Consider the following 55868-nt stretch of genomic DNA (forward strand, 5'->3'; position numbering starts at 1 on the left):
GATGGCATTTCACTTGACCCCCGGCCAAGCCTCGGACCTGGAAGGGGCCGACGCCTTGCTGCCCGGCCTGTCCGCTCAAGCATTAATCGCCGATCGGGCCTACGACGCCCACGAGCGAGTGATCGAACCGATGCAGCACATCGGCGCACAGATCGTCATCCCTTCTCATCCAACACGCAAAGTGATGCGCGATTACGATCGAGCGCTGTACAAGGCTCGGCACTTGATCGAGAACTTCTTTGCCAAGCTCAAGCAATATCGGGCCATCGCCACTCGATACGACAAGACCGCTCGAAACTTCCTCGGGGCCATCTACTGCGTCGCAGCCAACATCCTGCTCAATTGATGACAGGCCCTAGTTCGCGCAGCTCGTCGAGCCGGGATAGGCCGCCTCGTCGGCCTTGATGACGTTCTGGATCCACTGCGCGATCAGCGCATGGCCTTCCTCGTCGACCACGCTGCGCGCCAGCGGCGGCATGCGCGCGGCCGGCGTCGTCGCGTTCGGGCCAATGCGGTATTCGACGATCGAGTCGGCGACGTTCGCCGGATGGATGTCGTAGCTGCGGCCGCCGTTGCCTTCCTGGCCGGTCGCGGTCGGGCGCTTGCAGATGCCGTAGCTGATGTCGACCTTGCGCAGCGAGTCCAGATAGAAGCCGGTGCTCGCGGCGAAACCGCGCACGTTATGGCAGTGCTGGCAGTTGACCTCGAGCCAGGCGCGCGCGCGCGCCTCGACGTCCTGCGCCGAATTGGCGGCGAAGCCGGCGTCGCCCGGCTTGTTGAACACCGGCGAGCGCTCGATCTTGGTCGCGACCTGCTGCTCGTTGACGCCGAGGTCGGCCGGACAGCCGGCGAGCAGGCCCTTGCTGCACCAGTACTGCAGCTGGTTGACGCCGGCGACCGCGTGCCGGCTCTGGCCGGTGACGCGCGACGACTCCGGACGATAGGGCTTGTTCATGAAGCGCACCTTCGGCCCGATCGGCGCCGAGCCGGCTTCCTGATCCTCGCGCGAGTGGCAGCTGAGGCACTGGTTGGCGTGCGGGATCAGATAGCTCTGCGTGTCGCCGGTGTGATGCACGCCGGAATCGACGTCGGTCGTATCCCAGTGCACGCTCGCCGTACCACCGCCGAGCGCGAGCTTGGCGACCTTCTTGCCGTTCTCCGTCGTCCAGATGTAGGCGGCGCCGTCCCAGCGCGCGCGGCCCTTGGAGTCGGTGCGCTTGATCAGCAGACGCGTCTCGACCGGCGTCTCGGTGCCGTTCGCCTCGTCGGCGAACGAGAAGGTCTTGGCGATGATGGTGCCGGCCGGGAACACGATCACCGCGTTCGCGCCGTCGGTCGCGCCGTCGCGGTAGACCGCCTTGGTGCCCGGCGGCAGATAGGCGACGCGGTACTTCACCGCATAGTCGGAGAACAGCTTGCTGTTCAGCGAGTACGGCACGCCGCCGCCGTTCGGCGTGCTGGTCGGGTCTTCGGCGTCGGCGAACAGGTGGTACTGGTCGAGCGTCGGGCAGTTGACCTTGGCGGCATCGAAGTTGACCTGGCCGGACGCCACGTTGGCCTTGCAGAGCTTGGCGACTTCCTCCTCGCTCGGCGCCGGATCGTAGTCGCCGCTGCGCTGGAACGGCGGGATCACCACGGCCGGCAGCGGCTCCAGATTCTTGCCGTACTGCGCCATGCACTTGTGCGGCGTGATGTCGAAGTCGGACGCGAACTGCAGGATCGCGCGCACGTCGAGCTTGTTCTCGATCAGCAGTTCGAGGCCCTTGGTGCCATGGAAGTTCGCGTACTTCAGGCTGTCGGCGCTGAAATCGTTGTCGTCATCGATGCACGAGAACCAGTCCGGCTTGATGCGCGGCGCGCCGGCCTTGCTGGTGTCGAACTTGTACTTGTTGTAGTGGCAGGACGGATTCGGGTACTCGTTGGTGAACAGCGGCTTGCCGCGTTCGTCCTTCGGCACGTCGTTGCCGTTGGCGTCCTTCGGATACGGGCAGCTCGCGTCGTAGGTGTCGAGCAGACCGTCCCAGATGATGTGCGCGCCGCGCACGTTGAGCAGCGAGGAGCTCAGGCACTGGCCGATGTTGCCGAGCTTGAGGCAGGCCGCCTGGTTCTTGAGGCCGACGATCGCCAGCAGGATCTTGGCGACGTCGAACGAGGTGAGATCGTTGAGGGTCGGCAGCGGCAGGTGGTTGCCGTTGTTCTTGAAGGTGTTCTTGTAGATGTGCAGGCCTTCCGTGTACCAGTCGATGCGCTTTTCGCTCGGCCGGCCCATGCCCTCCGGGAACAGCTCGTAGCTGGCGTGGATGATGCCGGCGGTGTTGTTGTTCTCGAAGGTGTTGTTGAAGATGTCGATGCGATCGTACGACAGCGTGATCATGCCGCTGCCCGACGGCACGTTGCCGACGATGCCGCCCGAGGTGAAGTTGTAGGTGTTGTTGTTGCGCGCGGTGTTGCCGTGCATCAGCGAGCGGTCGCCGTACTGGCGCAGGTTGTCGAGGTCGTAGATCAGGAAGCCGCCGGTGTTGCACTCGGCGAGATTGCTGTCGTACTCGCCGCCGCGCACGTTCTCGATCTCGAAGCCGAACACGTTGTAGGCGGCGCGGCTCTTGCGGATGATCGCGTTGTTGGTCTGGCCGACGTAAATGCCGGCGTCGGAGGCGCCGACCGATTCGGCGTCCTCGATCAGGATGTTCTCGGACGCGACCGGATAGATGCCGTAGCGGCCGGACTTCTTGCTGACCGTGTAGTCGGGCGAGCTGATGTCGCCGAAGCGGTTCTGCGGATCTTCCGGATCCTGCGTCGCCGGATCGGTGCAGGGCACCTCGATGCGGCTCGCGTAGTTCGTCGCGTTGATCGGATCGGCGCTCTCGCGGCCGCCGCCCGACGACCACATCGCGCGCACGCGCTGCAGCGTGCCGTGGTTGACACCGCGCAGCTCGATGCCGTTGCCGCCGGTGTCGAGCACGGTGAGATCCTGCACGGTGAAGCCGTGCACGTTGACGGCGAGGATGCCTTCCGGCGAATTGTTGTGCTTGAACGAGAGCACCGTCTCGTCCTTGCCGGCGCCCTTGACCAGCACGTCCTCGGTGTTGGTCAGCTGCAAGGACGACGTCAGCTCGTAGTAACCCTTGCCGAATTCGATGACGTCGCCCGGCGCGGCCTGCACCATCGCCGCGATCATGTCGCGCGTGGCGCTGTCGCCGGGCGCGATCTTGAACGTGCGGCCGCTGCCGCCCGGATCGCCGCCGCCGTCATTGCTCCCGCCGCCGCCCCCGCCACCGCCGCCGCACGCGGCCAGCACAGCCACCGTGAACAGCACGAACACCATGCGCAGCTTGCTCGCAGACATCGCTCCCCCTCGTCCCCCGCAGCGCCCTGACGCCGCGTTCTGTGAATTATTTGTGTCCGAGTATAGGCCGGCCGCGCGCCCGCCCGGCTAGCGCGCGGCAGCGGTAAATTCGGCCTAGGGACTTACCCGCGGTCGCCCGCGCATGCCCTCTCCCCCGAAAGGACTAAGACGACCCGCAAACTTGGGGCGACCATTCGCTGCACGCCCGGCAGGACGCCGGGGCCGCAAACAGGACGCCGTGGAGGACGGGCCGCAATGGGTGACCAAATCAATCTCAAGATCTTGCTCGAGTCGCAGGGCCTGGAACGCAGCCCGTTCCCGATCCCGACCGGCTGGTTCTTCGTCGACTACTCCGACGCCCTGAAGGCCGGCGAACTGCGCAACGTGACGCTGTTCGGCCAGGAGTGGGTGCTGTTCCGCACGGAATCCGGCAAGCCCGGCATGTCCGACCCGTACTGTCCGCACCTCGGCGCGCACATGGGCCACGGCGGCACGGTCTGCGGCGAGCACATCCGCTGCCCGTTCCATCACTGGGAATACGACACCGCCGGCTGGTGCAAGAACATCCCGTACGGCAAGGTCACGCCGCCGATCGTCAAGAAGCAGGCGATCCTGCGCACGCTGCCGATGGTCGAGAAGTACGGAATGATGTGGGCCTGGTATCACCCGCTGTGCGCCGAGCCGACCTGGGAGCTGCCGTACATCCCGGAGATGGAAGATCCGACCGGCTACACCGGTTCGCGCCGCGGCAGCTGGACGGCCGACACCTGCATCCAGGAGATCGCCGAGAACGGCGTCGACACCGCGCACCTGAAGTTCCTGCACGGCGCACCGATGATCCCGCCGGTCGAGGCGACCTACGACGGTCCGCGCATGAAGCTCGACATCGGCAAAGGCTACATCGTCGGCGACGTCTACGGTCCGGGCCTCAACGTGATGCGCTTCAACCAGCACGGCATCACCGCGACGATGATCTCGTACACGCAGCCGATCAGCGCCGAGAAGAGCCGCATGAACATGAGCTTCCGCCATGTCGACTACCCGGCGGGCACGCCGGAGCTGGCGGCCTCGAAGAAGGTCATCGACCACATGATCGGCGCCGCCGAAGGCGAGGAGAGCGCCGGCTTCGAGAGCGTCGACTTCATCGTCTGGAACAACAAGAAGTACCGCCCGAACCCGCTGCTCTGCGACGGCGACGGCCCGGTGCTGCAGTTCCGCAAGTGGTTCCGGCAGTTCTACACCAACCTCGACGCCGCGACGCTCGCCAAGATCTGACGCGAGCCGCGCGGGACGTTTCAGCGCCCCGGTCGCCGAGACCGGGGCTTTTTTCTGGAGTCACGAATGACGGTTGTACGGGTCAAGGACCGCGCCGGCGCCGAGCGCGACGTCGAAGCAACGAACGGCGTGCCGCTGATGGAGACGCTGCGCGACGCCGGCTTCGGCATCGACGGTACCTGCGGCGGCGCGATGTCCTGCGGCACCTGCCATGTCTACATCGACGCCGCCTGGGCGCCGCGCCTGCCGGCCAGGAGCGCGGACGAGGCGGCGATGCTCGAAGCGCTGGCCGATTTCGTCGAGCTGCGGCCGAGTTCGCGGCTGTCGTGCCAGATCCCGGTCGACGACACGCTCGACGGCCTGGCGGTGGAGATCGCGCCGCAGGTCTAGCGGCCGCCGCCGTGGCGCGTTGCCGCGGCGGCGCAAGTGGAGTCCAATACGCGCCCTTGACCCGCTTCCGGGTCGTGGACGCGCCATGCTCTCGCCGCACTTCTCCGCCGATCCCGAACTGCTCGCCGCGCTGCGCGAGCACGGTCATCGTTTCCTGCCCGCGCCGCAGCTGCGCGCCGCGCTGGCGCCGCACGGCGCCCTCGCCGACTGGGACGCCTTCGCGGCGAGCTGGGACGGCATGCCGCTCGACGCCTACATGGCGGACGGCGGCCGCTACCGGCGCCGGCGCTACGCGGTCTATACGGGCAGCGCCGACGCGATCGTCCGCGAGCATCACCAGCCGCACTGGCAGAGCCGCGACTACAACCCGCTGAACGGCGGCATCGCGCGCTGGTTCGAGCCGATCGACGCGGCGCTCGACGCCGGCTCGACGCTGCCGGCGGTGCTGGCCTGGTGCGGCGCGCAGTGCGCCGCGCTGGCGCCGGACGTCGCGCGCTGGCATATCGAGGTCCACCAGTTCCGCATCGAGGCGGCCGCCGGCATGGACGGCCAGCCGACGCCGGAAGGCGTGCACCGCGACGGCGTCGACTACGTGCTGGTGCTGATGGTGCGCCGCCACAACATCGCCAGCGGCACGACCACGATCCACGCCCCGGACGGACGCCGGCTCGGCGCCTTCACGCTGACCGAAGCGCTCGACGCCGTGCTGGTCGACGACCATCGCGTGTTCCACGGCGTGACGCCGGTGCAGCCGCTCGACGCGGCGCAGCCGGCGTACCGCGACGTGCTGGTCGTGACCTTCCGCCGCCAGACCTGAGCCGGCGCCGACCCGCTCCATCCGGATGAGGCCGGATCGGCGCCGGCAAGGCAGCGTAGCGGCCGTCCCCACCGGAGCCGCCATGATCACGCCCGCCCCCGACAGCACGCCTTCGCCGTTCTCCAGCACCCGGATCGGCCCGCTGAAGCTGCGCAACCGCTTCATCAAGTCGGCCACCAACGAGGGCATGGCCAAGGGCGGCACGCCGTCGAAGATGCTGGTCGAGCATCACCGCCGCATCGCCGCCGGCGGCGTCGGCATGACCACCGTCGCCTACTGCGCAGTCAGCCCGGACGGCCGCACCTTCGTCGACCAGGTGTCGCTGAACCGCGAGAGCCTGCCGCATCTGCGCGCGCTGACCGAGGCCGTGCATCGCGAGGGCGCGGCAATCTGCGCGCAGATCACCCACGGCGGCGCCTTCACCTTCCTGCCGCAGCTGACGACGCGCTATCCGAAGTCGGCGTCCGGCGGCTTCAACGCCGCCGGCATGCTCAGCGGGCGGCTGTTCCGCACGGCGATGACCGAGGCCGACATGGACGCCGTCGCCGGCGAGTTCGTCGCGGCGGCGCGGCTGGCGCGCGAGGCCGGTTTCGACGCCGCCGAGATCCACATGGGCCATGGCTATCTGCTGAGCCAGTTCCTGTCGCCGATGTACAACAAACGCCGTGACGGCTACGGCGGCCCGGCCGAGCAGCGCGCGCGCTTCCCGGCAATGGTGCTGCGCCGCGTGCTCGACGCGGTCGGCCACGACATGGCGGTGACCTGCAAGATCTGCGTCACCGAAGGCACCCGGAAGGGCGCCACCGCCGCCGACGCGGCGACCGTGGCGCGCGTGCTGGAGCGCGAGGGCGCGCATCTGCTGGTGCTCAGCGGCGGCATGAACGTCGAGGCGCCGTGGGCGATCTTCGGCAGCCCGATGCCGAAGGAAGCGCTGACCTCGATCGAGAACCCGATCGTGCGCTTCGCCGCCGGCCTGCAGGAACTGGTGGCGCCGAAGATCGAGTTCCACGAGCTGTACTTCCGCGAATACTCGCGTCAGGTCCGTGCCGCGGTGAAGATGCCGCTCGCCTATCTCGGCGGCGCCAAGTCGCTGGCCGGCGTCGAGGCGCTGATGGCCGACGGTTTCGACTGCGTGGTCATGGGCCGCGCGCTGATCCACGACGCCGAGCTCGTCAACAAGTTCCGCGACGGCCGCGCCACCGCCTCCGGCTGCACCGCCTGCAATCGCTGCGTGGTGATGATGTACACGCCGGGCGGCACCAGCTGCGTGCTGCACGCGCCGAACGACGCGACGCTGAATCACACGCCGGCCGCCGCCTAGGAACCTCTGTAAAGGTTCATCCGCCGTCGGCGCGAAGCGCGGCAGGCGATGACGCAGCCGGTGGCGCAAGGCACCGCTGGCGACCCCGGGTCGCCACGGCCGCTGCGCGGCTTGGCGATGCCGGCGTGGTTCAGACCGTACCTGTGCGCGCAGTGGCGCCGGCCCGGCGTCCGCCGCGTCGCCGGCGGCCAGCGGCGACGCGGCCGCGGCGCGTCAGTGCGCGTGCTTGCCGTTCGTGCTCGCCATCAGGCGATCGGTCCAGGCGATGCCGATCGCCGAGGCGATGAACACGCAGTGGATGATGGTCTGCCACATCACGCCGGTCGGCGTCGAGTTGGTGCAGCGCGCGGCGGCGTCGGCCGCGCCGCAGACCGGCAGGCCGAGCGCGCCGGCCTCGATGAAGGTTTTCAGCAGATGGATCGAGGAGATGCCGATGATCGCCATCGCCAGTTTGACCTTCAGCACCGAGGCGTTGACGTGCGACAGCCATTCCGGCTGGTCCGGATGGCCTTCGAGGCGCAGGCGCGACACGAAGGTCTCGTAGCCGCCGACGATCACCATCACCAGCAGGTTGGAGATCATCACCACGTCGATCAGGCCGAGCACGATCAGCATCACCTCCTGCTCGCGCAGCTCGAAGGCGCCGTGGATCAGATGCCACAGCTCCTTGACGAAGAGGATGACGTAGACGCCCTGGGCGACGATCAGGCCGAGGTAGAGCGGCAGCTGCAGCCAGCGCGAGGAGAAGATCAGGGCAGGCAAGGGGCTGAGATCCTTCGGGGACGGAGCGGACATCGGCAGACGGGGCGGACGCGGGAAGCGCGATTCTAGTGACTGCCGGCAGACGCGCAAAGCACGGTCAGCGCGCACGACCTCCCTCAGAAGGGTGAGGCGCGCGCCCGGCGCGGCCGCGTAAATGCTCGGATACGAAAAAGCGCCGGCATGCCGGGCGCGGCCCAGCCGACGCCGGAAAATGACCGGCAACTGACATGGGCGTCAGGGGGAGCGCAGACATGAAGCTGAGATGGCTATGGCCGGCCGCGCTCGCGGCCGTCGCGCTGGGGGTGCTGGTCTTTCTCGTGCGCATGACGCAGAGCGTCGATGCCGACCGGCATCGCGCGCGTCTCGAACTGCTGCGCCGCGCCGACAACCTCGACATCGCGCTGAACCGCGCGTTCACGCAGACCCGCGCCAGCTCGCTGACCGACGCCGCCGCCGACCGCTCGAAGATCACCGCCGAACTCGGCGCGACGCTCGACGCGCTCGACAAGGGCGAGCACTCGCTGCGCGGCCTGAGCCCGGAACTCGACCGGCGCCTCGACGCCTTCCTCGACACCATCGACTCCAAGTTCGAGCTCGGCTTCGACTTCGAGGCGCGCAGCACGCTGCTGACACAGCGCGCGATCAACACCATCGACGCGGTGCCGGCGCGCATCGCCGAGGCCGTCGCCGCGCTGCCGCCGGGCGCGCCCGAGGCGCTGCGCACGCTGCTCAGCCAGCTGCAGAGCCAGATCACCAATTACGGTGTCACGCCGACGCCGACCAACGCACCGGAAATCCGTGCCACGCTCGACGAGCTGGACAAGCTGTCGGCGGCGCAGCCGGCACCGCTGCGCGACGCGGTGCGCGAACTGCGTACGCTCGGCGAGCAGGCGCTCGACGACAAGGGCGAGCTGGTCAGCATGTTCCGCGACTTCCTGTCGCGTCCGACCGGCGCGCAGTTGCAGGCGGTCGAGCAGGCCTATCTCGGCTGGTACGAAGGCCAGCTCGCCGAGGTCAACCGCTACCGCCTGATCCTCGCCGCCTACACGGCGCTGCTGCTGCTGATCCTGGCCTGGCTCGGTCTGCGTCTGCGCCGCAGCTACCGCGAGCTGGACCGCGCCAACGCCGAGCTGTCGCATGCCAACGAGCATCTCGAAGAGCAGGTCGAAACGCGTACGCACGATCTTTCGCAGGCGCTCGACGAGCTGCGCGCCTCGCAGGCGCAGCTCGTGCAGTCGGAAAAGATGGCCTCGCTCGGCCAGATGGTGGCCGGCGTCGCCCACGAGATCAACACGCCGCTCGGCTATGCGCGCAGCAACGCCGAGATCGTGCGCGGCTCGCTCGCCGACCTGCGCCAGCTGTGCGGCGCGCAGAACCGCGCGCTCGACCTGCTGACCGACGAGCGCGCGCGCGAGGACGAGGTCGCGCAGGCGATGGCGACCGCGCAGGCGCTGCGCGAGTCGATCGACGCCGAGGCGCTGGCCGGCGACCTCGACGGCCTGCTCGCCGACACCGACCACGGCCTGCTGCAGATCGCCGAACTGGTCGCCAGCCTCAAGGATTTCTCGCGCGTCGACCGCTCGCGCCACGACCTGTTCAACGTCAACGACGGCCTCGACTCGGCGCTGAAGATCGCGCACAACCAGCTCAAGGGCCGCATCGAGGTGATCCGCCAGTACGGCGCGCTGCCGGCGATCGAGTGCTCGCCGTCGCAGCTCAACCAGGTGTTCCTCAACCTCATCACCAACGCCGCGCAGGCGATCGCCGGCGCCGGCCACGAAAGCGGACGCATCTACCTGCACACGCAGGCCGAGGGCGAGAGCATCGCGATCCGCATCCTCGATACCGGCGCCGGCATGAGCGAGGACGTGCGTGCGCGCATCTTCGAGCCGTTCTTCACGACCAAGCCGGTCGGCCAGGGCACCGGCCTCGGCCTGTCGATCGTGTTCCGCATCATCGAGGACCACGGCGGGCGCATCGAGGTGCGCTCGACGCCCGGCAAGGGCAGCGCGTTCACGATCCGCCTGCCGCTGCGCCAGCCGCGCGCCAGCGCGGCGCCGCTCGAAGCCGACGCGCTGGTCGCCTGATTTCCCCCACTCCCGAGCAAGGACGCCACCGCATGCATCTCTCCCCTTCCGGCCACGCAGGAAGCCGCCGCGCGCGGCGCGCGGCGCCATGAGCGAGACCGCCGCCACCCGCGCCCGCGTGCTGTTCGTCGACGACGAGCCGCGCGTGCTGACGACGATGCGCATCCTGTTCCGCAGCCGCTACGAGCTGTTCTTCGCCGACGGCGGCGGCAGCGCGCTCGAACTGCTGAAGACGCAGCCGGTCGACGTCATCGTCAGCGACCAGCGCATGCCCGGAATGAGCGGCATCGAGCTGCTGCGCGCCGCGCGCGAGCTGAACCCGCAGGCGATGCGCATCCTGCTGACCGGCTATTCCGATCTCAACGCGATCATCGGCTCGATCAACGAGGGCGAGATCTTCCGCTTCGTCAACAAGCCGTGGTCGAACGAAGACCTGACGGCGACCATCGCGCGCGCCGTCAGCGCCGCGCGCGTGACGCAGGCGGCGGCGCGGCCGGACAGCACGCCGGAGGCGGGCGGCGGCCCGACGCCCGGGGTGCTGGTGCTCGACGACGACCCGCAGGTTCCGCCGAAGATCCAGGCGATTCTCGGCGGCGACTTCCGCGTCTTCGGCGCGCGCACGATGGACGATGCCGTCGGCCATCTCGAGCGCGAGCCGATCGGCGTCGTGATCTCGGACACGCGCGTGCAGGACAACCCGGTGGTCGCGCTGATCGGCACGCTCAAGCAGCACCGCCCGGAACTGGTCTCGGTGATCCTCACCGAGCGCGCCGACGCCGGCAGCGCGATCGACCTCATCAACCAGGGCCAGATCTACCGCTTCATCACCAAGCCGATCCACGACAGCCAGTGCAAGATCGCCGTCAACTCGGCGCTCAAGCAGCACCAGCGGCTCGCGCAGAGCCCGGACCTCGCACAGCGCTATCAGGTCGAGCGCGCGCCGGAGCCGGCGCCCGGCGCGGTCGCCGGCCAGGCGCTGCTGGAGCGCGTGAAGACGCTGCGCAGCTGGGTGCGGCGCTGGGTCTGACGCGGCACCGCGCGCGCCGCGGCGCCGCTCAATGCGCGCGGCGCGTCCAGTCGGCGTCGAGCAGCTCGAACAGGCGCAGCTTGCGGTACAGCGTCGCGCGCGCGACGCCGAGACTGCGCGCCGCCGCCGAGACGTTGCCGGCGTGGCGCTGCATGGCGCTGCGCACCGCTTCGGCCTCGGCGCGTTCGAGCAGGCCGGCGCCGGCCGGCGCCGGCGCGGCGCCGGCGATTTCCGGCGGCAGCTGGTCGACGCCGATAACGCCGTCCTCGGCGAGCGCGACGCCGAGGCGCAGCGCCTGGCGCAGCTCGCGGATGTTGCCGGGCCAGGCGTGGCGCAGCAGCGCGGCGCGCGCCGCCGGATCGAGCCGCGGCGGCGTCTGCGGCGCCGCTTCCTCGGCGAGCAGCCGCTCGATCAGCTCGCCGATGTCGGTCCGCTCGCGCAGCGGCGGCAGGCAGACGCGGAAGCCGTTGATGCGGTAGTAGAGGTCGCTGCGGAACTGCTGGCGCGCGATCAGCGCCGCGAGGTCGCGGTGCGAGGCGCAGACCAGCGAGAAATCGAGCGCGACCGGCCGGCCGCCGCCGAGCCGCGTCAGCTCGCGCTCCTGCAGCACGCGCAGCAGCCGCGCCTGCAGCTCCAGCGGCATGTCGCCGATCTCGTCGAGGAACAGCGTGCCGCCGTGCGCCTGCTCGAACTTGCCGGCCATGCCGCCGCGGCGCGCGCCGGTGAAGGCGCCGGCCTCGTAACCGAATAGCTCGGATTCGATCAGCCCGGCCGGGATCGCCGAGCAGTTCACCGCGACGAACGGCCCGTCGCGGCGCGGACCGTTGGCGTGCAGGCGGCGCGCCAGCACTTCCTTGCCGGTGCCGGTCTCGCCGCCGATCAGGATCGGCACCTCGCGGTTGAACGCACGCTGCGCCGTCGACATCAGCGCCTCCGGGCCGGCGTCGGCGCGCGGCGCGGCACTCACGCTGCGCACCGCGGCAGGCCGCGGCGCCGGCGCGCCGTCGAGACGGGCGTAGACGCGCAGGCCGTTGCCGGCCTCGATCGCCAGCGGCGCCTCGCCGGCGCGACGCAGGGCGTCGACGAGCGCCGCGAACGGGCGGCCGAACAGGCGCTGGAAATCGGGCCGCGCGCCGGTTTCGAGTTCGAGCAGCTGGCGCGCGAACGGGTTGGCGCCGAGCAGCTCGCCGTCGGCCGAAAACGCCAGCAGACCGCGCATCGTCGTCGCCACCAGCTCCGGCGCGTAGTGCACGGCGATGCGCACGCTCTCGACGAGGCCGAGCACCATGCGGTTCTCGATGGCGCGCGCGGCGAGCGCCAGCGGCTCGAGGATGCCGAGCCGCTGGCCGTCGTAGCGGCGCGAGGCGTCGAGCGCGCCGATCACCGCGCCGGCGGGGTCGAAGATCGGCACCGCCGCGCACGAGAACATGCGCGCCTCGTCGAGGAAGTGCTCCTGGCCGCTGATGACGACCGGCCTCGCCTCGATCAGCGCGCAGCTCGGCCCGGTGGTGCCGGCGGCGTCCTCGCCGAGGTCGACGCCGGTGCGAAAGGCCATGCCGATCTCGCGGCAGGCCGGACGGTCGTCGCCGTAGGCGCGCACCACCTTGCCGCTGCCGTTCAGGCAGGCGACCACCCAGTCCGCCGATGACAGCGCCGTGAACAGACGCTGCAGTTCCGGCTCGGCGTAGCCGACCAGCGCGCGATTGGCGTCCTCGACACGGCGGCGCTCGGCGTGGGTGACGACGTTGAAGATGACCTTGTCGCCGGTGCGCAGGCCGTAGCCGCGCGAGCGCTGCCAGGAACGCGCCACCGAATCGTCGATCAGGTGATCGGGAATCTCGCCGCCTTCCAGGAACAGGTGACGGGCCCGCTCGATACGACGATCGAGCTCGAAATCGATGCGCGGCATGACGCTCCTCCGACTCATGGCTCGTTGCGAGACAGCCGCGCCGGCGCACTGACTCGAAACGATACAGTTTCATTCGCGCCCAGGCCTTTTCCGCACTCGTTAAGGCCTTGATGCGGCGTTTTATTTCGCCGTCTTTCGTGCGCGCTTCGAGGATGGCACAGAGCCTGCCTTATCTCAATTTGCGACGCCGGCCGCGAATCCGCGAACGGCGCCAGCAGCCCATGCACGGATCGCCCGCGAAGCGGCCGGCATCGATAACGAACTGGAGGAAGACTCGAATGACGATGCACAAGCAGACGTCCGCGTGCCGCGCACGCGCCATCCTGACGGCGGCGATCCTCGGACTCGGCGGCGCGCTGTCGCCGGCGGCCTGGGCGGTCGACGTCGACGCCGGCGACTACACGGCGCTGCCGGGCGGCACCAATCTCGGCCTGCTGTACTACCAGTACGCGACGCGCGACAAACTCTACGCCGACGGCGACAAGGCGCCGATCGATCCGCAGCTCGACTCGAACGTCGGCATCGCGCGCGGCGTGCACTTCATGGACATCGGCGGTTACATCGTCGATCCGCAGTTCCTGCTGCCGTTCGGCAAACTCGAAGCCAAGGACGACATCGCCGCGCTCGGCGACGCCAGCGGCGTCGGCGACCTGATCCTGGCGGCGACGGTCTGGCTGGTGAACCAGCCGAAGACCAGCACCTACTTCGGCATCACGCCGTTCCTCTACCTGCCGACCGGCAGCTACGACCACCAGGACGCGCTCAACCTCGGCGAGAACCGCTGGAAGTTCGCGCTGCAGGCCGGCTACATCACCGGGCTCACCGACAAGCTGCTGCTCGATCTGATCGGCGACGTCACCGTCTACGGCAAGAACGACGAGTATGGTGCGAGCAAGGCCGAGCTCAAGCAGGACCCGTCGTTCCAGCTGCAGACCTTCCTGCGCTACCAGCTGCGTCCGAACTGGGATCTGCGCGGCGGCCTGTCGTACAGCTTCGGCGGCGAGACCGAGGTCGACGGCATCAACCAGGACGACAAGCTCCGCACGCTGAAGATGCAGCTCGGCACCGCCTGGTTCGTGCTGCCGACGCTGCAGCTGATGGCCAACTACGGACGCGATCTCGACGTCGAGAATGGCTTCAAGGAGGCCAACCGTATCAATCTGCGCGTGCTCACGGTGTTCTGAGCGTGCGGCTCGCACCTTTTTCGCATCGCGGCATCCATTCGTAGAAACGAGGAGAGAACATGAGACCGAATTCCATCCGTCCGCGCGCCGCCTGGCCGGCGGCGCTCGGCGCGACGCTGCTGACGCTGGCGCTCGCCGGCGCGGCGCACGCCGCGGCGCCGGCGGCCAACGTCAACGAGGCGCGCGTGATCGCCAACGCCGCGGTCGGCAAGGACTGGCCGACCAACGGCTACGACTACGCCGGCACGCGCTTCAGCCCGCTCAAGCAGATCAACGCCGGCAACGTCGGCCAGCTCGGCCTGGCCTGGTCGTACGACCTCGAATCGACGCGCGGCATCGAGGCCACGCCGATCGTCGTCGACGGCGTGATGTACGTCAGCGCGTCGTGGAGCGTGGTGCACGCGATCGACGTGCGCAGCGGCAAGCGCCTGTGGACCTACGACCCGCAGGTGCCGCGGCGCAACGCCTTCAAGGCCTGCTGCGATGTCGTCAACCGCGGCGTCGCCGTGCACGAGGGCAAGGTCTACGTCGGCTCGCTCGACGGCCGCCTGATCGCGATCGACGCGCGCACCGGCAAGAAGATCTGGGCGCAGGACACCATCATCGACCACTCGCGCGCCTACACCGTCACCGGCGCGCCGCGCGTGTTCAAGAACAAGGTGATCATCGGCAACGGCGGCGCCGAATTCGGCGTGCGCGGCTACATCACCGCCTACGACGCCGACACCGGCAAGCAGGCCTGGCGCTGGTTCGTGGTGCCGGGCGACCCGTCCAAGCCGTACGAGGACGCGTCGATGGAGAAAGCCGCCAAGACCTGGGATCCGGCCGGCAAGTACTGGGAAGCCGGCGGCGGCGGCACGGTCTGGAACTCGATGGTCTACGACCCCGAGCTGAACCTGATGTACATCGGCACCGGCAACGGCTCGCCGTGGTCGCACCGCCAGCGCAGCCCGGCCGGCGGCGACAATCTGTACCTCGCCTCGATCGTCGCGCTGAACCCGGACAACGGCCAGTACGTCTGGCACTACCAGGAAACGCCCGGCGACAACTGGGACTACACCTCGACGCAGGACCTGATCCTCGCCGACCTCAAGCTCGACGGCAAAACGCGCAAGGTCATCCTGCACGCGCCGAAGAACGGCTTCTTCTTCGTCGTCGACCGCAGCAACGGCCAGTTCATCTCGGCGAAGAACTTCGTCGACGTGAACTGGGCGACCGGCTACGACAAGAACGGCCGGCCGATCGAGATCGCCAACGCGCGCTCGGCCGACAAGCCCTTCGACATCATTCCGGGCCCGTTCGGCGGCCACAACTGGCACTCGATGTCGTTCAGCCCGCTGACCGGCCTCGCCTACTTCCCGGTACAGAACGTGCCGCTGAACCTGGCCGAGGACAAGCGCTGGAAGGGTCACGGCAGCAACGAACCGGGCCAGCCGATGAGCGGCATCGGCTGGAACACGGCGATGCAGATCAACGCGCAGGCGCCGAAGAGCAAGCCGTTCGGCGCGCTGATCGCCTGGGACCCGGTGCAGCAGCGCGAAGCCTGGCGCCAGGACCACGTCTCGCCGTGGAACGGCGGCACGCTTGCCACCGCCGGCAACCTCGTCTTCGAGGGCACCGCCGACGCGCGCTTCCTCGCCTACGACGCGACCACCGGCAAGAAGCTGTGGGACTCGCCGACCGGCACCGGCGTGATCGCCGCGCCGATCAGCTATGAGGTCGACGGCCGCCAGTACGTGTCGATCGCCGCCGGCTGGGGCGGCGTCTACGGCCAGTCGCAGCGCGCCAGCGAAGGCAATGTGCCGGGCACGGTCTATACCTTCGTGCTCGGCGGCAAGGCGCCGCTGCCGAAGTTCACCGAGTACCAGCGCGGTTCGCTGCTGGCCGGCGTCAAGTACGACCCCAAGGACGTCGCCGAAGGCACGGCGCTGTACGTCAGCAACTGCGTCTTCTGCCATGGCGTGCCCGGCGTCGACAAGGGCGGCAACCTGCCGAACCTCGGCTACGTCGACAAGCACTTCATCGAGCACCTCGACCAGTTCGTCTTCAACGGTCCGTTCGCGAGCGTCGGCATGCCGGACTTCACCGGCAAGCTGACGCCGGAGCAGGTCGAGCAGATCAAGGCCTTCATCCAGGGCACCGCCGACGCGGTCCGCCCGTCGCAGCCCTAGCTCTCCCCCCTTGCCCCTCGCCTTGATGGCGAGGGGACTCTTCTTGGCCGTACCCCCCTTTCGCCTCAACCCGCGTCGTAGCCATACGACAGGAGATTCCACGATGAACATGATGACCGACGTCGCCAGCCTGCTCAGCCCCGGCGCCCGCGCCTTCCTCGACCGCCGCGAGCAGCGCATGCTGATCGGCGGCCGCTGGACCGACGCGCGCGACGGCGCGCGCTTCGACGTCATCAACCCGGCCGACGAATCGGTCGTCGCCACCGTGCCCGCGGCCGCGGCCGCCGACATCGAACTGGCAGTCGCCGCCGCGCGCCAGGCGCTCGAACACGGCGAATGGCCGCGCCTGCGCCCGGCGCAGCGCCAGCGCCTGCTGCTCAAGCTCGCCGACCTGATCGAACGCGACGCGCAGGTGCTCGCCGAAATCGAGTCGGTCGACAACGGCAAGTCGGCGGCGATCGCGCGCGCCGTCGACGTCACGCTGACCGTCGAGTTCTTCCGCTACATGGCCGGCTTCGCGACCAAGATCCACGGCGAGACGATCGACGTCTCGGTGCCGTACGCGCCGCCGGACGCCGAGTTCTTCGCCTACACGCGCCGCGAGCCGGTCGGCGTGGTCGCCGCCGTGGTGCCGTGGAACTTCCCGCTGCTGGTCGCGGCCTGGAAGCTGGCGCCGGCGCTGACCGCCGGCTGCACCGTGGTGCTCAAGCCGGCCGAGCAGACGCCGCTGTCGGCGCTGTATCTCGGCCAGCTGTTCGAGGAAGCGGGCTTCCCGGCCGGCGTCCTCAACATCGTCACCGGCGACGGCCCGTCGGCCGGCGCGCCGCTGGTCGCGCACCCGGGCATCCACAAGGTCAGCTTCACCGGCTCGACCGAGGTCGGCAAGCTGATCGGCAAGGCGGCGATGGACAACATGACGCGCGTGACGCTCGAACTCGGCGGCAAGTCGCCGATGATCGTGCTCGACGACTGCGATCCGGAAGTGGCCGCGCAGGGCGCCGCCAATGCGATCTTCTTCAACCACGGCCAGGTCTGCTGCGCCGGCTCGCGCCTGTACGTGCCGAAGAAGCTCTACGGCCGCGTCACCGAAGCGCTCGCCGGCCTCGCCGACGCGCTGCCGATGGGCCACGGCCTCGACCCGCAGACGCAGCTCGGACCGCTGGTCTCGCAGGAGCAGCTCGACCGCGTCTGCGGCTACATCGAGCTCGGCCGCCAGCAGGGCGCGCGCGTGCTCAGCGGCGGCGGCCGCGCCGAGCGCCGCGGCTACTTCGTCAAGCCGACCGTGTTCGCCAGCGACGACGAGTCGCTGCGCATCGTCCGCGAGGAAATCTTCGGGCCGGTGGTGGTGGCGATGCCGTACGAGGATCTCGACGAAGTCGCGGCGCGCGCCAACGACACGCCGTTCGGCCTCGGCGCCAGCATCTGGTCGAAGGATCTGTCGCGCGTGCAGCGCCTGGTGCCGAAGATCAAGGCCGGCACGGTCTGGGTCAACTGCCACAACATGCTCGACTGCGCGGTGCCGTTCGGCGGCTACAAGCTGTCCGGCTTCGGCCGCGACATGGGCCGCGCCTCGCTCGACGCCTACCTCGAAACCAAGTCGGTCTTCATGGCGGTATGACGATGGCTGCCCGCGACATCATCGCCGCGGACGCCCCCAGCCACGTGCGCGGCGCGGCGGCGCCGCCGCTGCTCGACCTCAGCATCGGCGCCGCGCTCGACGCGGCCGTCGCGCGCCACGGTGCGCGCGACGCGCTGGTGGTCCGCCAGCAGGGCATCCGCTGGACCTGGGCCGAGCTGCGCGAGCAGGTCGACACCGTCGCCGCGCGGCTGCTGGCGCTGGGCCTGGCGCCCGGCGACCGCGTCGGCATCTGGTCGCCGAACCGCGTCGAGTGGGTGCTCGCGCAGTTCGCGACCGCGCGCGCCGGCCTGATCCTGGTCAGCCTCAATCCCGCCTACCGGCGCCACGAGATCGAGTACGCGCTGAACAAGGTCGGCTGCCGCGCGCTGATCCTGGCGCCGGCGTTCAAGAGCAGCGACTACGCCGGCATGATCGCGGCGCTGGCACCGGAGCTGGCGCACTGCGCGCCCGGCGCGCTGCAGGCGGCGCGGCTGCCGGCGCTGCGCCTGGTCGTCTGCACGGCGCCGCAGCCGCCGCCGGGCATGCTGGCCTTCGCCGAGCTGCAGCGCGACGCCGGCGGCGCCGAGCGCGCGCAGCTGGCCGCGGCGGCGGCCGCGGTCGATCCGCGCGACGCGGTCAACATCCAGTTCACCTCGGGCACCACCGGCGCGCCGAAGGGCGCGACGCTGAGCCATCGCAACATCCTCAACAACGGCTACTGCGTCGGCCGCGCGATGCGCCTGAGCGAGCACGACCGCCTGTGCATCCCGGTGCCGCTGTACCACTGCTTCGGCATGGTGATGGGCAACCTCGCCTGCCTGACGCACGGCGCCTGCATGGTCTACCCGGGCGAGGGCTTCGATCCGCTCGCGGTGCTGCAGACCGTGCAGGACGAACGCTGCACCGCGCTGCACGGCGTGCCGACCATGTTCATCGCCGAGCTGGAACACCCGCGCTTCGCCGAGTTCGATTTGTCGAGCCTGCGCACCGGCATCATGGCCGGCGCGCCGTGCCCGGTCGAAGTGATGCGCAAGGTGATGGAACGCATGCACCTGCGCGAGATCACCATCGCCTACGGCATGACCGAGACTTCGCCGGTCAGCTTCCAGGGCGCCGTCGACGATCCGCTCGAGCGCCGCGTGTCGACTGTCGGCCGCGTGCAGCCGCATCTGGAAGCCAGGATCGTCGACGAGCGCGGCGCGATCGTGCCGCGCGGCACCAAGGGCGAGCTGCTGGTGCGCGGCTACTCGGTGATGCTCGGCTACTGGGACGACGACGAGAAGACGCGCGAGGCGGTCGACGCGGACGGCTGGATGCGGACCGGCGACCTCGGCGCGATCGACGCGGCCGGCTACTGCAGCATCCTCGGCCGCGCCAAGGACATGGTGATCCGCGGCGGCGAGAACATCTATCCGCGCGAGATCGAGGAGTTCCTCTACCGCCATCCGCAGATCCGCGACGTGCAGGTGGTCGGCGTGCCCGACCCGCGCTTCGGCGAGGAGCTGTGCGCCTGCGTCGTCGTGCAGCCGGGCGCGACGCTCGACGCGGAAGCGGTGCGCGCGTTCTGCCGCGACGAGATCGCGCCGTTCAAGGTGCCGCGCTACGTACTGCTGGTCGAGGAATTTCCGATGACGGTCACCGGCAAGATCCAGAAATTCATGCTGCGGCGCCTGGCGAGCGAGCGGCTCGGCCTGCAGGCGCCGGACGGCGGCGCGGCCTGAGCGCGGCGCGAGGCGCGTGCGCTATCTTCGCCAAGACTTCGCATCCACACATAACCGGGAGCCGGACACGATGACGGGTGGCGATGCATTCCTGCGGGCCCGCGACCAGCTGCTGGCGCTGCGCGAGGATTACGAAACCGCGGCGCGCGAGTTCCGCTGGCCGGCGCTGCCGGACTTCAACTGGGCGCTCGACTATTTCGACGTCGTCGCGCGCGACAACGACGCGCCGGCGCTGTGGCTGGTCGAGGAGGACGGCCGCGAGCTGAAGCTGTCGTGGCGGCAGATGGCGGCGCGCTCGAATCAGGTCGCCAACCATCTGCGCGCGCTCGGCGTGCGCCGCGGCGATCGCATCCTGGTGATGCTGCCGAACCACGTCGCGCTCTGGGAGACGATGCTGGCCGGCATGAAGCTCGGCGCGGTGCTGATTCCGGCCACGCTGCTGCTGTCGGGCGACGATCTCGCCGACCGCCTGCAGCGCGGCCACGCGCGCTTCGTGATCGCCGCCTCGGCCGAGACCGCCAAGTTCGCGCCCTATGCCGGGCAGTTCACCGGCCTGGCAGTCGGCGGCGCGGCCGCAGGCTGGCGGCCGTTCGAGGACGCCTACGCGGCGCCGGCGACGTTCGCCGCGGACGGCGCGACGCAGGCCGACGATCCGCTGCTGCTGTACTTCACCTCGGGCACCACCTCGAAGCCGAAGCTGGTGCTGCACACGCATCGCAGCTATCCGGTCGGCCACCTGTCGACGATGTACTGGCTGGGCCTGCAGCCCGGCGCGCTGCACTACAACATCAGCTCGCCGGGTTGGGCCAAGCACGCGTGGAGCTGCTTCTTCGCGCCGTGGACCGCCGGCGCGACGATCTTCATCTACAACTACAACCGCTTCGACGCGCGCGCCGTGCTCGACGTGCTGGTGCGCTGCGGCGTGAGCTCGCTGTGCGCGCCGCCGACCGTGTGGCGCATGCTCGTGCAGCAGGATCTCGGCGCCTGGCCGGTGCAGCTGCGCGCACTGATCGGCGCCGGCGAGCCGCTGAATCCGGAGATCATCGAGCGCGTGCGCCGCGCCTGGGGCCTGACGATCCGCGACGGCTACGGGCAGACCGAGACCACCGCGCAGATCGGCAATCCGCCGGGCCAGCCGCTGAAGACCGGCTCGATGGGCCGGCCGCTGCCGGGCTACCGCATCGCCCTGCTCGACGTCGACGGCCGGCCGGCCGACGAAGGCGAGATCGCGATCGCGCTGGAGCCGCGCCCGGCGGCGCTGATGCAGGGCTATCTCGACGATCCCGACAAGACCGCGGCGGTGATGCGCGACGGCTGGTACCGCACCGGCGACGTGGCGATGCGCGACGCCGACGGTTACTACACCTACGTCGGCCGCGCCGACGACGTGTTCAAGGCCTCCGACTACCGCATCAGCCCGTTCGAGCTGGAAAGCGCGCTGATCGAGCACCCGGCGATCGCCGAGGCCGCGGTCGTGCCGAGTCCCGACCCGCTGCGCCTGGCGGTGCCGAAAGCCTTCGTCGTGCTGCGCGAGGGTCACGTGCCGAGCCGCGAGCTGGCGCGCGACATCCTGCAGTTCGCGCGCCGGCGCCTGGCGCCGTACCAGCGCGTGCGCCGCATCGAGTTCTACGAGCTGCCGAAGACCATCTCCGGCAAGATCCGTCGCGTCGAGCTGCGCCGCCTCGAAAGCGCGGCGCGCGACGACGCGCGCCGGCCCGGCGAGTACTGGGAGCAGGACTTCCGCGAGCTCGGCGCCGACTAGCGAACGACTAGCCGAGCCCCAGCACGATCGCGACGACCAGCAGCGCGGCGCCGGCGAGGCCGAGCGCCGCTTTCCACAAGGGCGCGAAGCGCAGGCCGTCGGCAGCGCCGGGCGGCAGGCGCTTGCGCCCGCCGAGCATCGCCGCGACCAGGTTCTCGCGCCGGTAGACGGCGTAGAACACGATCGCGGCGACGTGCAGGCCGACCAGCGCCAGCAGAACGTCGAAGCAGAACTCGTGGAACTCGGCCGCCGCGCGGCCGGCCGAGAACGGCAGCCAGTGCGACAGCGGCCCCGATTCGAGGCCGTCGGTGTCGACCGCGAACAGGCCGCTGCCGGTCTGCGCGAGCAGCACCGCGAGCAGCGCGAGCACGCTCCAGCCGCCCATCGGGTTGTGCCCGGCGCTGATCGGCGCCGGCCGCGCGAACAGGCCGCGCGCATAGGCGGCGACCGCACGCGGACCGCGCACGAAGCCGCCGAAGCGGGCGCTGCTGCTGCCGGCGAAGCCCCAGTAGAGGCGGAACAGCAGCAGCGCCAGCACCGCATAACCGGAATAGCGATGCCAGCCCAGCTCGCCGTTCTCGCCGCTCCACCACGAGAACAGCACCAGCGCCAGCAGCGCCCAGTGCGTCAGCCGGACCGGCAGGTCCCAGAGACGCTGCGGCTTGAGTTCCGGGAGGACCACGGCGACTCAGTGGTCCTTGTTGCGGAACTGCTCGTGGCAGCCCTTGCAGGTCTTGCCGAGCTCGCCGACCTGCGTCGCGAACGCCGCGGCATCGTTGGCGCCGGCCGTCTCGGCGAGCTTGGCGGCGGCGGCGACGAAGGCTTCGCGCTTCTCGGCGAAGACTTCCGGCTGCTGCCAGATCTCGGGCTTGGCGCCGGTCTTGCGGCCGCTCTCCGGGCCCGAGCCGGCCGGGAACCAGTCCTTGAGCTGCGGCGCAGTCTCGTTGATCTTGCCCGCCGCGGCGGCGAGTTCCGGATTGAGGCTGCCGCCGCCCTTGAGCGTGTCGGCGATCTTCTTCATCGCGTCGCCCATCGCCTCGAAGCCTTCATGGCGCGCGTCCATCGCCTGCTTGACGGCGGGGTCGAGCGGCTTGCCGCCGCAGGCGGTGACGGCGAAGACCAGCATCGGGGCGGCGGCGAGGGCGAGGATCGGGCGTTTCATCGGGCGGTTTCCTTGGTGGGTTGTGCAGATGGGTGAAAGCTTGCGGCGGGATTGCATCATTTGTCTAGCAGATACCTGACTGCGATCTTCAGCGGGCCTCGAGCCAGAACGTCACCGGTCCGTCGTTGACGAGGGCGACCTGCATGTCGGCGCCGAAGCGGCCGCTGCCGACCTCGGCATGCGCGGCGCGCGCCAGTTCGACGAGCCGTGCGAACAGCGCGCGCGCCAGCGGCGGCGGCGCGGCGGTCGAAAAGCCGGGACGCGTGCCGCTGCGCGTATCGGCGGCGAGCGTGAACTGCGGCACCAGCAGCAGGCCGCCGCCGGTATCGCGCAACGAACGGTTCATGCGGCCCTCGCCGTCGGCGAACACACGATAGCCGAGCAGGCGTTCGAGCAGGCGCGCGGCGCTGGCTTCGCTGTCGTCCGGCTGCACGCCGACCAGCACCAGCAGGCCGGCGCCGATCGCGGCGACGCGCTCGCCGTCGACGCTCACCGATGCCTCGCGGACCCGCTGCAATAAACCGATCATGCGCTCTCCTGCGTGCCGACCTTCGATTTTCCTACAGCGCGCGCGCCCGGCGCACGCTGCCGCGGCGGGCGCGTCGGGCCTATGCTGGCGGGGCCGTCGCGCTCCCCGTGCGGCGGCTCCTTGGATTTCCATGCCTGGCCCCGCCCTTCACCGGGCGGGCCCTTCTTGCCGGGCCGCGCGCGCCGCTCGCAGCCGCTTCGCCGGCGACTTTACAATCGCGCGCCATGAAATCATGGCTCCACTCCCTGATCCGCGCGTCCGGCGCGGCGCCGCTGTGGCTGCTGCACGGCCTCGGCGGCGCCATCGGCGCCCTGCTGTGGCGCGTGCCGAACAAGCAGCGGCGGCTGACGCTGTGGCATCTCGAACGCTGCCTGCCGGAACTGGGCGCCGGCGAGCGCGAGCGCATCGCCCGCGCCAGCCTCGGCCACATGTTCAAGGCCGTGCTCGAAGCGCCCGCCTTGTGGTTCGGCAGCCGCCGCCGGCTCGCGCGCTGGCTCGCCGACCCGGCCGCCGCGCGTCAGGTCGAGGCGCTGCGCGCGCAGGACCGCGGCGTGATCTGGCTGTGCCCGCACATCGGCGCCTGGGAGCTGGCCGGACTGTTCTGCTCGGCGCACGGTCCGATGACCTCGCTCTACAAGCCGCAGAAGGGTGCGGTCGACGCCATCATGTACGATGGCCGCACGCGACTCGGCGCGCGGCTGGTGCCGACCACCGGCGCCGGCGTCAAGGCCCTGCTCGCCGCGCTCAGGAACAAGGAGATGATCGGCATCCTGCCGGACCACGACCCGCCGCGCGGCGCCGGCGTCTACGCACCGCTGTTCGGCATGACTGCGCATACGACCGAGCTGGTCACCAAGCTCGCCGCGCGCAGCGGCGCGCCGGTCTGGTTCTGCATCGCCGAGCGTCTGCCGCGCGGGCGCGGCTACCGCTTCCATCTGTCGCCGGCGCCGGCCGACATCGCCGATGCGCAAACCGGCGTGGCGGCGCTGAACCGCGGCGTCGAAGCGGTGATCCGGGCGCTGCCCGAGCAGTACTGGTGGGCCTATGAGCGCTATCGCCACCAGCCGGACGGACGGCCGAATCCGTACCGGCTCGCGGCGACGTCGAAAAGCTGACAATTTTGTAAGGCAAGGGAACTCCCGGCGCCGCCCGGCGGTCACTGGCTGCGATTTTGTGGCGCACCGCCAACTTCCGAAAAAGACCTTTCTCAAGGACACGAACGAAAACGCATGGACACAGAAGCGAACGAAGTCCTGATCGAAGCGCGCGGCCTGACGCGGCGCTACGGCCCGACGGTCGCCGTCAACCGGCTCGACCTGACATTGCGCAAGGGCGAGATCCTCGGCCTGCTCGGCCCGAACGGCGCCGGCAAGTCGACGACGATGAAGATGCTGACCGGCAACCTGGCGCCGAGCGACGGCGACGTCCGCATCAAGGGCGTGTCGATGCGCGAGCAGCCCAAGCTCGCGAAAAGCTCGCTCGGCTACCTGCCCGAGCAGCCGCCGGTCTATCCGGAACTGACGGTCGATGAATACCTCGGCTACTGCGCCGGCCTGCACGGCGTGGCGCGCAAGGACCTGGCCGATGCGCTGGCCTCGGCCAAGCGCGACTGCGGCCTCGCCGACGTCGGCCACCGCCTGGTCGGCAATCTGTCGAAGGGCTACCAGCAGCGCGTCGGCATCGCCCAGGCGATCATCCACCGCCCACCGGTGGTGATCCTCGACGAGCCGACGGTCGGCCTCGACCCGATCCAGATCCGCGAGATCCGCACGCTGATCGCCGAACTCGGCCGCAGCCACAGCGTGATCCTGTCGAGCCACATCCTGCCGGAGATCCAGGCGGTCTGCAGCCGCGTGATGATCATCGCCCGAGGGCTGGTGGTCTACAACGAGCCGATGGCGGCGACGCAGGGCGACGCCTCGGTCATCGCCGGCTTCAAGCGCGCGCCGCAGGCCGTGCAGCTCGCAGGCATCGATGGCGTCGACGGCGCCAGCCCGCTCGGCGACGACCGCTTCCTCGTCACCCCGCGCAAGGGTGCCGACCCGCGCGAGGCGATCGCCCGGGCCGCGGCGCAGAACGACTGGGGCCTGATCGAGCTGCACGCGCAGCAGCGCACGCTGGAGGAAATTTTCGTCGAGCTGACGTCCGGCGACCTGAGGGCCGCCGCATGAGCGCCGCACCGCACGCCGCCGTCAGCTTCGCCCGCACCCACCTTCGCTACGTCCAGGGCATCGTGTCATGACTGCCATTCTCAACATCGCGCGCACCGAATGGCGCCGCATCTTCCTGTCGCCGCTCGCCTGGGCGGTGCTCGCCGTCGTCCAGTTCATCACCGGCTTCGTCTTCATCAACCTGATCGCGCAGTACGCGGCGGCGTCCGCCGACGGCAGTGATCTCGGCGTCTCCGACGTCGTCGCCGGCTCGCTGTACGGCTTCGCCACGGTGCTGCTGCTGCTGATCATTCCGCTGATGACGATGCGGCTGTTCGCCGAAGAACGGAAGACCGGCAGCATCACGCTGCTGTTCTCGGCGCCGGTGTCGCTGACCGAGATCGTGCTCGGCAAGTTTCTCGGCGTGCTCGGCTTCATCGCCGTCGTGGTCGTGCTGATGGCGCTGATGCCGCTGTCGCTGGCGTGGTCGACCGACATGGACTGGGGCCGCGTCGCCGCCGGCCTGGTCGGTCTGTTCCTGCTGATGATGGCGTTCGCCGCGGCCGGCCTGTTCGTGTCGTCGCTGACGCGCGAGCCGACGATCGCCGCGGTCGCCAGCTTCGGCCTGCTGCTGGTGATCTGGCTGTCCAACATCCTCGCCTACAACGACAGCGTGCCGTTCAAGGAAGTCTTCAGCTACCTGTCGCTGATCGATCACTTCGAGAGCCTGCGCCGCGGCGTGTTCGCGACCGCCGACGTCGTCTACTACTTCCTGTTCTCGGCCCTGTTCCTGTGGCTGACGGTGCTGCGCCTCGACATCGAGCGCAACTAGACCGCCCGACGCCCACGAGACTCCCAAGAAGAAAGCCATGAAACAGAAGAAGCAAATCCTTGCGCAGCAGCTGTTCAACGGCCTGCTGATCCTCGCGGTGATCGTGCTGCTCGGCTTCCTGTCGGTGCGCTTCAAGGCCGACATCGACTGGACCGCCGGCAAGCGCAATACGCTGACCGCGGCGAGCGTCAAGCAGCTCGAATCGATGCCCGATCCGATCGTCTTCCACGTGTTCGCGCCGAGCGGCGCCGACACGCGCCATGCGATCGAGGCCGACCTCGAGCGCTACACGCGCGTCAAGAAGAACATCGAGCTCGACTTCATCGACCCGAGCGCCTCGCCGCAGAAGGTCCGCGAGTTCAACGTCAACTACGTCGGCCAGATCGTCGCCGAGTATCAGGGCCGCCGCGAGACGCTGAACGCGACGACCGAACCGGCGATCACCACCGCGCTGCAGCGCCTCGCCTACGGCGGCGAACAGTGGGTGGTGTTCCTCGAAGGCCACGGCGAGCGTTCCACCTCCGAGCCCGGCCCGACCTCGTTCAGCCGCTTCGCGCAGGCGCTGAAGGACAAGGGCCTCAAGGTCCAGGGCCTCAATCTGGTCAAGACGCCGAAGATCCCGGACAACACCAGCGTGCTGGTGATCGCCTCGCCGGCCTCGAAGCTGCTCGACGGCGAGGCGCAGATCGTCGCCGACTACGTCGCGCACGGCGGCAACGTGCTGTGGCTGGCCGATCCCAATTACGCGCCGGGCCTCGAGCCGCTCGCCAAGGAACTGGGCATCAGCTGGCAGAACGGCTACGCGATCTTCCCGGACTACCAGATCCTCGGCACCGGCCACCCCGGCTTCTTCGCCGCGATCGACTATCCGCCGAACCCGGTGACGCAGGGCCTGGACATGGTCACGCTGTTCCCGCTGGTGCGCTCGCTGGCGACCGCGCCGGCCGGCGACTGGAAGGCGCAGCCGCTGCTGAAAACCGGCGACTCGGCCTGGCTCGAAACCGGCGACATCAACGCCGGTGCCGTGCAGTTCGACGGCAACGACATCAAGGGCCCGCTGACGATCGGCGCGACGCTGACGCGCGACTACAAGCCGGCCGCTGCCGCCAAGCCCGACGCGAAGCAGGACGCCGCCCCGGAAGCGCAGGCGCACCCGCAGCGCGTCGCGCTGATCGGCGACGCCGACTTCCTGTCCGACGCCTATCTCGACCAGCTCGGCAACCAGCAGCTCGGCCTCAATCTCGTGCAGTGGCTGGCCAGCCGCGATGCGCAGCTGAACATCGACGTGCCGAAGGCGCCGGACCGCGCCCTGTACCTGCCGGGCTGGGCGACGCTGGCGATCGCCGGCGGCTTCATCGTGCTGCTGCCGCTGCTGCTGCTCGGCTACGGCGTGCTGCGCTGGGCCGTGCGCCGGCGCCGCTGACGCGGGAGAACGCGATGAACCGCATGCAGCTCAATGCCCTCCTCGTGCTGGTCGTCGCCGGCCTCGCCGCGGCGCTTTACTTCACGCAGAAGAAGGAAGACAAGGGCGCGCCGCTGACCACGCTGGCGGCCGACGCCGTGACCTCGATCCGCATCGAGCATCCGGGCCAGCCGACGATCCGCCTCGACAAGCAGGCCGGGCGCTGGCAGCTGACCGCGCCGGTGCAGGCCGCGACCGATCCGTTCGAAGTCGCCTCGCTGGTCAACCTCGCGACGCAGGAGACCAAGCGCAAGCTGCCGCTCGCCGAGGTCAAGCTCGGCGAGCTCAAGCTCGACCCGCCGCAGTTCAGCGTCACGCTGAACGACCAGAAGCTCGACTTCGGCGACATGGAACCGCTCGAATACCGTCGCTACGTGCGGGTCGGCGACGCGGTCGCGCTGATCGACGATCCGTCATCGACCGCCGTCGACGCCGACTACAGCGATCTGGTCGCCAAGGACCTGCTGCCGGCCGCCGCCGAACTGCAGAAGATCGAGGTGCCGGGGCTGACGGTCGCGCGCGCCGCCGACGGCAAGACCTGGACCGCGAATCCGGCCGCGGCCGACGCCTCGAGCGACGCGCTGGCCGCCTTCACCGAGGCCTGGCGCAAGGCGCGCGCAATGTGGAACGCGAAAATGCCGGCCGACGGCGGCCAGGGCGAGCCGATCACGCTGACGCTGAAGGACGGCGCCGCCGTACATCTCGTGCTGGTATCGCGAGAGCCACAGCTGATCCTCGACCGCCCCGACCTGAAGCTGCGCTACTCGCTGTCGAAGGCCGACGCCGACACGCTGCTGAAGCTGCCGGAAGCGCCGAAACCGGCGCCGACGGGCGATGCCGCCGGCGCCGCGACGCCAGCGCCCGCCGCCGCACCGGCCAAGCCCTGAACGACCCGTCGTTTCGTGAAACAATGCGGCCCGCCGATGCGGGCCGTCTTGTTTTTCGGGCCCGCGATCCGATTGACGATCCGCCATGCCCGAGCTTCCCGAAGTCGAAACCGTTCGCCGCGGCCTCGAGCCCTACGTCCGCGGCCGGCGCATCGCGCGCGTCACGGTGCGCGACGCGCGGCTGCGCTGGCCGGTGCCGGCAAGCCTGGCGCACGACGCCGCCGATCGCCGCATCGAACGCATCGCGCGGCGCGGCAAGTACCTGATCGTCACGCTCGATTCGGGCGACCGCATGATCTGGCACCTGGGCATGACCGGGCGCCTGCTGGTGCTCGACCCGGCGCAGCCACTGGTCAAGCACGATCACGTCGATTTCCTGCTCGACGGCGACACCCTGATCCGCTTCCACGACCCGCGCCGCTTCGGCGCCGTGCTGTGGTGGTCGCGCGACGAGAACGTCCACCCGCTGCTCGCCGGCATGGGGCCCGAGCCCTTCGATCCGGCTTTCGACGGCGACTACCTGTTCCGCAAGTCGCGCGGCCGCAGCGTCGCGGTGAAGAACTTCGTGATGGACGGCCACATCGTGGTCGGCGCCGGCAACATCTACGCCGCCGAAAGCCTGTTCCGCGCCGGCATCCGGCCGACGCGCCGCGCCGGCAGGCTGACGCGCGCCGACTGCGCGCGGCTCGCCGACAGGATTCGTGAAGTGCTCGCCGAGGCGATCGAACGCGGCGGCACCACGCTGCGCGACTTCGCCGGCGCCGACGGCGCGTCCGGCTATTTCCAGCAGGAACTGTCGGTCTACGGCCGCGACGGCGAGCCGTGCCGCGTCTGCGGCACCCTCATCAAGGGACTCGTGCTCGGCGGCCGCGCGTCCTGCTACTGTCCGCGGTGCCAGCGCTGAGCGCGCGTTCGAAGCATCCGCCCATGACTACGCTGCCCGCCTTGCTGCCCGCCCTGCTGATGTTCACCGCTGCCGCCGGCCTGCTGACGATCACGCCCGGCCTCGACACCCTGCTCGTGCTGCGCACGGCGATCGCCGAGGGCCCGCGCCGCGCGCTGCTCGCCGGCGCCGGCATCTGCGCCGGCTGCCTGCTCTGGGGTCTCGCCGTCGCGCTCGGCCTCGGCGCGCTGTTCGCAGTGTCGACACTGGCCTACGAGGCGCTGCGCCTCGCCGGCGCCGCCTACCTGCTGTGGCTCGGCGCACAGCTGCTGCTGCGGCCGCGCGCGGCGCTGCCGGTCGACGCCGCCGCGGCGCGGCGCGGCAACGGTTTCGCGCGCGGCCTGCTGACCAATCTGCTGAACCCCAAGGTCGGCGTGTTCTACGTCAGCTTCCTGCCGCAGTTCGTGCCGGCCGGCGTCGACGTCGTCGCCTTCAGCACGCTGCTCGCCGGCATTCACGCCGTTCTCGGCCTGATCTGGTTCGGCCTGCTGACGCTGGCGACCCGGCCGCTCGGCCGCTGGCTGGCGCGCCCGGCCGCGGTGCGCGCGCTGGACCGCGGCAGCGGCGGCGTGTTCGTGCTGTTCGGCCTCAAGCTCGCCGCGAGCCGGAGCTGAAACGATGGCACGTCCCTGGCCTCCGCTGCCGCGCAGCGGCCTCGATCTCGCCGGCCGCAACGCCTGCCGCTGGCTCGAAACGCTGGCGCTGCTCCATGTCGTCGGCGGACTCGCGCTGCCGTTCGTGGTGCTCTACGGCAACGCGCTCGATATCTGGCTGCCGGCGCCCGGCGACGCCACCGCGAGCGCGCGTTTCTGGATCGCCGCCTTCGGCCCGACGCTGGCGAGCTGGGGACTGCTCGCCTGGTTCCTCGTGCGGCGCGGCCTGCGCGAAGGCCGGCGCTGGGCCTGCGACGCGCTGATCTACGCCGTGCTCACCTGGCTGCCGCTCGATCTGGCGCTGTGCCTGAGCTTCGGCTTCACGCCGGGCCTGGTCGCCGACCTCGCCGCGGCGCTGGCGATGCTGCCGCCGCTGCTATGGCTGCGGCCGCGCCTGACGACGCACTGACGCCGCGCACACGCGCCGCGCGCGCGGCGCGCACAGCCTAGTTCAAACAGATGAAGTCGCTGCCTGGCGACGGTCCTACTGTCGATCGCTCAACGAGCGTAACGACCGAACGAGGAGAACCGGGCGATGAACAGCGACGAAAGCGCCGTGCGCGACGTGGTCTCGGGCGCGGTCTGGGATGAATTCTGCGAGGCGCTGAAACAGGCCGGCCGTCAGGTCCTGCGTCCCGAGGCGCCGGCCGACGCGCTCGACCGCGCCGAGGGCTGGCGCTATCTGACGCGGCTGCTGCGCATCGGTCTGGAGATGCACCTGGAATTCGCCGATGCCGATTTCCCGGGCTTCTTCCTGCCCTCGCACGAGACCGGCAAGATCGGCGCCGACAATCCGGACAACGCCTATCTCTTCGCCAAGATCAACGGCCGCCACGAGTACGTGATCCGCGGCACCCGCGGCAGCGTTTCGTACCTGTCGATCGGCACGCAGAAGGGCGGCTACGAAACCAACGGCAAGATGGAGCAGACCGGCTTCATCGACGCCAAGGATCTGCATCTGGGGCCGAACGGCGAGTTCGAGATTCGCGTCAGCGCCGAGCAGCCGGCGAGCGGCGACTGGCTGCGCATCGAGGCCGACAGCAACGCGGTGATCGTCCGCCAGACCTTCCTCGACCGCAAAACCGAGAAGCCGGCGCAGCTGACGATCGCGCGCACCGGCACCGACGCCCAGCCGGCACCGCTGTCGGCCGTGCGCCTGCAGGCCGGGCTGCGCAACGCCGCGCGCTTCGTCGACGGCACGGCGACGCTGTTCGCCAACTGGGCGCAGAGCTATCTGCCGCACGCCAACCAGCTGCCGCCGGCCGACCAGGCGCTGTGCCAGAGCGTCGGCGGTGATCCGAACATCTTCTACTACCACTCGTACTGGCAGCTCGCGCCCGACGAGGCGCTGGTGATCCGCCTGCCGCGCATCCCCGACTGCCGCTTCTGGAACCTGCAGATCAACAACTGGTGGATGGAGTCGCTCGACTACCGCTACCACCGCATCCACCTCAACAAGCACAGCGCGCAGCTCGCCGCCGATGGCAGCTGCACGATCGTGCTCGCGCACCGCGACCCGCAGCACGCCCCGACCCAGACCGTGAATTGGCTCGAAACCGCCGGCCATGAGCGCGGCACGATGTGCCTGCGCTGGGTCGGTGCGCACGAGCAGGTCCATCCCGTCACCACCGTCGTCAAGCACGACCAGCTCCACCAGACCCTCGCCGCATGAGCAACGCCACCACCCTCGTTCCCGACGAACTGATCGCCGATGCCCGCGCCGCCGCCGGCGGCCTGGCCGATTTCGGCGCACCGCCGCTGCGCCCGGCGCTCGACCGGCTCTGCGCCGCGCTCGACCAGGAAGCGAAGCTGTCCGACACCGGCCGCTACCTGCTGCGCCAGAAGATCGTCACGCAGCTGGCCAACCGCCTGCGCATCGAGGACGCCTTCGCCCGGCATCCGGAGATCGCGCAGGAGAAGATCGCGGCGCCGATCGTCATCGTCGGCCTGCCGCGCACCGGCACGACCAAGCTGCACCGGCTGCTGTCGCGCGACCCGCGCTTCTACTGGATGTCGTTCTGGGAATCGCAGTTCCCGGTGCCGTTCGACGGCGAGACGCTGGCCGAGCCGACGCTGCGCATCCAGGAAGGCCGCGCGCTGTGCGAGCTGATGACGACGGCGATGCCGAAGCTGGCGGCGATGCACCCGATGCACGCCGACGAGGCCGACGAGGAAGTGATGCTCACCGAGCACACGATGATGTCGGCCTACAACGCCTACGCCGACATTCCCGGCTACATGCAGTGGCTCGACGCGCAGGATCAGACGCCGGTCTACGAATTTCTGCGCCGCGGCCTGCAGTTCCTGCAGTGGCAGAAGCGCCAGCGCGGCGTCACGGCCGAACGCTGGGTGCTGAAGGCGCCGCACCACCTGCTGCGCATGCACCTGCTGCTGAAGGTGTTCCCGGGCGCGCAGGTGATCCTCACGCACCGCGATCCGCGCCAGAGCATTCCGTCGATTTCGAGCTTCATCCACACGCTGTGGTGCATCTACAGCGAACAGGCCAGCGCCGAGCGCGCCGGCCACGAGTGGAGCGCGCTGATGCGCCGAGCGCTCGATCACACCGACGCGGTGCGGCAGACGGCGCCGCGGCAGTTCTTCGACGTGCAGTTCCGCGACACCGTCAAGCGGCCGATGGACGTCGTCCGCGACATCTACGCCTGGCTCGGCCTGCCGCTGCCGGCCGACGCCGAACAGGCGATGCGCGCCTGGCTCGCCGCCGACGAGAAGTCGCATCAGGGCGGTCATCAGTACACGGCCGAGCAGTTCGGCTTGTCGGACGCCCAGCTCGACCGCGACTTTGCGGCGTATCGCGAACGCCACATCGACGCGCCGGCGACGGCCTGACGGCGAGCCGTCGCGCCGTCATTGCGGGAAGGATGAAGGCCGACGAAGCCATCCGGCGGGGCGCCGCGCTCGACCGGCGCACCCGGACAGCTTCGTCGCGGCGCCGCTCGCAATGACGGCTTGCTCGAAGCCACGCCGGCTCGTGCGAAAAGCAGTGCGCTTTATCGCCCCTGTCCGTGCACGCAGGGACAGGGGCCGCAAAGACAACAACGAAACCAGAGGAGCGTTCAGATGCTGCTGAAGGACAAGGTGGTGATCGTATCCGGCATCGGCCCCGGACTCGGCGTGAAGCTGGCGATCGAGGCGGCGCGCGAAGGGGCGCGCGGCGTGGTCGTCGCGGCGCGCTCGGCCGACAAGCTCGACGATGCCGAGGCGCGCATCAAAGCGCTCGGCGTCAAGGCCGAGGTCGTCAAACAGGTTTGCGACATCACCCAGCGCGCGCAGTGCGACGCACTCGCCGCCGTCGCCGCGCAGCGCTTCGGCAAGGTCGACGCGCTCGTCAACAGCGCCTTCTACCACGGCGAGATGGACCACGCCTCGACCGCCGATCTCGACGGCTGGCGCGAGGTGCTCGAAACCAACCTGCTCGGCACGCTGCGCCTGACGCAGGCGACGATCCCGCACATGGGCAAGGGCGGCGCGATCGTCATGATCAACACCATGGCGGTGCGCAAGGTGCCGCCGCTCGGCGAAGCCGGCTACGCGGCGTCGAAAGCGGCGCTCGCCAACTCCGTGAAGTGGCTGGCCAAGGAACTCGGCCCCAAGGGCATCCGCGTCAACTCCGTGCACATGGGCTGGATGTGGGGTGCGCCGGTGCAGGGCTACATGGAATGGCAGTCCAAGGAGCACGGCATTCCGCTCGAGAAGCTCAAGGCGCAGGTCGCCGCCGACATTCCGCTCGGCGAGATTCCGACCGACGACGACTGCGCCAAGGCGGCGCTGTTCATGGTGTCCGACTACGCGGCGGCGGTGACCGGCGCCGCGCTCGACGCCAACGGCGGCGCCTACATGCCCTGAACCGGGAGAGGCCGCCGTCCGCTGCGGCGGCGGCCCGCCGATGGAAAAGATCCTCTATCTCGGCTGGCGCGATCCGGCACAGTCGCGCAACGCCTTCTTCGCCGACCTGCGCGAACGGCTGGCGCCGGCGCTGCAGGCCGCCGGCGCGCGCGGCCTGCGCCTGAACCTCGACGACGACGCGGTGCGCGAGGCCGACGGCATCCGCCAGCGCGTCTTCGATCCACCGCCGGACGCGCTGCTGCAGGTCTGGGTCGACAGCGCGATCGGCTTCCTGCGCAGCGGGATCGACGCCGCGGTCACGGCGAGCGTGCCGCGCCACGCGGCCTATCTCGTCACCGAGTCGCAGGCCATCGTCAATCGCGCGCATCCGCCGCAGCCGGGCCTGCGCACGGAAGGCTTCGCGCAGCTGGCGATCCTGCGCCGGCCGCCGCGCCTGAGCCCTGCGCAATGGCTGGACATCTGGCACAACGGCCACACGCCGGTCGGCATCGAGACGCAGTCGAACTTCGAGTACGTGCAGAACGTCGTCGTGCGCCCGCTGACGCCCGACGCACCGGCGATCGACGCCATCGTCGAGGAATGCTTCCCGGCGGCGGCGATGCGCGATCCCTACGTGTTCTTCGACGCGGCCGGCGACGAGGCGAAGTTCCGGCGCAATCTCGAGCGCATGATGACGAGCGTCCACCGCTTCATCGACCCGGGCACGATCGACGTGATCCCGAGCAGCCAGTACCGGATGTTCTGAGGCGGGAGCGCGCGCTGCCGGCGCGCGGTCAGCCGGCCGAGCGCCGCCGCTCCGCCTCGGGCTCCTGCCACAGCGCTGCCGCGGTCGGGTCGATCTCGCCGAGCAGGCGGTTGAGCAGCGACTTCAGGATCGGTGCGTCCGGACCGAGGCGTTCGAGCACCTGCGACTCCAGGGCCTTGGCGCGCGAGATCAGGCCGAGCGCGACCTCGCGGCCGTGCTCGGTCAGCTCGTAGGCGATGCCGTCGCCGGTGCGCGTCGCCGCCAGCCCCGCGGTGACCAGCGAGTCGAGCGCCTGCTTGCGGCGATCGTCGAGCACGCCGGCCATGCCCTCGGCGAGTTCGCTCGCCGTCAGCAGCGGCTTGAGCGTCAGCGTCGACAGCACGTAGAACTCCATGTCGCTGAGGTGCTGCGCGTCGAGCGCGGCACGCAGCTGCGCGAAGAAGCGGAAATGGCTGCGGCCGAGCAGATAGCCGAGAAAATCCTCAGAGAAACTGCCGGCCAGGTGCGCATTGCGCGGCTTGACGTCCGGCGCGTCGCGGCGCGTGGCGTGCGCGTAGCGGCCGCCGTGGAAGACCAGCGGCGCCGACTCGGCGCGGTCGAAGGCGAGCACCTCGCCGACGAAGATCAGGTGGTCGCCGCCCTCGTACTGGAACGCCGTGCGGCATTCGAAGCGCGCCGCGCAACCGCGCAGCAGCGGCACGCCGCCCTGCCCGGTGTCGACGTCGAGCCCGGCGAACTTGTCGATGCCGCGCCGTGCGAAGCGCGCCGACAGTTCTTCCTGATCGGTCGCCAGCACGTGCACCGCCCAGTGCTCGGCCTTGCGGAAGATCTCCAGGCTCGCCGAGCTGTTGGCGAGGCTCCACAGCACCAGCGGCGGACTCAGCGAGACCGAGTTGAAGCTGTTGGCGGTCAGGCCGACCGGGGCGCCATCGGCGGTGCGCGTGGTGATGATGGTGACGCCGGTCGCGAACGTGCCGAGCGCCTTGCGAAATTCGGTGGGATCGAAAACCTGCGCTGTCATCGCTGCACCGCGTGGGGGATCGGGACAAAAGCGCCTGCGCGGCGGAGGAGGCCGACCGCGCAGGCCAGAACCGGAGACCAGCCCCGGTCAGAAGTTGTACTTGACGTTGAGCGTCGCATAGTCGCGATCGACGTACGGGTTCGCCGCCAGCGTGGTGTTGCCGATCGTCTTGCCGGCATCGCCGAAGAACCAGTTGTAGCCGAGGCCGATCTGCGTGTTCGACAGATACGTCATCGAAAAGCCGAGGCTCGTGCGCATGTCGCCGTCGCCGTAGAGCGCACCCATCGCGCCGGCCAGTGCCGGGTTGTTCTTCAGGTACGCGAAGGTGATCGGCATGCTGAAGTCCCAGCCCGCGACGATGTTGTGCTTGGTCGGAATGAGCAGCGTGCTGATGCCGTAGGCGTCACGGTCGTAGACCAGGCTCTTGCCGTCGGCGATCGGCACGACGCCGGGCGAGGCGTCGACGCGGTCGACGTCGATCATGTGCAGATAGCCGGCTTCGGCGACGAAGGCGAGATCGTCGAAGAACAGACGCGGGTTGGTCGCGTACAGCGCCGAGATCAGCAGCTGGCCGCTCTTCGAGCGCGAGTAGACCGGGCTGAGATGGCCGGAGATCATCGTCTCGACCGCCGTCGGCGCGCCGTCGCGGTAGTTCAGCTCGCCGGCGACGTTGAAGCCGCCGAGCACCGTCGAGAAGCTCATCGCCGTCATGTGGATGCCGTCGTAGTACTCGACGTTGTACGACACCGGCACCGTCTGGTTGATGATCTGCGTGGTGATCGGCGTGCCGTTCGGCAGGAAGCCGAAGGGCGCGTAGCCGACGTTGAGGCGCACCGATGGATTCGGATCGTGGTAACGCAGGTGGTAGAGGCCGACGTTGGTGACCGAGGTCAGCTGGTACTTCAGGCCGAGGCCCCACTGGCCGAACTGGCTCGGCTCGATGTCCTTCTCGCGGTAGGTGTAGGTGTAGCGCGGCGCGTTCACCAGCTGGCCGACCGGCGCCAGGATCACGTTGCAGACCAGATTCTCGAGCGCTGGCGTGACCGGCGTCGGCACGGTGCCGACGTGCAGGTTCTGCAGCAGACCGGTGCAGCTGCCCGGGCCGCCGTACAGCGGGTTCGCCGAACCGTAGACGAAGCGCGCGCCCGGGCCGACGACGTCGGCCGGCGAGAAGTAGTCGCCGACCGGGAAGATCTCGTTCGGCCGGAAATCGAACTTGTAGTAGCCGAGCGCCGTCAGCTCGTTGTTGATCGAAGCGTTGAACGCGAGCTGCGGCACCGGCAGCAGGATGTCCTTGATCTCGGTGCCGGGGACGAAGGCCTTGGTCGCGTCGGCCTGGCTCTGCGCGCTGGCGATGCCCGACATGAACAGGCTCTCGCCCCAGGCGACGAGCTGCTGGCCGAGGCGGACGTTGATGCTGGATTCGTCGCCGAGATAGAAGGAGCCGTAGACGTAGGCTTCGAGCAGACGCGCGCGCTCGCCGTCGTAGTACTTGGTCGATTCGGTGAAGCGGTCGTAGTCCGGGTCCGGAATGCCTTCCGGCGGATTGCCCTTGTTGACCGTCAGCGGCGAATCGTTGGCGTTGTCGCGATGGTAGACGTCGTCATAGAACGCCGAGCCGCTGAGCACCGCGCCGAAGTCGCCGTGATGCAGCTGCATCTCGCCGTAGACGCTGAGGCGGTTGTGGATCAGGTCGCCACGGTTGAAGTTGCGGTTGCCGTCGTCGGAGTTGATCGACTGCGGCAGGCCCTGACCCTCGAAGCGGAAGATCTGGTTCGGCTGGCCGTCCGGAATGACCGGGAACAGGTACGACTGGAACTCCTCGACCGGGCCGTTGATGAGCCGCTTGTCCTGCTTTTCCGTACGCACCGCCAAGCCGTAGTTGGCGGTGACCTTGTAGTCCAGCGTGGTGTCCGTGCCCAGGTCGAAAGATCCCGCCTGCGCCTGCGACGCCGCCAGCGCCGCACCGTATGCCACCACCCAACCGCAACGCTTCCATGCTTTGGTCTTGTTCATCGACTCGCCAACCGGCTTGCGCCGGCCCTCCCTCCCGATCTTTATAGGAATTACGCCGCGCTAACGTAGGGGCAGCGCCGCGGACGAGCCTCACCCGAAATGACTAGCCGACCCGCCGAGTCTTGGCCCATGATGCAGATACAGGGCCGCGCAGACGGCCACATGATTCGCGGGGGGAGAACAATGAAATACCTGAGCCCGGTCGATGCCGCGTTCCTGCGCATGGAATCGCCGCGCACGCCGATGCACGTCGGCGGCCTGATGACCTTCCGCCTGCCGCCGGACGCGCCGCACGATTTCCTGCGCCAGCTGTTCGCCAAGCTGCGCGCTCAAATGCCGAGCACCGAGCCGTTCAACCTGCGCCTCGCGCGCACGCCGTGGTCGGCGCTGGCGCCGGCCTGGGAGCCGGCCCCGGACATCGATATCGATTACCACGTGCGCCATTCGGCGCTGCCGTATCCCGGCGGCGAGCGCGAGCTCGGCGTGCTGGTTGCGCGCCTGCACTCGCATCCGCTCGACCTGCGCCGCCCGCCGTGGGAGATCACGCTGATCGAAGGCCTGGAAAACGACCGCTTCGCGTTCTTCCTCAAGGTCCATCACAGCGCGCTCGACGGCATGGGCGCACTCAAGCTCGTGCGCCGCTGGCTGAGCGCCGATCCGCTGCAGCGCGACATGCCGGCGCTGTGGGCGTTGCCGGCGCAGCCGCGCGAGCCGCGCGAGGCGCCGCACGGCCACGCCGTCGAGCAGAGCATCGAGGCCGTGCGCACGCAGCTGCGCGCGAGCGGCGAGCTGGTATCGACGCTGCGCCGCATGGCGCGGCGCCGCGACAACCCGGAAGGCGGCATCCTCTCGGCCCTGTCGACGCCGCGCACGCTGCTCAACGTGCCGATCACGCCGCAGCGCCGGCTCGCCACGCAGCTGTTCGAACTGTCGCGCATCAAGGCGGTCAGCGCGGCGACGCAGAGCACCGTCAACGACGTCGCGCTGGCGCTGATCGCCGGCGCCGTGCGCCGCTACCTGCTCGAACTCGACGCGCTGCCGCACGAGCCGCTGGTCGCCTCGGTGCCGGTCGGGCTGCCACGCGCCGACGGCAAGCCCGGCAACGCCGTCGCCGGCTTCGTCGTGCCGCTCGAAACGCAGGCCGACGATCCGCTCGACTGCCTGCGCGTGATCCGCGCCGTCACGCAGCGCACCAAGGATCAGCTGCGCGGCATGTCGGCAGAAGCGCTCGCGCAGTTCACGATGCTCGGCCTCTCGCCGCTGCTCCTCGGCCAGATGGCGCGCGTGCTTTCGCATCTGCCGCCGATCTTCAACTTCGTCGTCTCCAACGTGGTCGCCTCCAGGGAACTGCTCTATCTCGAAGGCGCGGAGCTGGAAGCGATGTATCCGATCTCGGTGCTGTTCGACGGCTACGCGCTCAACGTCACCCTGGTCGGCTACCACGATCGCCTGTCGCTCGGCTTCACCGGCTGCCGCGACGCGCTGCCGTCGCTGCAGCGGCTGGCCGGCTACAGCGCCGAGGCGCTCGAAGAGCTGGAGCGGGCCGCCGGCCTCGTGCCGCACGCCGCCGGCACCGCGGAACATGCCCCGGCGCGCCGCACGCGCCGCCGCAGCGCGCGCTGAGCGTCGCGCCATCATCCGCGCCGACGTCAAGCAAATGGCCAGCGCTGCGATGCGCGGCACGCCACCATCCGCGCCGACGCCATCGTCATGGCCCGCAAGACCTTCGAGACGGCGTGCGACTTTCCCGAATGGCCGTACGAGGGCCGGACCGTCGTGGTCCTGAGCGAACGCGAACTGGCACTGCCGCCGCGGCTGTCCGGCAAGGTCGTGGCCAATGGCGGCGCGCCGGCCGCGATCGTGGCCCGGCTCGCCGCCGACGGCCATCGGCATCTCTATATCGACGGCGGCCTGACGATCCGGCGCTTTCTCGCCGCCGGCCTGATCACCGAGCTGACCCTCACCCGCGTGCCGGTGCTGCTCGGCGACGGCCTCCCGCTGTTCGCCGCCGACGGCGCCGGCGGCCAGCTCGAACATCTGCAGACCTCGGCGGCCGCCAACGGCCTTGTGCAGAGCCGTTACCGCGTCCTGCCGCCCGGCTGAGCCAATGCCGACCGCGCGGCGCCCGTACTTGTCCGCCGTCTGCACGCGCTCGACAATGCGCCGATGCCGTCCGCCCATGCCAGCGCCGAATCCGTGGTCCGCACCTTCTGGCGCCTGATGGCGTCGAATGACTTCGCCTCGGTCGCGGCCGTGCTCGACGAGCGCTTCGTCCTCGAATGGCCGCAGTCCGGCGAGCGCATCCGCGGCGCCGCGAACTTCGCGCGCATGAATCGCGAATATCCGGCGCACGGGCCGTGGCGCTTCGAGCTCCATCGCCTCGTCGCCGCGACGGACGAGGTCGTCACCGACGTATCGGTGACCGACGGCACGCAGCAGGCGCGCGCGCTGTCGTTCTTCACGGTCGAGCGGGGCCGGATCGTGCGCCTCATCGAATTCTGGCCGGAGCCTTACCCGGCGCCGGCGCATCGCGCGCATCTGGTCGAGCCGCTGCCCTGAGGGCGCCGTCGACCGCGATCGCGACGCAACGGAGACCCGGCATGGCTGACAGCAGTATCCACGGCGGCTGCCTGTGCGGCGCGGTGCGCTTCGCGATCGACCCGCCGTTCCAGAAGATGATCCACTGCCACTGCTCGCGCTGCCGCAAGGGCAGCGGCACCGGGCATGCGACCAATCTGACCGCCGACGCCGCGCAGCTGCGCTGGCTGGCCGGCGAGGACGCGATCAGCCGCTACGAGCTGCCGAGCGCGAAAGCCTTCGGCAAATGGTTCTGCCGGCACTGCGGCGCGCCGCTGCCGCGCTTGCGGCGCAACAGCACGCTGGTCGTGATCCCGGCCGGCTCGCTCGACACGCCGCCGCCGCTGACGCCGACCGATCACATCTTCTGGGCCTCGCGCGCGCCATGGGCCTGCGGCAGCGGCGGCCTGCCGACGCACGACGAATATCCGGCGTCGTGGTGAGCCGGCGCCGGCGCGCCTAGAATCGTCCGTCCCCGCTTCGGAGCCACGATCATGAAAGCCCTGAACTTCGTCCTCGCCGCGCTCGCGCTCGCCGGCAGCGCCGCCGCGACGGCCGAGGTCGGTGTGTCGGTGACGGTCGGCGAGCCCGGCTTCTACGGCCGCATCGACCTCGGCGACATGCCGCAGCCGCGGCTGATCTACCCGCAACCGGTCATCGTGCGCGGCGCGCCGAGCGGCGCGCCGGTCTACCTGCACGTGCCGCCCGGCCACGCCAAGCACTGGAGCCAGCACTGCGCCGAGTACGGCGCCTGCGGCCAGCACGTCTACTTCGTCGACGACGACTGGTACGAAAAGGTCTACGTGCCGTCCTACCAGAAACAGCACGGCCACGGTGCCGACCACGGCAACGGGCACGGCCCCGAGCACAAGCCCGACCGCGGACACGGCAACGGCCCCAGGCACTGAAGCTTCGCGCGCGGCCCGTCGTCGCCGCGCGCGCACTGCGGCACAGCGCACAAGCGCGACTTTCAGCCGCGCGCTAGGATCACTTCGTCACGGCGCGGTGAGGCGGACATGGACGACCGGACTCTGACGGACAGACGGCCGCGGCCGGTACATGCCGCGGCGGAGCCGGCCGCGTGAGCGCGGCGCGCATGCCGGCACTGTTCATCGGCCACGGCTCGCCGATGAACGCGATCGAGGACAACGCCTTCCGCCGCCGCTGGCAGGCGCTCGGCCGCGAGCTGCCGAAGCCGCGCGCGATTCTCTGCATCTCGGCGCACTGGGAAACGCGCGGCATCTATCTCGGCGCCACCGCGATGCCGGAGACGATCCACGATTTCTACGGCTTTCCCAAAGCGCTGTTCGACGTGCGCTATCCGGCGCCCGGCAGCCCCTCGCTCGCACAGCGCGTCGCCGATCTGCTGCAGGCGCAGCACACCGTGCATCTCGACCCCGGCCGCGGCCTCGATCACGGCGCCTGGAGCGTGCTGCTCGCACTCTGTCCGCGCGCCGACGTGCCGGTCGTGCAACTGAGCCTCGACATGCGTCAGCCGGCCGCCTTCCACTACGGGCTCGGCCGCGCGCTGGCGCCGCTGCGCGACGAGGGCGTGCTGGTGCTCGGCAGCGGCAATGCCGTGCACAACCTTTACGTCTTCGATTTCCATCAGCCGCAGCCGTACGGCTGGGCGCTGGAATGCGACGCGCGCTGGCGCCGCAGCCTCGAGGCCGGCGACCATGCGGCGCTGATCGACTACGCGCTGAACTTCGGCGACAACGCCCGCCTCGCGGTGCCGACCGCCGAGCATTACTTCCCGCTGCTGTATCCGCTGGCGCTGCAGCAGCCCGGCGAAGCGCTGCGCCTGTTCAACACGGCGGTGCTGAGCTCGCTGAGCATGAGCTCGTTCGTGATCGGCGCCTGAGCGCGCGGCGGCGGCGCTATCGCCCGCCGCGCACGATCGCGTCGCGCGGGCACTCGTCGGCGATCGCGCGCAGCACGCCGATCATGCGCGTGACGATCGCCGGCGCCATCGCCTTGCCGGTGTTGAGGATGGCGACCGAGATGTCGCGTTCCGGATCGGCCCAGCACAGCACGCTGATGAAGCCGAGATGGCCGAAGGCCATGCCGCTGCGCGGGCCGAACAGGCCGATCGGGTTCTGGCCGAGCATGAAGCCGGCCGAGAAGCGCAGCGGGAACATCAGCGTGCGGTCGACCTGCAGCGGCCCGACCGGGCGCAGCGCATCGGCGACGGTCTCCGGCCGGAGCACGCGCACGCCGTCGAGCTCGCCGCCGTTGAGCAGCATCTGCAGCACGCGCGAGACGTCGTCGGCGTTGGCGTAGATGTTGCCGGCCGGCACCACCGCCGACAGGAACGCCTCGTGGTTCGACGCCGCGACCGCGGCCGAGAACGGCACGCCGACCGCGCGCCGGATGTACGCGGTCGCCGGCCAGAACGGCAGCGGCCCGGTGCGAGCGTTGACCGGCGCCAGATGGCGCAGCTCCGGCGCCAGACCGAAGCTCAGGTACTGCAGTCCCAGCGGCTCGGCGAGCCATTCGCGCAGCAGTTCCGGCAGCTCGCGGCCGCTCGCGCGGCGCACGACTTCGCCGACGATGAAGCCGGCGCTGAGGGCGTGATAGGCCTGCTTGCCGAAATCCGGATCGAAGGGCCTCGCCCGGCACAGCAGGTCGATGATCTCGTCCCAGCGATGCAGCAGTTCCGGCGTCGGCTCGACATGCGGCACCGCCGGAATGCCGGCGCGATGCGCGAGCAGGCCGCGGATCGTGACGCGATGCTTGCCGTGCGGCGCGAACTCGGGAATGAAGTCGACGACGCGGTCGTCGAGCGACAGGCGGCCGTCGTCGACCAGCTTGTGCACGAGCAGCGCCGAGATCGCCTTCGACGCCGAAAACAGGCTGACCGGCGAGTCCGGCCGGATCACGACCGGCGCGCCCTCGTCGCCCGGCAGATTGCCGTGCACGCAGCCGATCGAGCGCTTGAGCACGATGCGGCCGCGCCGGCGCAGCACCATCGTGATCGCGGGATGCACGCCGCCGCGGAACAGATGCTCGACGGCCGCCCAGATGCGCTCGGGCGCGGCGGCGCGCATGCCGACCTCGCGCGCATCGACCTCGGCCTCGCGGTCGACGCGCGACACCGCGGTGAGATCGTCCGGCACGTGCACGCGCGTCCACACGCGGCGCCCGAGCGCGGTGGCCGTCTGCGCCAGCAGCGGCACGCAGGACAGGACGGGGCTCAAGCGCGGCGCTTCAGGCAGGCGCCGTCATTGGCCGGGCGGCACGTGCGCGACGAGGCCGTCGAGCGCGTCGGTCACCGGCACCTGGCAGCCGAGCCGGCTGTGCGGCCCCGGCGCCACCGCGCCTTCGAGCATGCCGGCCTCCATCTCGTCGGCCGGCGTGAGCTGCGAAAACCACGGCTCGTCGATGTAGACGTGGCAGGTCGCGCAGGAGCAGGAGCCGCCGCACTCGCCGACGATGCCGGGCACCAGATTCTGCGTCGCCGCTTCCATCAGCGACTGGCCGACCGGCGCGTCGACGATCTGGCGACGGCCGTCGGGCTGCACGAAAACGATCTTGGGCATGCGCGGCAGGGCCTCAGGCGGGCACGAGGTTCTTCAGCGGCACCGACTCGTCGGCGAGCTGCGCCGGATCGACGCTCGCCGCCATCGCCACCAACTTCTTGGCGAACATGAAATCCTGCGGCCGGCTGACGGCGTCGGCGGCGATCAGCCGGCCGTCCTTCAGGTAGAACGCGGCGAACGCGCGCCCGCCGAGATCGCCGCGCACGACGAAGCGATCGAAGCCGGACGACAGGCCGACCATCTGCAGCTTGAGATCGTACTGGTCGGACCAGAACCACGGCACCGCGCGATACGGATCCGGCTTGCCGGCCATCGTGCGCGCGGCGCTGCGCGCCTGTTCCATCGCGTTCTGCACCGATTCCAGGCGCACGCGGCGGCCGAGGAATTCGCTCGGGTGGTTGGTGCAGTCGCCGGCGGCGACGATGTCCGGGTCCGAGGTCTGCGCGTGCTCGTCGACGACGATGCCGTTGTCGACGGCGAGGCCGGCGGCCTCGGCGAGTTCGGTGTTCGGCGTCAGGCCGATGCCGACCACGACCACGTCGGCGGGAATCTTCTCGCCGCCGGCGAGCACCACCTGCGTCACTTCCGGCTCGCCTTCGAAGCCCTCGATCTGCACGCCGGTGCGCAGGTCGACGCCGGCCTCGCGGTGCACGCGCTCGAAGAACGCCGAAACCTCCGGCACGGTGACGCGCGCGAGCACGCGCGGCAGGCCTTCGAGCACGGTGACCTGCAGGCCGAGCTTGCGGGCGACCGCCGCGGTCTCCAGGCCGATGAAGCCGCCGCCGATGATGACGATGCGCTTGCCCGGCTGGCAGTACGGCTTGAGCTTCTGCACGTCGGCGATCGTGCGCAGCGCCAGCACGTTCGGGCGCTCGGCGCCGGGCAGCGTCAGCATGCGCGCGCGGCCGCCGGTGGTCAGCGCCAGCTTGTCGTAGGCGAACGCGCGGCCGTCGGCGAGCCGTACCGTCTTCGCTGCGCGGTCGATGGCGGCGACGCGCGCGTTGCCGACGAACTCGACGCCGATCTTGGCGAGCTGCGCCTCCTGGATCACGTACAGCCCGGTCTCGGCGATCTCGCCGGCGAGATAGGCCTTGGACAGCGGCGGCCGCCGGTACGGGATATGCGGCTCCTCGCCGAGCAGCACGATGCGGCCGGCGTAACCGAGCTTGCGCAGCTCGGCGGCGAGTTCGCCGCCGGCCTGGCCGGCACCGACGATGACGTAGGTCGAAGCAGCGTCGCTCATGGATTCAGGACCGTGCCGCCGCGCGGCGCATGAAAGGGTTCGGCGTCCAGTGTCCGGCAAGCGCGCGGCGCCGAGCTTCGACCGTTTGCAGTAATTCGGCGCCGCGCCGGTCACTCGCCGCGGTAGCGCACCCAGTTCTTTTCGGTCTCGTACAGCGTCAGCTCGTACATCAGCTCGCCGAACCGCGGCTGCAGCGCGTTCCAGAACACCACCGCCAGGTTTTCCGCGGTCGGGTTGATGCCGCGGCATAGCGGCGAGTCGATGTTGAGATTGCGGTGGTCGACGTGATCGAGGATGCGTTCCTGGATCGCGTCGCGCATCTCGGTCAGATTGACGACGACGCCGGTCTTCGGGTCGATGCCGCCGCGCAGCGTCAGCTCGATCACGTAGTTGTGGCCGTGGCCGTGGTCGCGCGCGCAGGGGCCGAACAGCGCGCGGTTCTCGTCGGCGCTGAGGCCGTCCGACCACAGGCGGTGCGCGGCGGCGAAGCTCGCGCGCCGCGTCAGATAGACGATGGGGCGCTTCTCAGTCGTCATTGCAATGCACCTCGACGATGGTGCCGCTGATCGGCCCGGACTGCGCGCGGTCGAGCAGGAAGGTGACGGTCGGAGCGATGTCGTCCGGCTGCGTCGACGCCTGGATGCCGAGCTCGCCGACCATCGCCGTGTCCATCGTGCCCGGCGCGACGGCGTTGACGCGAATGCCGTAGGGCTTGCCTTCGAGCGCGAGCGCCTCGGTGAGGCCGACGACGGCGTGCTTGGAGGTCGCGTACGCGCCGAAGCCGGCGAAGCGCTGCATGCCGCGCAGGCCGCCGAGCGAAGAGACGTTGACGATGTCGCCGCCGCTGCCGCGCGCGCGCCACAGGCGCATCGCCGCGCGGCACGCGTTGAAGGTGCCGCCGACGTTGATCGCCATCACCTCGGCGAAGCGCTGCGGCGTCAGCGCGGTCCAGATGTCGCCGCGGCCGAGGATCGCGGCGCTGCAGACCAGCGCATCCGGCGCGAAGTCGTCGATCGCGGCTTCGAGCGCGGCGGCGTCGCTGACGTCGAGCGGGTAGGCCTGCGCCACGGCGCCCTGCGCGTGCAGCTCGGCGGCCAGCGCCGCGAGCGGTTCGGCGCGGCGCCCGGCCAGACCGAAGCGCACGCCGGGCGCCGCCAGGCGGCGCGCGACCGCGGCGCCGAGCCCGGTGCCGCCGCCGGTGATGAAGATGGATCGTGTCGCGGAAGTCATCGCCACACTTTAACCCGGCGCGCCGCGCGCCCGCTTACGCCGAGCTCATGAGAAACGCGCACGGCGCGAAAATGCGCGGCGCCTTGCGGCGATCGCGCACGCCGGTGCTCGAAACGCCGGGCGGCGACGTTCAAGCTGGCCGCTCCTTCACCTTCGCCGCTGTCGCCGGAGTCCTGCCATGCGCCTCGCCGTCGCCGTCCTGCTCGCCGCCCTGCCCGCCATCACCGTCGCCGCCGAACCCGCCGCCGCGCCCGGTTTCGCGCGCCTGCAGCTCGGCGCCTACACCGTCGTCGCGCTGTCCGACGGCACGTTCACGATGCCGGCCGCGCAGCTGCTGATCGAGGACCGGCCGGGCATCGTCAAGACCCTGCTCGGCCGCGCCGGCTACGGCAACACCGTGCCCGGCGCGGTCAACGCCTTCCTGATCGACACCGGCGACAAGCGCGTGCTGATCGACGCCGGCGGCGGCGCGCTGCTCGGGTCGGGTCTCGGCCAGGTGCCGGCGCAGCTGCGCGCCGCCGGCTACGCGCCCGAGCAGATCGACGAAATCTGGCTGACGCATTTGCATCCCGACCACGTCGGCGGCCTCGTGCACGACGGCCAGGCGGTCTACCCGAAAGCGATCGTGCGCACCGAAGACCGCGAGCTGGCGTTCTGGCTCGACAAGACCGCCAACCAGCCCAAGGTCGACGACAGCGTCAAGGGCGCGTTCGACGGCGCCGCCGCCTCGCTGGCGCCGTACCGCGCGAGCGGCCGCGTGCAGACCTTCAAGCCGGGCGCGACGCTGCTGCCCGGCATGCGCGCGGTCGACCTCGCCGGCCACACCGCCGGCCACACCGCGTACCGCGTGACGAGCCGCGGCCAGACACTGCTGGTCTGGGGCGACACTGTGCACGTCGGCGCCGTGCAGTTCGCCGATCCCAAGGTGACGATCCACTTCGACAGCACGCCGGCGCAGGCCGAGGCGGCGCGCGCCAGGATCTTCGCCGAAGCCGCCAAGAACGGCGAGTGGATCGCCGCCGCGCATATCGCCTTCCCGGGCCTCGGCCACGTGCGCCGCGACGGCGACGCTTACGCCTGGCAGCCGCTGGCGCCCTGAACCGGGTCCAGCTTCAGGCCCGCTGCTGCGCCGTGCCGCGGGCGCGCATCAGCACCGTCATCGCGCCCTGCTGGACGACGACGCCGTCGTCGCGGCGCACGTCGAACGCGAAGCGCGCGACGCCGGTGCCCGGCTTCGAGGCCAGGCGCGCGTCGAGCAGCGCGACCTCGGCGTGCACGGTGTCGCCGATCTTCACCGCCGCGCGGAAATTCCAGTCCAGATGCAGCAGGCCGATGATGCCGTCGCCGAGCACGCCGAGCTGCGTGAACAGACCGATCGCGACCGCCATCGTCAGCGGCCCGTGCGCGATGCGCGTGCCGTGCACGGTGCCACGCGCGAAGTGCTCGTCGACGTGAATCGGCGTCCAGTCGCCGGCCAGGCCGGCGAACTGGACGATGTCACCCTCGCCGATCGTGCGGCCGCGCGTGATCCAGCGCTGGCCGGCGACGAAATCCTCGACGCGCCCGCCCATGGCGTCGCCGCGCTCAACGCACGGCGTTGCGCATGCGGGTCAGCACGACGTTGATTTCCTCCAGCGTGCGCGGATCATCGATCGTCGCCGGCGCGGTGTACGGCTTTTCGTCGGCGATTGCGCGCATCGTCGCGCGCAGCACCTTGCCGGAACGCGTCTTCGGCAGGCGCGCGACGATCGCGACCTGCTTGAATGCGGCAACCGCGCCGATCTGCTCGCGCACGCGGGCGACGAGTTCGACCGACAGCTGCTCGGCGGACTTCTCGACGCCGGCCTTGAGCACCACCAGGCCAACCGGCACCTGCCCCTTGAGGGCGTCGGCGGCGCCGATCACCGCGCATTCGGCGACGTCCGGATGCGAGGCCAGCACTTCCTCCATCGAGCCGGTCGACAGCCGGTGGCCGGCGACGTTGATGATGTCGTCGATGCGCGACATCACCCAGAAGTAGCCGTCCTCGTCGACGTAGCCGGCGTCGCCGGCGAGGTAGTAGCCGGGATAGTGCGACAGATAGTTGTCGATATAGCCCTGCTCGTTGTGCCACAGCGTCGGCAGCGTGCCCGGCGGCAGCGGCAGCTTGATGACGAGGTTGCCGATCTCGCCGGTGGCGGCAGGCTTGCCGTCGATGTCGAGAATGCGCACGTCGAAGCCGGGCACCGGCACCGCCGCCGAGCCGGGCTTCACCGGCAGCGTCTCGATGCCGACCGGGTTGGCGATCGCCGGCCAGCCGAGTTCGGTCTGCCACCAGTTGTCGATCACCGGCACCTGGAGCTGGGCGCGCGCCCATTCGATCGTGTCCGGATCGCAGCGCTCGCCGGCCAGATACAGCGTCTTGAAGCCCGACAGGTCGTACTGCTTCAGCAGCGCGCCGTGCGGATCTTCCTTCTTGATCGCGCGAAACGCGGTCGGCGCGGTGAAGAAATTCTTGACGCGATGCTGGCTGATGACGCGCCAGAACGCGCCGGCGTCGGGCGTGCCGACCGGCTTGCCTTCGTAGAGGATCGTCGTGCAGCCGGCGAGCAGCGGGCCGTAGACGATGTACGAATGGCCGACCACCCAGCCGACGTCCGAGGCGGCCCAGAACACGTCGCCCGGATCGCAGTCGTAAACCACCTTCATCGAGTAGCGCAGCGCCACCGCGTGACCGCCGTTGTCGCGCACCACGCCCTTGGGCTTGCCGGTGGTGCCCGAGGTGTAGAGCACGTACAGCGGATCGGTGGCGGCGACCGGCACGCACTCGGCCGGCGTCGCCGCGGCGACCGCCTCGTGCCAGTCGAGATCGCGGCCGGCCTGCAGCGTCGCGCGGCACTGCGGCCGCTGCAGAACGATGGTGCGCGCGACCTTGTGCGTCGCCAGCGCCAGCGCGTGATCGAGCAGCGGCTTGTATTCGACCAGGCGGCCCGGCTCGATGCCGCAGGACGCCGATACCACCAGCACCGGCTGCGCATCGTCGATGCGCTTGGCCAGCTCCGGCGCGGCGAAGCCGCCGAACACCACCGAATGCACGGCACCGATGCGCGCGCAGGCCAGCATCGCGATCGCCGCCTCCGGCACCATCGGCATGTAGACGATGACGCGATCGCCGCGGCCGACGCCCTGCGCGCGCAGCGCGCCGGCGAAGGCGGCGACGCGGTCGCGCAGCTCGCGGTAGGTGTACTGCGCGACGGTCTGCGTGACCGGGCTGTCGTAGATCAGCGCGGCCTGATCGCCGCGGCCTTCGTCGACCCAGCGGTCGAGCGCGTTGTAGCAGGTGTTCAGCTCGCCGCCGGCGAACCAGCGGTAGAGCGGCGGGTTCGCGTCGTCGAGCACGCGCTCCCACTTCTTCGTCCAGCGCAGGGCCTCGGCCTGTTCGGCCCAGAACGCTTCGGGCTCGGCCAGCGAGCGGCGGTATACGTCGGCGTAAGCAGCCATTGGGGAAATCTCCTCGGGCCGTCTCTGCGGCCATCTCGATGCACGCGGGCCGGATGGCGCCGCGCCCCGCAGTGTAGCGCCGCCCCCGGGGCGCCGGACTCCTGCGTTTGTACCGGAAACGTGACAGTCCGCTCGCCGGCCGCTCACAGCCAGCGGCGGGCGAAGGCGACCATGTCCTCGCGCGCCCGGCGCACTTCGGGGAACAGCATGCCGAACAGCGGAAAGGCGTGCGGCAAGACCGGCCAGATATCGACCTGCACCTCGACGCCGGCGGCGCGCGCGCGGCGCGCGAACAGCACGGTGTCGTCGAGCAGCACCTCGGCGTCACTGGCCAGCAGATACAGCGGCGGGAAGCCGCGGCAGTCGGCGTACAGCGGCGACAGTTCCGGATCGCTGGCGTCACAGCCGCCGGCGTAGAGATCGTCGACACGCTGCAGCGCCGCGATCGGCAGGATCGGATCGCGGCGCGCGCGCAGCGGCCGCGACGGCGGACCGTGCACGCGGCCCAGCTCGGTCGCCGGCGACACCGGGATCGCACAGGCCGGCATCGGCCAGCCGTGGCGGCGGATGCGCTGCAGCAGACCGAGCACGAGATTGCCGCCGGCCGACTCGCCGGCCAGCACGATGCGCGAAGCAGGAAAGCCGAGGTCGAGCAGCGCGCGGTAGGCGCGCTCGCAGTCGTCGAGCGCGGCCGGGTAGCGGTTGTACGGCGCCAGCCGGTAGTCGGGCAGGAAGCCGGCCGCGTCGAGCCTGCGGCACAGGCGCGCGACCAGGCGCACGTGCGTGTCGGGCGAGGCCGGCAGCACGAAGGCGCCGCCGTGCAGCCACAGCAGCACCGGCTGCTGCGTCTGCGCCAGATCGCCGACCACATGGCCCGGCACGCCGCGGTCCGGCGCACCGATCACCTGGTAGTCGACCGCCAGGCCGCTGCTGTCGCGGCAGACCTGCGCGGCGACCAGCAGCTGCATGCGCGCGATGCGTTCCTTGTTGCCGCGCAGCATCCACGCCAGCCACGGCCGCATCAGGCGGCGCATCAGCCAGACGAAGAAGCGGCTGCGGCGGCTGATGACGATGTCCTTCAGCGGCGGCGTGCCGGTTTCGCTCACCGGCAGAGCGGCGTGCGGCGGGTCGAGGCGCACGGCCCCCGTTTCAGGTTCTGGCTTTCCCATGCCCGCAGCGTGCCTGTGCGCGGCCCTCACTGTCCACGGCCGGCGGCGGCGTTGGCGCGGCGCTGGCGCTCGCGCACCGCCATGAACAGGGCGATCGCGAACGCGTAGCTGGTCAAGAGGCTCATCGGAAAGTACAGCCACGGCGCGCGCATGCCGAGGCGGCGGCCGTCGACGATCGTCCACAGCGGAAACAGGATCAGGTTGGCGATGATCAGGTCCTGGCCGCCGGACGCCGACGCCGGGTTCACGAACAGCAGCGTGGTCCAGTGCCACCAGCCGGCCGCGGCGCCGTACTCGCGCATGTAGGCGATGTTGAAATACCAGCCGATCAGCAGCGCCGGCACCGCGGTCAGCCAGCAGGCCCATTCGAGCGCCGAGGCGCCACCGGCCGGCCCGCCGCGGCGGAACAGGTCGCGGCTCAGCCAGACGATCAGCGCCACCGACAGCAGGCCGAGGCCGGCGTAGAACAGTTCGATCGACGACATGGCGCTTCCCCGGTTGCGGCCTTCGCGGCGCTACGCTTCGGCCGCCGCGCGGCGGCGCGGCCGTCCCCGCCGCGACTATGGCCGGCGGCGGCGCGCCGCTCCTCCCCGGATCGGACGAGAGCCGCGCGCTGCGCTCAGCTCACGCGCAGACGCTCGTAGGGTTCGATCTCGGCGATGCGCGCGCCGTCCCAGAAGTAGCGGTAATGGCGGGTCTGCGTCACCGGCTGCAACGCGCGCGGCCGCAGCACCGCGACACAGCGCCCGTCCGGGACGTCGCGCACGCTGTTGTAGTAGAGGCCCCAGGCGCCGCGCGCGCGCAGTGCCGCGCCGAAGCGCTGGCCGGCGCCGTAGTCGTCCGGGTGCAGGATCGCGGCGCGCCGCGCGTCGCCGGGCAGCAGCGTCATCGGCTGCGCCAGCGTCGTCGTATAGCAGCGCATCTCCAGCACCTCGCGCGGCATTGCCGCATCGCGCAGGAAGCGCTCGCGGTGGTAGCGCGTCTCGGCGATCGCGGTCTCGACGCGGCAGGCCGCGTAGTAGAGGCCGAAGCTGCCGTCGGTGAAGCGCGACGGCGACGGATGGCAGAAGGCCGCCATGATCGGCGTGCAGCCCGGCCCGTAAACCGACTCGCCGGGCCCGAGACGCTGGATCGCGCCGCTCTCGTGGCGCAGGCGCTCGTTGGTCAGCCCTTCAAGCTCGGCCAGCATCTGCAGCTCCTCGTCGTTGCGCGCGACGTCGAACAGCGACACCGCCGGATAGCGGCTCGGCACGATGCGATGCACCGCGCTGTCGACGCTGCGGCTGCGCAGCGGCCCGTAGTCGTCGCTCATCGGCCTTCAGCCGCGCGCGCCGTCGAGGTAGCGGCGCACCACGTACAGGTCGGCGACCTGGCCGGACAGCAGGCGCGCCAGCGGCGCCTGGCCGCCGAACAGCGCGTCGGCGTTGGCGTGGCGCAGCCAGTGGCGCTGGTTGTCCGGCGTCGGCAGCAGGATCATCAGCGCCTTGTGGATGCCGAGCAGGTAGCTGAGCCGTTCGACCGCGTCGGCCGACAGCTCGAGGCGGCCGCCGTCGGCCTGCGCGCGCCAGCGCTGCACGGTGCGCGGCGTGGTGCCGAGCAGGCGCGCCAGCTCGGCATGGCCGAGCTGCCAGCCCTGCGCGATCGACAGCACCTGGCGCAGGCCGACCGCGTTGCGGCGCGCCGCCCAGTCGTCGTCCTTGCGTTCCGGCGCGGCCGGCGCGGCCGGCGCGGCGTCGATGCCGATCGGGACCAGTCTCATTGCGAACCCGTGACGTCAAATGTCGTAATACTATATTCGATTGCGACATTCGTCGCTTCGCCGCCGGCCGTCTCCGGGCCCGGCGCCGGCGCGCTCCATGCCCATCTCCCCGGCATCGCCCCGATATACTCGCCGGCGCGCACGGAGCACAGGGACGCCGGACGGCGGGGCCGGGCGCGCACGCAGAACGCGCACGGCCGGCGACGCACGGCCGGGGGACCTTGGCTTGAACAACATCTGGATCGTCGAAGACCACCCGGCCGCGGCGCAGGCGCTGGCGGCCGCCGCGCGCACGGCCTACGCCGACGCCACCGTCGCCAGCGACGCGCGCATCGGCGCCGCGCTGCAGCGGCTGGCCGGCGGCTACGCGCCGGACCTGGCGTTGATCGACCTCGACCTGCCGGACGGCAGCGGCGTCGACGTGCTCGAAGCGCTGCGCCGGCGGTGCCCGGCCTGCGGCACCGTCGTCGCCACGATCTACGACGACGATGCCCACCTCTTTCCGGCGCTGCGCGCCGGCGCGCGCGGCTACCTGCTCAAGGACGAGCCGGCGGCGCGCATGAGCGAGGCGCTGCGCGGCATCCTGCGCGGCGAACCGCCGCTGTCGCCGAGCATCGCGCGGCGCCTGCTGCGCGTGTTCGAGGCGCCGCCGGTCTCGAACGACGAGCAGGAGCTGAGCCCGCGCGAACGCGAGACCCTGATCCTGATCGCCAAGGGCTACCACCTGCCCGACGTCGCGCAATCGCTCGGCGTCACGCGTTCGACGGCGGCGACCTACATCAAGACCGTCTACCGCAAGCTCGCCGTGACTTCGCGCGCCGAGGCGACGCTCGAAGCGAGCCGGCGCGGACTCGTCGGCCGGCTCTGAGCCTCAGGGCGCCGACGCGCGCACCAGGCGCACGGAGTTGGGCGCCGCCTTGGTGGTGCCTTCGTCGGCGCCGGAGTTGAAGTCCATGCGCCAGACGTCACCGTCGCTGTCGGCGTGCTGCGACGAACTGAGCGCGTAGGACGCCGACGGGTACATCGGCGTGCCGGGGAAGATCGCGAGATTGATCGCCGGCCGCTCGCAGGACGGCTCGGCCAGCGTCGTCAGCTCGCTGATATTGGGCAGGCGCCAGCCGCCACCTTCGCCGGCGGCGTAGGCGAGCGCGCCACTCCAGGTCAGCGCCGACGGCGTGCCGGTGCAGGCGTTCTGATCGGCGTTCCAGCTCATGCCGGCGAGGCAGCGTCGCCAGACCAGGCCGGTCGCCAGATCGGTGACTTCCTTGCCGTCGCCGCTGACGCGGTACTGGCTGTCCGGACGCACCGGCGTCAGGCCCGGGTTGCAGGCCTGCGCGGCGAGCACGGTGTCGATGAGGCCGACGCCGAGCAGCAGGCCGGCGGCGGCGGTGGAGCAGCGGATCGAAAGGGACATCGGGTTCACTCCAGAAAGTGCGAATCGGGTCGGGGCAGCGCCCCAGCCGCCGCGTGGCGGCCGGGGCGCCGGCATCAGCGCGGGGTCGATTCCGGCTCGCGCACGAGGCGCACGGCGTAGGCACGGCGCTTCAGGGCCGGATCGCGCGAGCCGTCGGCGAAGTTCACCGCCCAGGCCTTGTCGGTCGCCACCGCCGGCGTCGCCGACCAGTAGCCGTTCAGCTGGTAGTACTGGGTGTGCGCGAAGTAGCCCGGATCGATCGCCATGCCGGTCTCGGGGCGTGTCCCGAACTGGCGACCGCGATCGGCGATGCCCTGCAGCTCATCGAGATTCGGCAGGCGCCAGTCGTTCGCCCCGCACCAGCCGATGGCATTGACGTCGGCGATCAGTTTCTCGGTATCGCAGTGGCCGCTGACGCCGCAGACGCCGCCGTTCTCGGTGCCGGCCGTGCCGCCGTTGCCGGAGCGGTCCGGATCGCTGTCGTACCAGCTGTAGGTCCAGTCCTTGTCGTGGAGGCCCGGGTCGAGGTTGCTGATGTCCGACGGCCGGTTCGGATCGTCGTCGTCGGTCTTGTTCTCCCAGATCAGGCCGGTGACGTTGTCGCGCACGCAGTACCAGAACGTGGCGTCGGCCGGCAGCGTTTCGCCGTTCTTGCCGATCTTGGTGAAGTCGAAGCCGTTCGGCTTGGTGCCGGCATTGGGCGTGCTGGCGCCGATCTTGGTCAGCGTGCCGAGCGCAGCCTGCGCATCGCGGCCCTGCATCACGTCCTGCGCGGCCGGCGTCAGCGCCGTCGGATCGCTGCACTCGATGCGGTTGTCGCCGTCGTTGCGACCGTCGCGCGCGCAATAGACGATGCCGGTGTCGTTGAGCTTGCGCGCCGCCGGGGCCGGGGCATCGAGCGCGAAGCTCGCCGTCACGGTGCAGTTCGCGGCGACCGCGCCGGTGGTGTAGGTCGAACCGCTGAGGGCGCCGCCGCAGCCGCTGACGACGTCGATGTGATAGCCGCTGTCCGGCGTCACCGTCAGCGTCGCGCGCGCGCCTTCGTCCACCGTCTGGCTGGCCGGCGCGATGCGGCCGCCGGCGCCGGCGGCGCCGGTCACCGTGTAGCGCCGCACGACCGCATCGGCCGCGAAGCTCGCCGTCACCGTGCAGTCGGCGGTCACTTCGCCGGTGGTGTAGACGCTGCCGTCGAGCGTGCCGCCGCAACCGGCGACGGACGCGATGTGAAAGCCGCTGTCCGGCGTCAGCGTCAGCGTCGCGCGCGCACGGTCGGCGACCGTCTGCGTCGCCGGCGCGATCTGGCCGCCGGCGCCGGCCGCGCCGGTGACGGAGTGCGTCACCGCGACCGGATCGGCGGCGAAACTCGCCGTCACCGTGCAGTCGGCATGGACCGCCGCGGTCGTGTAGGTATTGCCGGCCAGGCTGCCGCCGCAGCCGCCGACGGCGTCGATGTGATAGCCGCTGTCCGGCGTCAGCGTGAAGCTCGCCGTCGCGCCGGCATCGACCGTGCGCGTCGCCGGCGCGATCTGCCCGCCGGCGCCGGCCGTCGCGCTCACCGTATAGCTCTGCGTCGGGTTCGGCGGCTCGGGCTCGCCGCTGTCGTTGTGGTCGCCGCCGCAGGCGGCGAGACCGATCGCCAGCAGCAGCGTGCCGGCGCGAACCGCGCGCGGCAGGATCGCCGCCCGGCGGTCGCGGAATGTGTGCGCTCGTGAATCCATTTCTTCCCTTCCTCGGCTGACGGCGCCGGGCGTGTTCCGGCGCGTGGAGTACCGGTCGGGATTGTCGAAACGGGGACAGCCG

Annotated in this window: 53 protein-coding genes; 32 read left to right on the forward strand and 21 right to left on the reverse strand. The window is 70.3% G+C overall.

Translation table 11 applies throughout. From position 1 onward, the window contains the following. On the forward strand, positions 1-346 hold a 346-nt coding region (locus K343_RS0105075), incomplete at its 5' end, for an IS5/IS1182 family transposase (RefSeq protein WP_028007124.1). Between the two features lie 9 nt (positions 347-355). On the opposite strand, the gene K343_RS0105080 is transcribed toward K343_RS0105075, so the two are convergent. Next, the gene (locus K343_RS0105080) at positions 356-3346 is read right to left on the reverse strand and encodes a parallel beta-helix domain-containing protein (RefSeq protein WP_028007125.1); all 2991 of its coding nucleotides are present in this window, start codon (positions 3344-3346) and stop codon (positions 356-358) included. A gap of 255 nt (positions 3347-3601) precedes the next feature. Here K343_RS0105080 and K343_RS0105085 point away from each other — a divergent pair, with 255 nt between their 5' ends. The 4 genes from K343_RS0105085 (at position 3602) to K343_RS0105100 (ending at position 7149) form a co-directional block, all read left to right on the forward strand. Beyond that, on the forward strand, positions 3602-4621 hold the full coding sequence (locus K343_RS0105085; RefSeq protein WP_028007126.1) for a Rieske 2Fe-2S domain-containing protein: 1020 nt from the start codon (positions 3602-3604) through the stop codon (positions 4619-4621). A gap of 66 nt (positions 4622-4687) precedes the next feature. After that, positions 4688-5011, forward strand: a complete 324-nt coding sequence (locus K343_RS0105090; protein WP_028007127.1) for a 2Fe-2S iron-sulfur cluster-binding protein — start codon at positions 4688-4690, stop codon at positions 5009-5011. Positions 5012-5096: 85 nt separating this feature from the next. Continuing rightward, positions 5097-5828, forward strand: coding sequence for a 2OG-Fe dioxygenase family protein (locus K343_RS0105095; protein ID WP_051277972.1), 732 nt, complete (start codon positions 5097-5099; stop codon positions 5826-5828). An 82-nt stretch (positions 5829-5910) separates the two neighbouring features. Further along, positions 5911-7149, forward strand: a complete 1239-nt coding sequence (locus tag K343_RS0105100) for an NADH:flavin oxidoreductase (protein WP_043112192.1) — start codon at positions 5911-5913, stop codon at positions 7147-7149. Between the two features lie 213 nt (positions 7150-7362). Here K343_RS0105100 and K343_RS0105105 read toward each other — a convergent pair whose 3' ends face one another. Further along, positions 7363-7944, reverse strand: coding sequence for a TIGR00645 family protein (locus tag K343_RS0105105; RefSeq protein ID WP_028007130.1), 582 nt, complete (start codon positions 7942-7944; stop codon positions 7363-7365). Positions 7945-8162: 218 nt separating this feature from the next. Here K343_RS0105105 and K343_RS23255 point away from each other — a divergent pair, with 218 nt between their 5' ends. Both K343_RS23255 and K343_RS21060 read left to right on the forward strand, forming a co-directional pair. After that, on the forward strand, positions 8163-9998 hold the full coding sequence (locus K343_RS23255; protein WP_051277973.1) for a DAHL domain-containing sensor histidine kinase: 1836 nt from the start codon (positions 8163-8165) through the stop codon (positions 9996-9998). A gap of 88 nt (positions 9999-10086) precedes the next feature. Further along, positions 10087-11025 carry a response regulator gene (locus K343_RS21060; RefSeq protein ID WP_043112193.1) on the forward strand — a complete coding sequence of 313 codons (939 nt, stop codon included), beginning with the start codon at positions 10087-10089 and terminating at the stop codon, positions 11023-11025. A 28-nt stretch (positions 11026-11053) separates the two neighbouring features. Here K343_RS21060 and K343_RS0105120 read toward each other — a convergent pair whose 3' ends face one another. After that, positions 11054-12934 carry a sigma-54-dependent Fis family transcriptional regulator gene (locus tag K343_RS0105120; protein ID WP_028007132.1) on the reverse strand — a complete coding sequence of 627 codons (1881 nt, stop codon included), beginning with the start codon at positions 12932-12934 and terminating at the stop codon, positions 11054-11056. Between the two features lie 278 nt (positions 12935-13212). On the opposite strand from K343_RS0105120, the gene K343_RS0105125 reads away from it, so the two are divergent. The 5 genes from K343_RS0105125 (at position 13213) to K343_RS0105145 (ending at position 21390) form a co-directional block, all read left to right on the forward strand. After that, on the forward strand, positions 13213-14118 hold the full coding sequence (locus tag K343_RS0105125) for a transporter (protein ID WP_028007133.1): 906 nt from the start codon (positions 13213-13215) through the stop codon (positions 14116-14118). Between the two features lie 59 nt (positions 14119-14177). Further along, positions 14178-16289 carry a PQQ-dependent dehydrogenase, methanol/ethanol family gene (locus tag K343_RS0105130; RefSeq protein ID WP_028007134.1) on the forward strand — a complete coding sequence of 704 codons (2112 nt, stop codon included), beginning with the start codon at positions 14178-14180 and terminating at the stop codon, positions 16287-16289. A gap of 103 nt (positions 16290-16392) precedes the next feature. Then, on the forward strand, positions 16393-17907 hold the full coding sequence (locus K343_RS0105135; protein WP_020648072.1) for an aldehyde dehydrogenase family protein: 1515 nt from the start codon (positions 16393-16395) through the stop codon (positions 17905-17907). Beyond that, a complete protein-coding gene (locus tag K343_RS0105140; RefSeq protein WP_051277974.1) occupies positions 17904-19628 on the forward strand; it encodes an AMP-binding protein in 1725 nt (574 codons plus the stop codon). The genes K343_RS0105135 and K343_RS0105140 overlap by 4 nt, the downstream gene beginning before the upstream one ends. 70 nt (positions 19629-19698) lie before the next feature. Continuing rightward, positions 19699-21390 carry an AMP-binding protein gene (locus K343_RS0105145; RefSeq protein WP_028007136.1) on the forward strand — a complete coding sequence of 564 codons (1692 nt, stop codon included), beginning with the start codon at positions 19699-19701 and terminating at the stop codon, positions 21388-21390. A gap of 7 nt (positions 21391-21397) precedes the next feature. On the opposite strand, the gene K343_RS0105150 is transcribed toward K343_RS0105145, so the two are convergent. The 3 genes from K343_RS0105150 to dtd all read right to left on the reverse strand — a co-directional run bounded on the left by K343_RS0105150 (position 21398) and on the right by dtd (position 23081). Further along, on the reverse strand, positions 21398-22072 hold the full coding sequence (locus K343_RS0105150; RefSeq protein WP_028007137.1) for a cytochrome b/b6 domain-containing protein: 675 nt from the start codon (positions 22070-22072) through the stop codon (positions 21398-21400). A gap of 6 nt (positions 22073-22078) precedes the next feature. Beyond that, positions 22079-22552 carry a c-type cytochrome gene (locus K343_RS21065; protein ID WP_051277975.1) on the reverse strand — a complete coding sequence of 158 codons (474 nt, stop codon included), beginning with the start codon at positions 22550-22552 and terminating at the stop codon, positions 22079-22081. Positions 22553-22640: 88 nt separating this feature from the next. After that, positions 22641-23081: a D-aminoacyl-tRNA deacylase gene (gene dtd / locus K343_RS0105160; RefSeq protein ID WP_028007138.1), complete on the reverse strand. Its 441-nt coding sequence runs from the start codon at positions 23079-23081 to the stop codon at positions 22641-22643. 224 nt (positions 23082-23305) lie between these two features. Here dtd and K343_RS0105165 point away from each other — a divergent pair, with 224 nt between their 5' ends. The 12 genes from K343_RS0105165 (at position 23306) to K343_RS0105220 (ending at position 34617) form a co-directional block, all read left to right on the forward strand. Continuing rightward, complete coding sequence (locus K343_RS0105165; RefSeq protein ID WP_028007139.1) at positions 23306-24196, forward strand: lysophospholipid acyltransferase family protein; 891 nt, start codon at positions 23306-23308, stop codon at positions 24194-24196. 114 nt (positions 24197-24310) lie between these two features. Beyond that, a complete protein-coding gene (locus K343_RS0105170; RefSeq protein ID WP_028007140.1) occupies positions 24311-25252 on the forward strand; it encodes an ABC transporter ATP-binding protein in 942 nt (313 codons plus the stop codon). A gap of 67 nt (positions 25253-25319) precedes the next feature. After that, positions 25320-26063, forward strand: coding sequence for an ABC transporter permease (locus tag K343_RS0105175; RefSeq protein ID WP_028007141.1), 744 nt, complete (start codon positions 25320-25322; stop codon positions 26061-26063). A gap of 37 nt (positions 26064-26100) precedes the next feature. Continuing rightward, positions 26101-27486: a GldG family protein gene (locus K343_RS0105180; protein WP_028007142.1), complete on the forward strand. Its 1386-nt coding sequence runs from the start codon at positions 26101-26103 to the stop codon at positions 27484-27486. Between the two features lie 14 nt (positions 27487-27500). Continuing rightward, positions 27501-28412: a DUF4340 domain-containing protein gene (locus K343_RS0105185; RefSeq protein ID WP_028007143.1), complete on the forward strand. Its 912-nt coding sequence runs from the start codon at positions 27501-27503 to the stop codon at positions 28410-28412. Between the two features lie 85 nt (positions 28413-28497). Then, on the forward strand, positions 28498-29316 hold the full coding sequence (gene mutM / locus K343_RS0105190) for a bifunctional DNA-formamidopyrimidine glycosylase/DNA-(apurinic or apyrimidinic site) lyase (RefSeq protein ID WP_028007144.1): 819 nt from the start codon (positions 28498-28500) through the stop codon (positions 29314-29316). A 23-nt stretch (positions 29317-29339) separates the two neighbouring features. Continuing rightward, a complete protein-coding gene (locus tag K343_RS0105195; protein WP_028007145.1) occupies positions 29340-29969 on the forward strand; it encodes a LysE family translocator in 630 nt (209 codons plus the stop codon). Positions 29970-29973: 4 nt separating this feature from the next. Then, the gene (locus tag K343_RS23260; protein ID WP_028007146.1) at positions 29974-30417 is read left to right on the forward strand and encodes a hypothetical protein; all 444 of its coding nucleotides are present in this window, start codon (positions 29974-29976) and stop codon (positions 30415-30417) included. A 126-nt stretch (positions 30418-30543) separates the two neighbouring features. Continuing rightward, the gene (locus K343_RS0105205; protein ID WP_028007147.1) at positions 30544-31680 is read left to right on the forward strand and encodes a DUF1214 domain-containing protein; all 1137 of its coding nucleotides are present in this window, start codon (positions 30544-30546) and stop codon (positions 31678-31680) included. Further along, complete coding sequence (locus K343_RS0105210; RefSeq protein WP_028007148.1) at positions 31677-32855, forward strand: sulfotransferase family protein; 1179 nt, start codon at positions 31677-31679, stop codon at positions 32853-32855. The genes K343_RS0105205 and K343_RS0105210 overlap by 4 nt, the downstream gene beginning before the upstream one ends. A gap of 231 nt (positions 32856-33086) precedes the next feature. Next, a complete protein-coding gene (locus tag K343_RS0105215; protein WP_028007149.1) occupies positions 33087-33872 on the forward strand; it encodes an SDR family oxidoreductase in 786 nt (261 codons plus the stop codon). A gap of 40 nt (positions 33873-33912) precedes the next feature. Further along, positions 33913-34617 carry an EthD domain-containing protein gene (locus tag K343_RS0105220; RefSeq protein ID WP_028007150.1) on the forward strand — a complete coding sequence of 235 codons (705 nt, stop codon included), beginning with the start codon at positions 33913-33915 and terminating at the stop codon, positions 34615-34617. Positions 34618-34645: 28 nt separating this feature from the next. Here the strand turns inward: K343_RS0105220 and K343_RS0105225 are convergent, their stop codons facing one another. Both K343_RS0105225 and K343_RS0105230 read right to left on the reverse strand, forming a co-directional pair. Next, complete coding sequence (locus K343_RS0105225; RefSeq protein ID WP_028007151.1) at positions 34646-35638, reverse strand: flavin reductase; 993 nt, start codon at positions 35636-35638, stop codon at positions 34646-34648. A gap of 87 nt (positions 35639-35725) precedes the next feature. Further along, complete coding sequence (locus K343_RS0105230) at positions 35726-37654, reverse strand: DUF1302 domain-containing protein (protein ID WP_028007152.1); 1929 nt, start codon at positions 37652-37654, stop codon at positions 35726-35728. 183 nt (positions 37655-37837) lie between these two features. Between K343_RS0105230 and K343_RS0105235 the strand changes: the two genes are divergently transcribed. The 6 genes from K343_RS0105235 (at position 37838) to ygiD (ending at position 42095) form a co-directional block, all read left to right on the forward strand. After that, positions 37838-39277 (forward strand): WS/DGAT/MGAT family O-acyltransferase, encoded by a 1440-nt coding sequence (locus K343_RS0105235; protein WP_028007153.1) that lies wholly within the window; start codon positions 37838-37840, stop codon positions 39275-39277. Between the two features lie 87 nt (positions 39278-39364). After that, positions 39365-39757 (forward strand): dihydrofolate reductase family protein, encoded by a 393-nt coding sequence (locus tag K343_RS21075; RefSeq protein WP_245585128.1) that lies wholly within the window; start codon positions 39365-39367, stop codon positions 39755-39757. A gap of 63 nt (positions 39758-39820) precedes the next feature. Further along, positions 39821-40213, forward strand: a complete 393-nt coding sequence (locus K343_RS0105245; RefSeq protein ID WP_028007154.1) for a nuclear transport factor 2 family protein — start codon at positions 39821-39823, stop codon at positions 40211-40213. A gap of 41 nt (positions 40214-40254) precedes the next feature. Continuing rightward, complete coding sequence (locus K343_RS0105250; RefSeq protein ID WP_028007155.1) at positions 40255-40674, forward strand: GFA family protein; 420 nt, start codon at positions 40255-40257, stop codon at positions 40672-40674. Between the two features lie 51 nt (positions 40675-40725). Continuing rightward, positions 40726-41139: a hypothetical protein gene (locus K343_RS0105255; protein ID WP_028007156.1), complete on the forward strand. Its 414-nt coding sequence runs from the start codon at positions 40726-40728 to the stop codon at positions 41137-41139. Positions 41140-41312: 173 nt separating this feature from the next. Next, on the forward strand, positions 41313-42095 hold the full coding sequence (gene ygiD, locus K343_RS0105260) for a 4,5-DOPA-extradiol-dioxygenase (RefSeq protein ID WP_028007157.1): 783 nt from the start codon (positions 41313-41315) through the stop codon (positions 42093-42095). Between the two features lie 16 nt (positions 42096-42111). Here the strand turns inward: ygiD and K343_RS21080 are convergent, their stop codons facing one another. The 5 genes from K343_RS21080 to K343_RS0105285 all read right to left on the reverse strand — a co-directional run bounded on the left by K343_RS21080 (position 42112) and on the right by K343_RS0105285 (position 46246). Continuing rightward, positions 42112-43431, reverse strand: coding sequence for a serine hydrolase domain-containing protein (locus K343_RS21080; RefSeq protein ID WP_154662451.1), 1320 nt, complete (start codon positions 43429-43431; stop codon positions 42112-42114). Between the two features lie 24 nt (positions 43432-43455). After that, entirely contained in the window at positions 43456-43773 is a 318-nt protein-coding gene (locus K343_RS0105270; protein ID WP_028007158.1) for a 2Fe-2S iron-sulfur cluster-binding protein, read from the reverse strand. A gap of 13 nt (positions 43774-43786) precedes the next feature. Further along, complete coding sequence (locus tag K343_RS0105275) at positions 43787-45016, reverse strand: NAD(P)/FAD-dependent oxidoreductase (RefSeq protein ID WP_028007159.1); 1230 nt, start codon at positions 45014-45016, stop codon at positions 43787-43789. Between the two features lie 110 nt (positions 45017-45126). Beyond that, the gene (locus K343_RS0105280) at positions 45127-45552 is read right to left on the reverse strand and encodes a 6-carboxytetrahydropterin synthase (protein WP_020648042.1); all 426 of its coding nucleotides are present in this window, start codon (positions 45550-45552) and stop codon (positions 45127-45129) included. Then, positions 45542-46246, reverse strand: a complete 705-nt coding sequence (locus K343_RS0105285; RefSeq protein WP_028007160.1) for an SDR family NAD(P)-dependent oxidoreductase — start codon at positions 46244-46246, stop codon at positions 45542-45544. Before K343_RS0105285 ends, K343_RS0105280 begins: the two co-directional genes overlap by 11 nt. 178 nt (positions 46247-46424) lie before the next feature. On the opposite strand from K343_RS0105285, the gene K343_RS0105290 reads away from it, so the two are divergent. Beyond that, complete coding sequence (locus tag K343_RS0105290) at positions 46425-47345, forward strand: MBL fold metallo-hydrolase (RefSeq protein WP_051277976.1); 921 nt, start codon at positions 46425-46427, stop codon at positions 47343-47345. A gap of 13 nt (positions 47346-47358) precedes the next feature. Here K343_RS0105290 and K343_RS0105295 read toward each other — a convergent pair whose 3' ends face one another. From K343_RS0105295 to K343_RS0105320, 6 genes are all read right to left on the reverse strand, one after another. Beyond that, on the reverse strand, positions 47359-47817 hold the full coding sequence (locus K343_RS0105295; RefSeq protein WP_028007162.1) for a MaoC/PaaZ C-terminal domain-containing protein: 459 nt from the start codon (positions 47815-47817) through the stop codon (positions 47359-47361). A 13-nt stretch (positions 47818-47830) separates the two neighbouring features. Next, a complete protein-coding gene (locus tag K343_RS0105300; protein ID WP_028007163.1) occupies positions 47831-49726 on the reverse strand; it encodes a propionyl-CoA synthetase in 1896 nt (631 codons plus the stop codon). Positions 49727-49869: 143 nt separating this feature from the next. Further along, the gene (locus K343_RS21085; RefSeq protein ID WP_051277977.1) at positions 49870-50865 is read right to left on the reverse strand and encodes an alpha/beta hydrolase; all 996 of its coding nucleotides are present in this window, start codon (positions 50863-50865) and stop codon (positions 49870-49872) included. Between the two features lie 56 nt (positions 50866-50921). Then, positions 50922-51380: a DUF2834 domain-containing protein gene (locus tag K343_RS0105310; protein ID WP_028007164.1), complete on the reverse strand. Its 459-nt coding sequence runs from the start codon at positions 51378-51380 to the stop codon at positions 50922-50924. Between the two features lie 134 nt (positions 51381-51514). Further along, complete coding sequence (locus K343_RS0105315; protein WP_051277978.1) at positions 51515-52207, reverse strand: RES family NAD+ phosphorylase; 693 nt, start codon at positions 52205-52207, stop codon at positions 51515-51517. Between the two features lie 6 nt (positions 52208-52213). Continuing rightward, complete coding sequence (locus K343_RS0105320; RefSeq protein WP_028007166.1) at positions 52214-52654, reverse strand: antitoxin Xre-like helix-turn-helix domain-containing protein; 441 nt, start codon at positions 52652-52654, stop codon at positions 52214-52216. 226 nt (positions 52655-52880) lie between these two features. On the opposite strand from K343_RS0105320, the gene K343_RS0105325 reads away from it, so the two are divergent. Continuing rightward, positions 52881-53522, forward strand: a complete 642-nt coding sequence (locus K343_RS0105325; RefSeq protein WP_028007167.1) for a response regulator — start codon at positions 52881-52883, stop codon at positions 53520-53522. A 3-nt stretch (positions 53523-53525) separates the two neighbouring features. Here the strand turns inward: K343_RS0105325 and K343_RS21090 are convergent, their stop codons facing one another. Continuing rightward, complete coding sequence (locus K343_RS21090; protein ID WP_051277979.1) at positions 53526-54068, reverse strand: Lcl C-terminal domain-containing protein; 543 nt, start codon at positions 54066-54068, stop codon at positions 53526-53528. A 74-nt stretch (positions 54069-54142) separates the two neighbouring features. Then, positions 54143-55786, reverse strand: coding sequence for a DUF1566 domain-containing protein (locus K343_RS23265; protein WP_051277980.1), 1644 nt, complete (start codon positions 55784-55786; stop codon positions 54143-54145). Between the last annotated feature and the right edge of the window lie 82 nt (positions 55787-55868).

Origin of the sequence: Solimonas flava DSM 18980 (genome assembly GCF_000426685.1) — a bacterium.
In the GTDB taxonomy this organism is placed as follows: Bacteria; Pseudomonadota; Gammaproteobacteria; order Nevskiales; family Nevskiaceae; genus Solimonas; species Solimonas flava.

What these genes read in the sequence shown, in the direction of transcription:
- K343_RS0105210 (WP_028007148.1), top strand. Translation starts at nt 31,677, where the DNA reads ATGAGCAACGCCACCACCCTCGTTCCCGACGAACTGATCGCCGATGCC.
- K343_RS23260 (WP_028007146.1), top strand. Translation starts at nt 29,974, where the DNA reads ATGGCACGTCCCTGGCCTCCGCTGCCGCGCAGCGGCCTCGATCTCGCC.
- K343_RS0105315 (WP_051277978.1), bottom strand. Translation starts at nt 52,207, where the DNA reads ATGAGCGACGACTACGGGCCGCTGCGCAGCCGCAGCGTCGACAGCGCG.
- K343_RS0105230 (WP_028007152.1), bottom strand. Translation starts at nt 37,654, where the DNA reads ATGAACAAGACCAAAGCATGGAAGCGTTGCGGTTGGGTGGTGGCATAC.
- K343_RS0105310 (WP_028007164.1), bottom strand. Translation starts at nt 51,380, where the DNA reads ATGTCGTCGATCGAACTGTTCTACGCCGGCCTCGGCCTGCTGTCGGTG.
- K343_RS21075 (WP_245585128.1), top strand. Translation starts at nt 39,365, where the DNA reads ATGGCCCGCAAGACCTTCGAGACGGCGTGCGACTTTCCCGAATGGCCG.
- K343_RS0105170 (WP_028007140.1), top strand. Translation starts at nt 24,311, where the DNA reads ATGGACACAGAAGCGAACGAAGTCCTGATCGAAGCGCGCGGCCTGACG.
- K343_RS0105275 (WP_028007159.1), bottom strand. Translation starts at nt 45,016, where the DNA reads ATGAGCGACGCTGCTTCGACCTACGTCATCGTCGGTGCCGGCCAGGCC.
- K343_RS0105215 (WP_028007149.1), top strand. Translation starts at nt 33,087, where the DNA reads ATGCTGCTGAAGGACAAGGTGGTGATCGTATCCGGCATCGGCCCCGGA.
- K343_RS0105300 (WP_028007163.1), bottom strand. Translation starts at nt 49,726, where the DNA reads ATGGCTGCTTACGCCGACGTATACCGCCGCTCGCTGGCCGAGCCCGAA.
- K343_RS0105135 (WP_020648072.1), top strand. Translation starts at nt 16,393, where the DNA reads ATGAACATGATGACCGACGTCGCCAGCCTGCTCAGCCCCGGCGCCCGC.
- K343_RS0105105 (WP_028007130.1), bottom strand. Translation starts at nt 7,944, where the DNA reads ATGTCCGCTCCGTCCCCGAAGGATCTCAGCCCCTTGCCTGCCCTGATC.
- K343_RS0105220 (WP_028007150.1), top strand. Translation starts at nt 33,913, where the DNA reads ATGGAAAAGATCCTCTATCTCGGCTGGCGCGATCCGGCACAGTCGCGC.
- K343_RS0105235 (WP_028007153.1), top strand. Translation starts at nt 37,838, where the DNA reads ATGAAATACCTGAGCCCGGTCGATGCCGCGTTCCTGCGCATGGAATCG.
- K343_RS0105175 (WP_028007141.1), top strand. Translation starts at nt 25,320, where the DNA reads ATGACTGCCATTCTCAACATCGCGCGCACCGAATGGCGCCGCATCTTC.
- K343_RS0105255 (WP_028007156.1), top strand. Translation starts at nt 40,726, where the DNA reads ATGAAAGCCCTGAACTTCGTCCTCGCCGCGCTCGCGCTCGCCGGCAGC.
- K343_RS0105125 (WP_028007133.1), top strand. Translation starts at nt 13,213, where the DNA reads ATGACGATGCACAAGCAGACGTCCGCGTGCCGCGCACGCGCCATCCTG.
- K343_RS0105140 (WP_051277974.1), top strand. Translation starts at nt 17,904, where the DNA reads ATGACGATGGCTGCCCGCGACATCATCGCCGCGGACGCCCCCAGCCAC.
- K343_RS0105085 (WP_028007126.1), top strand. Translation starts at nt 3,602, where the DNA reads ATGGGTGACCAAATCAATCTCAAGATCTTGCTCGAGTCGCAGGGCCTG.
- K343_RS0105185 (WP_028007143.1), top strand. Translation starts at nt 27,501, where the DNA reads ATGAACCGCATGCAGCTCAATGCCCTCCTCGTGCTGGTCGTCGCCGGC.
- K343_RS0105195 (WP_028007145.1), top strand. Translation starts at nt 29,340, where the DNA reads ATGACTACGCTGCCCGCCTTGCTGCCCGCCCTGCTGATGTTCACCGCT.
- K343_RS0105080 (WP_028007125.1), bottom strand. Translation starts at nt 3,346, where the DNA reads ATGTCTGCGAGCAAGCTGCGCATGGTGTTCGTGCTGTTCACGGTGGCT.
- K343_RS0105250 (WP_028007155.1), top strand. Translation starts at nt 40,255, where the DNA reads ATGGCTGACAGCAGTATCCACGGCGGCTGCCTGTGCGGCGCGGTGCGC.
- K343_RS0105095 (WP_051277972.1), top strand. Translation starts at nt 5,097, where the DNA reads ATGCTCTCGCCGCACTTCTCCGCCGATCCCGAACTGCTCGCCGCGCTG.
- K343_RS0105205 (WP_028007147.1), top strand. Translation starts at nt 30,544, where the DNA reads ATGAACAGCGACGAAAGCGCCGTGCGCGACGTGGTCTCGGGCGCGGTC.
- K343_RS0105270 (WP_028007158.1), bottom strand. Translation starts at nt 43,773, where the DNA reads ATGCCCAAGATCGTTTTCGTGCAGCCCGACGGCCGTCGCCAGATCGTC.
- mutM (WP_028007144.1), top strand. Translation starts at nt 28,498, where the DNA reads ATGCCCGAGCTTCCCGAAGTCGAAACCGTTCGCCGCGGCCTCGAGCCC.
- K343_RS0105290 (WP_051277976.1), top strand. Translation starts at nt 46,425, where the DNA reads ATGCGCCTCGCCGTCGCCGTCCTGCTCGCCGCCCTGCCCGCCATCACC.
- K343_RS0105145 (WP_028007136.1), top strand. Translation starts at nt 19,699, where the DNA reads ATGACGGGTGGCGATGCATTCCTGCGGGCCCGCGACCAGCTGCTGGCG.
- K343_RS21090 (WP_051277979.1), bottom strand. Translation starts at nt 54,068, where the DNA reads ATGTCCCTTTCGATCCGCTGCTCCACCGCCGCCGCCGGCCTGCTGCTC.
- K343_RS0105120 (WP_028007132.1), bottom strand. Translation starts at nt 12,934, where the DNA reads ATGCCGCGCATCGATTTCGAGCTCGATCGTCGTATCGAGCGGGCCCGT.
- K343_RS0105285 (WP_028007160.1), bottom strand. Translation starts at nt 46,246, where the DNA reads ATGACTTCCGCGACACGATCCATCTTCATCACCGGCGGCGGCACCGGG.
- K343_RS21065 (WP_051277975.1), bottom strand. Translation starts at nt 22,552, where the DNA reads ATGAAACGCCCGATCCTCGCCCTCGCCGCCGCCCCGATGCTGGTCTTC.
- K343_RS0105165 (WP_028007139.1), top strand. Translation starts at nt 23,306, where the DNA reads ATGAAATCATGGCTCCACTCCCTGATCCGCGCGTCCGGCGCGGCGCCG.
- K343_RS0105100 (WP_043112192.1), top strand. Translation starts at nt 5,911, where the DNA reads ATGATCACGCCCGCCCCCGACAGCACGCCTTCGCCGTTCTCCAGCACC.
- K343_RS0105245 (WP_028007154.1), top strand. Translation starts at nt 39,821, where the DNA reads ATGCCGTCCGCCCATGCCAGCGCCGAATCCGTGGTCCGCACCTTCTGG.
- K343_RS0105225 (WP_028007151.1), bottom strand. Translation starts at nt 35,638, where the DNA reads ATGACAGCGCAGGTTTTCGATCCCACCGAATTTCGCAAGGCGCTCGGC.
- K343_RS0105180 (WP_028007142.1), top strand. Translation starts at nt 26,101, where the DNA reads ATGAAACAGAAGAAGCAAATCCTTGCGCAGCAGCTGTTCAACGGCCTG.
- K343_RS0105280 (WP_020648042.1), bottom strand. Translation starts at nt 45,552, where the DNA reads ATGACGACTGAGAAGCGCCCCATCGTCTATCTGACGCGGCGCGCGAGC.
- dtd (WP_028007138.1), bottom strand. Translation starts at nt 23,081, where the DNA reads ATGATCGGTTTATTGCAGCGGGTCCGCGAGGCATCGGTGAGCGTCGAC.
- K343_RS0105320 (WP_028007166.1), bottom strand. Translation starts at nt 52,654, where the DNA reads ATGAGACTGGTCCCGATCGGCATCGACGCCGCGCCGGCCGCGCCGGCC.
- K343_RS0105130 (WP_028007134.1), top strand. Translation starts at nt 14,178, where the DNA reads ATGAGACCGAATTCCATCCGTCCGCGCGCCGCCTGGCCGGCGGCGCTC.
- K343_RS23265 (WP_051277980.1), bottom strand. Translation starts at nt 55,786, where the DNA reads ATGGATTCACGAGCGCACACATTCCGCGACCGCCGGGCGGCGATCCTG.
- K343_RS21060 (WP_043112193.1), top strand. Translation starts at nt 10,087, where the DNA reads ATGAGCGAGACCGCCGCCACCCGCGCCCGCGTGCTGTTCGTCGACGAC.
- K343_RS0105295 (WP_028007162.1), bottom strand. Translation starts at nt 47,817, where the DNA reads ATGGGCGGGCGCGTCGAGGATTTCGTCGCCGGCCAGCGCTGGATCACG.
- K343_RS23255 (WP_051277973.1), top strand. Translation starts at nt 8,163, where the DNA reads ATGAAGCTGAGATGGCTATGGCCGGCCGCGCTCGCGGCCGTCGCGCTG.
- K343_RS0105090 (WP_028007127.1), top strand. Translation starts at nt 4,688, where the DNA reads ATGACGGTTGTACGGGTCAAGGACCGCGCCGGCGCCGAGCGCGACGTC.